The sequence below is a fragment of the Bosea vestrisii genome (assembly GCF_030144325.1).
In the GTDB taxonomy this organism is placed as follows: domain Bacteria; phylum Pseudomonadota; class Alphaproteobacteria; order Rhizobiales; family Beijerinckiaceae; genus Allobosea; species Allobosea vestrisii_A.
The window spans coordinates 3,810,001-3,867,671 of the sequence record NZ_CP126307.1 but is presented as its reverse complement, the minus strand read 5'-3'; the positions used below and the strand labels follow the sequence as shown (position 1 = coordinate 3,867,671).

At 62.4% G+C, this 57,671-nt stretch carries 48 protein-coding genes and 1 pseudogene (1 of these 49 running past the window's edge); 31 read left to right on the top strand and 18 right to left on the bottom strand.

The features are described 5' to 3' along the window. Positions 1–586, top strand: the 3' portion of a protein-coding gene (locus QO058_RS19070; RefSeq protein WP_347976597.1) for an MBL fold metallo-hydrolase. It extends 194 nt beyond the left edge of the window; 586 of the gene's 780 nt are visible here — the last part of the coding sequence; the start codon falls outside the window, past its left edge; it ends in the stop codon at positions 584–586. A 277-nt stretch (positions 587–863) separates the two neighbouring features. On the opposite strand, the gene QO058_RS19065 is transcribed toward QO058_RS19070, so the two are convergent. After that, the gene (locus QO058_RS19065) at positions 864–1,220 is read right to left on the bottom strand and encodes a hypothetical protein (protein WP_284167840.1); all 357 of its coding nucleotides are present in this window, start codon (positions 1,218–1,220) and stop codon (positions 864–866) included. 12 nt (positions 1,221–1,232) lie between these two features. Further along, positions 1,233–2,240, bottom strand: coding sequence for a sugar-binding transcriptional regulator (locus tag QO058_RS19060; protein ID WP_284167839.1), 1,008 nt, complete (start codon positions 2,238–2,240; stop codon positions 1,233–1,235). Positions 2,241–2,395: 155 nt separating this feature from the next. Here QO058_RS19060 and QO058_RS19055 point away from each other — a divergent pair, with 155 nt between their 5' ends. The 9 genes from QO058_RS19055 (at position 2,396) to surE (ending at position 12,871) form a co-directional block, all read left to right on the top strand. After that, the gene (locus QO058_RS19055) at positions 2,396–3,757 is read left to right on the top strand and encodes an NAD(P)H-dependent oxidoreductase (protein WP_284167838.1); all 1,362 of its coding nucleotides are present in this window, start codon (positions 2,396–2,398) and stop codon (positions 3,755–3,757) included. Beyond that, on the top strand, positions 3,754–4,782 hold the full coding sequence (locus QO058_RS19050; protein ID WP_284167837.1) for a thiamine pyrophosphate-dependent dehydrogenase E1 component subunit alpha: 1,029 nt from the start codon (positions 3,754–3,756) through the stop codon (positions 4,780–4,782). Before QO058_RS19055 ends, QO058_RS19050 begins: the two co-directional genes overlap by 4 nt. Then, a complete protein-coding gene (locus QO058_RS19045) occupies positions 4,772–5,794 on the top strand; it encodes an alpha-ketoacid dehydrogenase subunit beta (RefSeq protein ID WP_284172947.1) in 1,023 nt (340 codons plus the stop codon). The genes QO058_RS19050 and QO058_RS19045 overlap by 11 nt, the downstream gene beginning before the upstream one ends. Next, positions 5,794–7,029 (top strand): dihydrolipoamide acetyltransferase family protein, encoded by a 1,236-nt coding sequence (locus QO058_RS19040; protein WP_284167836.1) that lies wholly within the window; start codon positions 5,794–5,796, stop codon positions 7,027–7,029. The genes QO058_RS19045 and QO058_RS19040 overlap by 1 nt, the downstream gene beginning before the upstream one ends. Before the next feature lie 118 nt (positions 7,030–7,147). After that, entirely contained in the window at positions 7,148–8,143 is a 996-nt protein-coding gene (locus tag QO058_RS19035) for an ABC transporter substrate-binding protein (protein WP_432211954.1), read from the top strand. A gap of 16 nt (positions 8,144–8,159) precedes the next feature. Beyond that, positions 8,160–9,872 carry an ABC transporter permease gene (locus QO058_RS19030; RefSeq protein ID WP_284167835.1) on the top strand — a complete coding sequence of 571 codons (1,713 nt, stop codon included), beginning with the start codon at positions 8,160–8,162 and terminating at the stop codon, positions 9,870–9,872. Then, positions 9,860–10,951, top strand: a complete 1,092-nt coding sequence (locus QO058_RS19025; protein WP_284167834.1) for an ABC transporter ATP-binding protein — start codon at positions 9,860–9,862, stop codon at positions 10,949–10,951. Before QO058_RS19030 ends, QO058_RS19025 begins: the two co-directional genes overlap by 13 nt. Before the next feature lie 10 nt (positions 10,952–10,961). Then, complete coding sequence (locus QO058_RS19020) at positions 10,962–12,110, top strand: MBL fold metallo-hydrolase (protein ID WP_284167833.1); 1,149 nt, start codon at positions 10,962–10,964, stop codon at positions 12,108–12,110. A gap of 2 nt (positions 12,111–12,112) precedes the next feature. Further along, a complete protein-coding gene (gene surE, locus QO058_RS19015; RefSeq protein WP_284167832.1) occupies positions 12,113–12,871 on the top strand; it encodes a 5'/3'-nucleotidase SurE in 759 nt (252 codons plus the stop codon). Positions 12,872–13,106: 235 nt separating this feature from the next. On the opposite strand, the gene QO058_RS19010 is transcribed toward surE, so the two are convergent. Then, positions 13,107–14,708 (bottom strand): aspartate aminotransferase family protein, encoded by a 1,602-nt coding sequence (locus QO058_RS19010; RefSeq protein WP_284167831.1) that lies wholly within the window; start codon positions 14,706–14,708, stop codon positions 13,107–13,109. Here QO058_RS19010 and QO058_RS19005 point away from each other — a divergent pair. Beyond that, the gene (locus tag QO058_RS19005; protein ID WP_284167830.1) at positions 14,691–15,428 is read left to right on the top strand and encodes a TetR family transcriptional regulator; all 738 of its coding nucleotides are present in this window, start codon (positions 14,691–14,693) and stop codon (positions 15,426–15,428) included. The two genes, QO058_RS19010 and QO058_RS19005, sit on opposite strands and share 18 nt — an antisense overlap. Before the next feature lie 9 nt (positions 15,429–15,437). Here the strand turns inward: QO058_RS19005 and QO058_RS19000 are convergent, their stop codons facing one another. Continuing rightward, a complete protein-coding gene (locus QO058_RS19000) occupies positions 15,438–16,640 on the bottom strand; it encodes a phosphotriesterase family protein (RefSeq protein ID WP_284167829.1) in 1,203 nt (400 codons plus the stop codon). Between the two features lie 131 nt (positions 16,641–16,771). Between QO058_RS19000 and QO058_RS18995 the strand changes: the two genes are divergently transcribed. Further along, complete coding sequence (locus QO058_RS18995; RefSeq protein ID WP_284167828.1) at positions 16,772–18,274, top strand: ABC transporter substrate-binding protein; 1,503 nt, start codon at positions 16,772–16,774, stop codon at positions 18,272–18,274. Positions 18,275–18,703: 429 nt separating this feature from the next. Here QO058_RS18995 and QO058_RS18990 read toward each other — a convergent pair whose 3' ends face one another. Then, complete coding sequence (locus QO058_RS18990) at positions 18,704–18,910, bottom strand: helix-turn-helix domain-containing protein (RefSeq protein ID WP_284167827.1); 207 nt, start codon at positions 18,908–18,910, stop codon at positions 18,704–18,706. A gap of 1,023 nt (positions 18,911–19,933) precedes the next feature. On the opposite strand from QO058_RS18990, the gene QO058_RS18985 reads away from it, so the two are divergent. Further along, on the top strand, positions 19,934–20,701 hold the full coding sequence (locus QO058_RS18985) for a helix-turn-helix domain-containing protein (protein WP_284167826.1): 768 nt from the start codon (positions 19,934–19,936) through the stop codon (positions 20,699–20,701). A 33-nt stretch (positions 20,702–20,734) separates the two neighbouring features. On the opposite strand, the gene QO058_RS18980 is transcribed toward QO058_RS18985, so the two are convergent. The 5 genes from QO058_RS18980 to QO058_RS18960 all read right to left on the bottom strand — a co-directional run bounded on the left by QO058_RS18980 (position 20,735) and on the right by QO058_RS18960 (position 25,483). After that, entirely contained in the window at positions 20,735–21,544 is an 810-nt protein-coding gene (locus QO058_RS18980; protein ID WP_284167825.1) for an ABC-three component system protein, read from the bottom strand. Further along, on the bottom strand, positions 21,496–22,530 hold the full coding sequence (locus tag QO058_RS18975; RefSeq protein WP_284167824.1) for a hypothetical protein: 1,035 nt from the start codon (positions 22,528–22,530) through the stop codon (positions 21,496–21,498). Before QO058_RS18975 ends, QO058_RS18980 begins: the two co-directional genes overlap by 49 nt. Continuing rightward, positions 22,527–22,775 (bottom strand): ABC-three component system middle component 6, encoded by a 249-nt coding sequence (locus tag QO058_RS18970; RefSeq protein WP_284167823.1) that lies wholly within the window; start codon positions 22,773–22,775, stop codon positions 22,527–22,529. The genes QO058_RS18975 and QO058_RS18970 overlap by 4 nt, the downstream gene beginning before the upstream one ends. Next, positions 22,772–23,701, bottom strand: coding sequence for an ABC-three component system protein (locus QO058_RS18965; protein ID WP_284167822.1), 930 nt, complete (start codon positions 23,699–23,701; stop codon positions 22,772–22,774). Before QO058_RS18965 ends, QO058_RS18970 begins: the two co-directional genes overlap by 4 nt. A 210-nt stretch (positions 23,702–23,911) precedes the next feature. Further along, positions 23,912–25,483, bottom strand: coding sequence for an ATP-binding protein (locus tag QO058_RS18960; RefSeq protein ID WP_284167821.1), 1,572 nt, complete (start codon positions 25,481–25,483; stop codon positions 23,912–23,914). Positions 25,484–25,655: 172 nt separating this feature from the next. Between QO058_RS18960 and QO058_RS18955 the strand changes: the two genes are divergently transcribed. From QO058_RS18955 to QO058_RS18915, 9 genes are all read left to right on the top strand, one after another. Next, complete coding sequence (locus QO058_RS18955) at positions 25,656–27,854, top strand: AAA family ATPase (protein WP_284167820.1); 2,199 nt, start codon at positions 25,656–25,658, stop codon at positions 27,852–27,854. A gap of 1 nt (position 27,855) precedes the next feature. Beyond that, entirely contained in the window at positions 27,856–28,854 is a 999-nt protein-coding gene (locus QO058_RS18950; protein ID WP_284167819.1) for an HNH endonuclease family protein, read from the top strand. 405 nt (positions 28,855–29,259) lie between these two features. Next, positions 29,260–29,445 carry a hypothetical protein gene (locus QO058_RS18945; protein ID WP_284167818.1) on the top strand — a complete coding sequence of 62 codons (186 nt, stop codon included), beginning with the start codon at positions 29,260–29,262 and terminating at the stop codon, positions 29,443–29,445. Beyond that, a complete protein-coding gene (locus QO058_RS18940; RefSeq protein WP_284167817.1) occupies positions 29,442–30,182 on the top strand; it encodes a radical SAM protein in 741 nt (246 codons plus the stop codon). The genes QO058_RS18945 and QO058_RS18940 overlap by 4 nt, the downstream gene beginning before the upstream one ends. Positions 30,183–30,205: 23 nt before the next feature. After that, positions 30,206–30,850, top strand: a complete 645-nt coding sequence (locus QO058_RS18935) for a hypothetical protein (RefSeq protein WP_284167816.1) — start codon at positions 30,206–30,208, stop codon at positions 30,848–30,850. Beyond that, the gene (gene hxsC / locus QO058_RS18930) at positions 30,847–31,953 is read left to right on the top strand and encodes a His-Xaa-Ser system radical SAM maturase HxsC (protein WP_284167815.1); all 1,107 of its coding nucleotides are present in this window, start codon (positions 30,847–30,849) and stop codon (positions 31,951–31,953) included. Before QO058_RS18935 ends, hxsC begins: the two co-directional genes overlap by 4 nt. After that, positions 31,950–32,573: a His-Xaa-Ser repeat protein HxsA gene (gene hxsA / locus QO058_RS18925; protein ID WP_284167814.1), complete on the top strand. Its 624-nt coding sequence runs from the start codon at positions 31,950–31,952 to the stop codon at positions 32,571–32,573. The genes hxsC and hxsA overlap by 4 nt, the downstream gene beginning before the upstream one ends. Positions 32,574–32,629: 56 nt before the next feature. Continuing rightward, positions 32,630–34,501: a S1C family serine protease gene (locus QO058_RS18920; RefSeq protein WP_284167813.1), complete on the top strand. Its 1,872-nt coding sequence runs from the start codon at positions 32,630–32,632 to the stop codon at positions 34,499–34,501. Between the two features lie 149 nt (positions 34,502–34,650). After that, positions 34,651–35,277: a tyrosine-type recombinase/integrase gene (locus tag QO058_RS18915; RefSeq protein WP_284167812.1), complete on the top strand. Its 627-nt coding sequence runs from the start codon at positions 34,651–34,653 to the stop codon at positions 35,275–35,277. 429 nt (positions 35,278–35,706) lie between these two features. Here the strand turns inward: QO058_RS18915 and QO058_RS18910 are convergent, their stop codons facing one another. The 4 genes from QO058_RS18910 to QO058_RS18895 all read right to left on the bottom strand — a co-directional run bounded on the left by QO058_RS18910 (position 35,707) and on the right by QO058_RS18895 (position 39,755). Continuing rightward, a complete protein-coding gene (locus tag QO058_RS18910) occupies positions 35,707–36,027 on the bottom strand; it encodes a hypothetical protein (protein WP_284167811.1) in 321 nt (106 codons plus the stop codon). Positions 36,028–36,228: 201 nt separating this feature from the next. After that, positions 36,229–37,020: a polyphosphate kinase 2 gene (gene ppk2 / locus QO058_RS18905; RefSeq protein WP_284167810.1), complete on the bottom strand. Its 792-nt coding sequence runs from the start codon at positions 37,018–37,020 to the stop codon at positions 36,229–36,231. Between the two features lie 11 nt (positions 37,021–37,031). Beyond that, positions 37,032–37,526, bottom strand: a complete 495-nt coding sequence (locus tag QO058_RS18900) for a hypothetical protein (RefSeq protein WP_284167809.1) — start codon at positions 37,524–37,526, stop codon at positions 37,032–37,034. A 534-nt stretch (positions 37,527–38,060) separates the two neighbouring features. Beyond that, positions 38,061–39,755 carry a SulP family inorganic anion transporter gene (locus QO058_RS18895; RefSeq protein WP_284167808.1) on the bottom strand — a complete coding sequence of 565 codons (1,695 nt, stop codon included), beginning with the start codon at positions 39,753–39,755 and terminating at the stop codon, positions 38,061–38,063. Between the two features lie 1,059 nt (positions 39,756–40,814). On the opposite strand from QO058_RS18895, the gene QO058_RS18890 reads away from it, so the two are divergent. After that, complete coding sequence (locus QO058_RS18890) at positions 40,815–41,150, top strand: hypothetical protein (RefSeq protein WP_284167807.1); 336 nt, start codon at positions 40,815–40,817, stop codon at positions 41,148–41,150. A 349-nt stretch (positions 41,151–41,499) separates the two neighbouring features. On the opposite strand, the gene QO058_RS18885 is transcribed toward QO058_RS18890, so the two are convergent. Then, complete coding sequence (locus QO058_RS18885; protein WP_284167806.1) at positions 41,500–44,190, bottom strand: putative bifunctional diguanylate cyclase/phosphodiesterase; 2,691 nt, start codon at positions 44,188–44,190, stop codon at positions 41,500–41,502. Positions 44,191–44,384: 194 nt separating this feature from the next. Between QO058_RS18885 and QO058_RS18880 the strand changes: the two genes are divergently transcribed. Then, positions 44,385–45,146 (top strand): PstS family phosphate ABC transporter substrate-binding protein, encoded by a 762-nt coding sequence (locus tag QO058_RS18880; protein ID WP_284167805.1) that lies wholly within the window; start codon positions 44,385–44,387, stop codon positions 45,144–45,146. A gap of 10 nt (positions 45,147–45,156) precedes the next feature. On the opposite strand, the gene QO058_RS18875 is transcribed toward QO058_RS18880, so the two are convergent. After that, positions 45,157–46,197: a 2Fe-2S iron-sulfur cluster-binding protein gene (locus QO058_RS18875; protein WP_284167804.1), complete on the bottom strand. Its 1,041-nt coding sequence runs from the start codon at positions 46,195–46,197 to the stop codon at positions 45,157–45,159. 39 nt (positions 46,198–46,236) lie between these two features. After that, complete coding sequence (locus tag QO058_RS18870) at positions 46,237–48,012, bottom strand: ethylbenzene dehydrogenase-related protein (RefSeq protein WP_284167803.1); 1,776 nt, start codon at positions 48,010–48,012, stop codon at positions 46,237–46,239. Between the two features lie 852 nt (positions 48,013–48,864). Here QO058_RS18870 and QO058_RS18865 point away from each other — a divergent pair. The 7 genes and pseudogenes from QO058_RS18865 to QO058_RS31465 all read left to right on the top strand — a co-directional run. After that, on the top strand, positions 48,865–49,743 hold the full coding sequence (locus QO058_RS18865) for an MHYT domain-containing protein (protein WP_284167802.1): 879 nt from the start codon (positions 48,865–48,867) through the stop codon (positions 49,741–49,743). A gap of 74 nt (positions 49,744–49,817) precedes the next feature. Continuing rightward, entirely contained in the window at positions 49,818–50,444 is a 627-nt protein-coding gene (locus tag QO058_RS18860) for a GGDEF domain-containing protein (protein WP_284167801.1), read from the top strand. A 1,706-nt stretch (positions 50,445–52,150) separates the two neighbouring features. Beyond that, complete coding sequence (locus QO058_RS18855; protein ID WP_284167800.1) at positions 52,151–52,840, top strand: hypothetical protein; 690 nt, start codon at positions 52,151–52,153, stop codon at positions 52,838–52,840. 253 nt (positions 52,841–53,093) lie between these two features. Next, on the top strand, positions 53,094–53,297 hold the full coding sequence (locus tag QO058_RS31470; protein WP_432211953.1) for a helix-turn-helix domain-containing protein: 204 nt from the start codon (positions 53,094–53,096) through the stop codon (positions 53,295–53,297). A gap of 156 nt (positions 53,298–53,453) precedes the next feature. Further along, a complete protein-coding gene (locus QO058_RS18850; protein ID WP_284167799.1) occupies positions 53,454–55,115 on the top strand; it encodes a hypothetical protein in 1,662 nt (553 codons plus the stop codon). Further along, positions 55,115–56,173, top strand: coding sequence for a tyrosine-type recombinase/integrase (locus tag QO058_RS18845; protein ID WP_284167798.1), 1,059 nt, complete (start codon positions 55,115–55,117; stop codon positions 56,171–56,173). Before QO058_RS18850 ends, QO058_RS18845 begins: the two co-directional genes overlap by 1 nt. Continuing rightward, a pseudogene (locus tag QO058_RS31465) lies at positions 56,170–57,204 on the top strand (recombinase family protein); the annotation flags it as partial. The gene QO058_RS18845 and the pseudogene QO058_RS31465, both read left to right, overlap by 4 nt. 36 nt (positions 57,205–57,240) lie before the next feature. Here QO058_RS31465 and QO058_RS18835 read toward each other — a convergent pair. Further along, the gene (locus QO058_RS18835; RefSeq protein ID WP_284167796.1) at positions 57,241–57,489 is read right to left on the bottom strand and encodes a hypothetical protein; all 249 of its coding nucleotides are present in this window, start codon (positions 57,487–57,489) and stop codon (positions 57,241–57,243) included. Positions 57,490–57,671: the final 182 nt, after the last annotated feature.

Here is a 57,671-nt window from a genome sequence, read left to right as displayed (position 1 = left end):
CGATTGTGGAGCGGGGGGAAGCTGGGACCCGTCCATGGGCCACCTGGAGGAGGCCATGTGCGAGGCGGGCATAGACACGTCATCCATCACGATGATCGCCCTCACCCATGCCCATGGCGACCACATCAACGGTCTTCTCACCACTGACGGGCGGCGGGCATTTGGAAACTTGAGCAAGATCGTGATTGGGGAGGACGCCGTTGAGGATTTCCTCGCCGAGCCACGACTAGCGGATTTTCGGCCACTCCTGGCCCCGATTAACGGAGGAGACCGGCCGGGCGATCATTTGCTGGCGGTGGCGATACCCGGGCATGCTCCGGGTCATATGGGTTATCTCCTCAGCACTGGCGAGGATGATATCCTGTTCTGCGGCGACCTGATCCATGTTCCTGCTGCACAGTTTGCCTGTCCCGAGCTTACTTGGGCCTATGACGCCGACGAGGCCATAGCGAGGGCTAGCCGGATCAAGCTGCTCCAAGACGCAGCCGATGCACATACTTGGTTAGCCGGCGCTCACCTGGGACGACCAGGCATCGGCAGAATAGTCAAGCAGGGGCATGGATACGCGTTTATTTCGGCAGCGTAGCCGACAATTTCCGAAGGCGATCATGACCTTCCTGCAGCGCGGGGCGTAGCGGAATGTCCGGATTTTCGGCGCGCCAAGCGGCGATCATGACGAGATGCAGCGGCTGGGCGGCAGCGATGTCTGGTATCGCAGCTTCCCGCGCCCGACCTCTCCAGCGTTGTACTGGGTGAAATTCGGATGCGAAACCGCCTCGCGCCTTGGCTGAAACAGCTTGAGTGACCGTGCGCGCCGAGCCCAACTCCGCACTCGATAGCTCAGGAGCGCGCCTGCTCCACCGTCAGGGGAGATGCTGGTTCTCGAAGAAGCCATCCAGCGGGATTTGCGTGGTCTTCTCGAAATCGTCCATCGCATCGACCAGGCGCTGGCGGTAGTTCAGCAAAGCGAGCAGCAGCTGCGCCGCATCGCGCGACAGTCCATAGCGCGCCCAACTCTCCGCCGTCCGATCTTCCAGCCCGATCTGCTTGCCGAAAGCTTCGACCGTCTCGAAACCGAGGCCCCGGACGACATCGAGCAACTCGTCTGCCGACATACGCGGCTTGACGATATGGGAGTGGAGGCGCTCCAGCATGAGCCGGACATCGGACGGCCGGAAATGCAGCGAATTGCGGGCGAATTGCTCGAGATTGGTTGCCATGTCGTTCTCTCCCTATGCGCGAATTCGCTGTTCCGCGATTTTGTTCGACGCGCTTTTAGCTAGGAGCGCCTCAGCGGCGCTTTCATCGGTGATCAGGACTTTAGCATTGCTGGCCCGCAGGGCCGCGCGAATAGCTTGCTCCTTGTCGGCACCTCCCGCGGCGATCGCGACCAAGCCGATCCCCCTGAGATCGGTCGGGCTCACCGCCATGACCCGCCGGTTGACGGGGTGGTCGACGAGTTGCCCTTCGGCATCGATGAAATGGCAGACGAGGTCACCGACCGCTCCGGCCGCCTTCAGGGAGGCCAGATCCGATTGCGGCAGCAGGCCCTCGCGAAACAGTGTCGAGCCGGCAACGACATCACCGACGCTGACCAATGCGATATCGGCGGCCTTGGCGCGGTCACCCAGCTCACGCAGCGTCGGCTCGCGCCATAGCGCATCCCGCAGTTCGGCATCCGATACGAAGACCGGCGCCGTGAGCTGGAAGCAGTCGGCTCCGAAGAGATCGGCGACGCGCCGCGCGACCGCGGACGGATTGATGCTGCGGGAATGGGTCAGCCCGCCGAGCAGGGACACCACCGACATCGCCTCGACCTGACGTGGCTGGATGCCGCGGAGCGCCTGGCTCAGCGTTCGCCCCCAGCCGACGGCGAGCGACATGCCGTCGACAATCCGGTCCGACAGCCAAAGGCCAGCGGCGTAGCCTACCAGAGAGGATACGTTCGCCGGGTCGCGTGCCGCCGGGACGACCACTGCCTCCTGGAGTCCGAGCGTGGTGACCAGCCCGCGTTCCAACCCGGCCTGCCGTGCCGAACGCGCGTCGATCCTGATCTTGACCAGACCATCGTTGCGCGCCGCGGCCAGCATCCGGATGACCTTGACCCGGCTCAGTCCGAGCGCTTCGGCAATCTGCTCCTGAGTCAGGCCCTCGACATAATACAGCCAGGCCGCGCGGACTTTAGCATCCGCGACCGGCCCCTCCCCGTGAGCAATTCCGCCGTCGAATGCTTCCTGCACTGCAATCCGCCAATCCGTCCGCCGCATCCTGCACGAGCATCGCAGCATCGGCACAGCAAACGCAACCGCGCTGAACATATGCGCTATTGACAGCATAAATGTGATGTTCTTTTGTACATCACAAAGAACATATGTCCAAGGAGCGCTCAAGGATCATGGCCGCCATTCACTCGCAGCCGCCGTTTGGCGCGCCGGCAGCCGGGCTGTCCCTCGCGGAGGCCCTCGATCTTCGCGAGAAGGCGGGCAAGCGCGTCCGCGTCGGCCTGATCGGCGCCGGCCAGATGGGCACCGACATCGTCGTGCAGATCTCCCAGATGACGGGCATCGAGATCGCGGCCGTGGCCGATATTGCGCCGGATCGCATTTCGGACGCCGCCGCGCTCGCCGGGCGCAAGGGCGAGGTCGATACGGTCTCCGACGAAGCTGGGCTCGACGCCGCCTGCCGCAAGGGCCACATCGCCGCTACCTCCTCGCTCGATCTGATCTGCCGCTCGCCCTGGGTTGACGTCATCATCGACGCCACCGGCAACCCGGAGGCCGGCTCGCGGGTGGCGCTGACGGCGATCGCGGCGCGCAAGCACATCGTGATGATGAATGTCGAGGCCGACATCACCATCGGCTCCTATCTCGCCGTCGAGGCCGCCAAGGCCGGCGTGGTCTACACGCTGGGCGCCGGGGACGAGCCGGCCGCCGCGATGGAGCTGATCAACTTCATCCGCGCCATGGGCTATCCGGTCGTCGCCGCCGGCAAGGGCAAGAACAACCCGTTCCGCATCGACGCGGTGCCGGCCGATTATGTCGAGGAGGCCAGGCGACGGAACATGAACCCGCGCATGCTCGTCGAGTTCGTCGACGGCTCGAAGACGATGGTCGAGATGGTCGCCATCGCCAATGCCTGCGGCTTCATCCCCGACATCCCTGGCATGCACGGCCCCGCCGCACCGAAGGACGAGCTGCAGAACTATTTCTGCCCGAAGGAAGAAGGGGGCCTGCTCTCGCACAAGGGCGTGGTCGATTTCTCGGTGGCCAAGGGCGTCGCGCCCGGCGTCTTCGCGATCGCGGAGATGCGCCATCCCCGGGTGCGGGAGCGGATGAGCGACCTGCATCTGGGACCTGGGCCCTATTACTCCTTCTTCCGGCCCTATCACCTGACGAGCCTCGAAGTGCCGCTTTCGGCGGCCGCTGCCGTCATCTTCAACCAGAGCCATATGCGCCCGCTGCCGGTGCCGACCGCGGAGGTCGGCTGCGTCGCCAAGCGCGACCTCGCAGCAGGCGAGACGCTCGATGCCATCGGCGAGTACGGCTACCGCGGCTTTGCCCTCTCCCGCGCCGATGCCCAGGCCCGCAAGGCTCTGCCGATCGGCCTCGCCCAGGGCGCGACCATGACCCGCCCCGTCCGCAAGGGCGAGCTGATCACTTTGGCCGACGCCGCTCCCGACGAGCGGCTGAAGATCGTCGAGGTGCGCCGCGCCCAGGACGCGATGATCGCCGCGCTGACCTCCGGAGCCCAGGCATGAGCGCACGCAAGACAGACGAAATCGCCGGAGCCGGGCTGAAGCCCAACCAGCGGCCCGAGCTCGCCGCGCTCGACGACGAGACGGTCGCACGCGCGCTGACCCGGATGCATCTGATCCGCAAATTCGAAGAGGCCGCCGAGGCGAGCTATATGCGCGGCCTGATCCACGGCACGATGCATCTCTCGATCGGCCAGGAAGCGAGCGCCGTCGGCACGACGCTGCCATTGGAAGCCCACGACTACATTCTCTCGACCCATCGCGGGCACGGCCACTGCATCGCGCGCGGCGCCGAGCCGAAGCTGATGTTCGCCGAGTTCTTCGGCAAGGAGACGGGGTACTGCAAGGGCCGTGGCGGCTCGATGCATATCGCCGATGTCGAGGGCGGCAATCTCGGCGCCAACGGCATCGTCGGCGGCGGGCTGCCGATCGCGGTCGGCGTCGGCATGAGCATCAAGGCGCAGAAGAACGGCCGCGTCTGCATGGTCTTCTTCGGCGACGGCGCCTCCAATGAAGGCGCCTTCCACGAGGCGCTGAACATGGCCTCGATCTGGAAGCTGCCGGTCGTCTTCGTCTGCGAGAACAACAAATACGGCATGTCGATGGACATCGGCCGCGCGATGGCGGTGGCAAATGTGGCCGACCGGGCGAGCGCCTACGCCATGCCCGGCCACTGCCTCGACGGCAACGATCTCGCCGGCGTTGCGGCGGTGGCGCGGGAGGCAATCGCGCAGGCTCGCTCCGGCGGGGGGCCTTCGCTGATCGAATGCAAGACCTATCGCTGGCGCGGCCACTCCAAGAGCGACCGCAATCTCTACCGGACCAAGGAGGAGATCGAGGAGTGGCGCTCGCAGGACCCGATCCGGCGCCTGGAGGCCGAGCTCAAGGCGCATGACCGCTTCGACGCCGCCGCGCTGATCAAGCTGGAGGAGGATGCCCAGCGCGAGATCGACTCGGCGGTCGAATTCGCCCGCACCTGCCCGGACCCCGATCCGAAAGACCTGACCCGTGACGTCTATGCCCTCTGATACGCTCGAAGCCCCGGCCGCTATCCGCGAGCTGTCCTATGCCGAGGCGGCGCGCGAGGCGCTGGCCCAGGCGATGGAGGCCGACGAACGCGTCTTCCTGTTCGGCGAGGATGTCGGCGTCTATGGCGGCGCCTTCGGCGTCTCGGGCGACCTCGTCCACCGCTTCGGCACGGATCGCGTGATCGACACGCCGATCAGCGAGCTTGGCATCGCCGGCGCGGCCGTCGGCGCTGCGATCACCGGCATGCGGCCGGTGCTGGAGATCCAGTTCTCGGATTTCGTCACGCTCGCCATGGAGCAGATCGTCAACCAGGCCGCCAAGATCCGCTTCATGTTCGGCGGCAAGGCGAGCGTGCCGATGGTGGTCCGCCTGCCGGGTGGCTCGGGCACGGGCGCGGCCGCCCAGCACAGCCAGAGCCTGGAAGCCTGGTTTGCGCATGTGCCGGGCCTCAAGGTGCTGCAGCCGAGCACGCCGTACGACGCCAAGGGCATGCTGCTCGCGGCGATCGACGACCCCAACCCGGTGCTGATCTTCGAGCACAAGCTGCTCTACAAGACCAAGGGCCATGTCCCGGCCGAGGCCTATCGCGTGCCGATCGGCCAGGCGGCTATCCGCCGCGAAGGCGCCGACATCACCATCGTCGGCTCCTCGATCATGGCGCTGAAGGCCCAGGCCGCGGCGGAACGGCTGGCCGCCGAAGGTATCTCGGCCGAGGTCATCGACCTGCGCTCGATCCGCCCGATCGACTTCACCACCATCGCCGAGAGCGTGCGCAAGACTCACCGCCTCCTGGTCGTCTACGAGGGCGTCAAGACCATGGGCATCGGGGCGGAAATCTCCGCCATGATCGCCGAAAGCGAGGTCTTCGATTTCCTCGATGCGCCGATCATCCGGCTCGGCGGCGCCGACGCGCCGATCCCCTACAATCCGGTGCTGGAAAAGGCGGCCGTCCCGCAGGAGGACGACATCGTCGCCGCGGCCACCAATCTCGTTCGCCGCGGGGAAGCCTGATGCCGGTCGAGGTCATCCTCCCCAAGGTCGACATGGACATGGAGACCGGCACGATCGAGGCCTGGCATGTCAAGGAAGGCGACCTTGTCCGCCAGGGCGACACGATCTTCGAGATCGGCACCAACAAGGCGGTGATGGAGGTCGAGGCTCCTGCCAGCGGCGCGATCCGGAACATCATGACGGAAACCGGCGTGCCGATCAGCGTCGGAACCCCCGTGGCCTGGATTTATCTCGACGGCGAGGCCGGCAACAAGCCGCCCGAGCCGGCAGCCACTGCGGCGCCTGTAGCTGCCGTCGCCTCTCGCCCAAGGACCTCTGCCCTCGCGGCGACCGAGGCGCCAGCTTTCGCGACGGCTTCAGGCCTGCGCGCCACGCCGCTGGCCCGCCGCATCGCACGCCAGCACGCCCTCGACCTTGGCACGGTGGCCGGTACGGGGCCACGCGGGCGTATCGGCGAAATCGATGTGAGGCGCCATCTCGATCAGCGGTCTCGTTGTGCGCCGGCTGAGCAGGCACGCTCCGCACCGACCCCAATCGCGAGCACGTCCGAAGGCCGGCTGCAGCCCTTCTCGGCGATCCGCCGTATCGTCGCGAGCCGGCTTTCGCAGAGTATGAGCACCGCACCGCATTTCTATCTCACCTCCGAGATCGAGATGAGCGCGGCGCGCGATCTGCTCGGCCGCCTCGCCGCCCGCCATGAGCGCATCGGCGCGCCCAAGCCCAGCATCACCGTGCTGATCGCGCGGATCGCCGCCCGAGTGCTGCGCGATCACCCGGTCATCAATGCCTCCGCCGAAGGCGAGGCGACGCGCTTCCATGAACGCATCAACATCGGCATCGCTATGGAGCGCGACGGGGACCTCGTCGTGCCGGTGCTGCGTGACGCAGGCAGCATGGACATGCCGGCCATGACCCGCGAATTCGCGAGATTGCGCGATGGCATGGCCAGGCGCACGCTGACCCCGGCCGAGCTCGGCGGCGGCACCTTCACGATCTCCAATCTCGGCATGTACGGCGTCGACAGCTTCACCGCGATCATCAATCCGCCGCAGGGCGCGATTCTCGCGGTCGGCCGTACGGTCGACAAGCCGGTCGGCCGAGATAGCCAGATCGTGCTGAGGCCGATGGCGAATTTCACGCTGTCTTCGGATCACCGGATCGTCGACGGCGTCGCCGCTGCCCGCTTCATGGCCGATCTGCGCGAGGCGCTGGAAAGCCCCGAGGTGCTTTTGTGATTGAAGGGCATTTGAGACCGGGCAAGGCCGTGAGTTGCCGGCTATAGACCATCAGAATGCAAGATCGACCGCCATAACGGCGCAAAGGTCGACGGCTTACAACGGAGGAGAAGAAGCGATGACCCAGACGAGACGCGCATTCATGATGGCAGCAGCCTTCGGCGCGCTGCTAACTGCCGCCCCGGCCTTCGCGCAGGCGCCTTCGGGCAAGCTCGTGCTCTACACCTCGCAGCCGGAGAAGGACGCGGCCCAGACCACCGCCGCCTTCAAGAAGGCCTATCCCAGCGTCGAGATCGAGATCTTCCGCTCCGGCACGACCGAGGTGATGGGCAAGCTCGCCGCCGAAATCTCGGCCGGCCAACCCGGCGCCGACGTGCTGCTGATCGCCGATGCCGCGAGCATGGAAATCCTGAAGGCGCAAAAGCAGCTTCTCGCCTATCCCGGCGCCAAGACCGAGGGCCTGCAGCCCGGCTCCTTCGATGCAGACAAGACCTATTTCGGCTCGAAGCTGATCACCACCGGCATCGCCTACAACACCGGTGCCAAGGAAAAGCCGAGCTCCTGGGCCGATCTCGACAAGCCCGGCTACAAGGGCCAGATCTCGATGCCGAGCCCGCTCTATTCCGGCGCCGCTGCGATCATGCTCTCGACCATGACGGCGCGGCCCGATCTCGGCTGGAAGCTGTTCGAGGGGCTGAAAGCCAACGAGGCCGTGGCCGTGCGTGGCAACGGTGCCGTGCTGCGTTCGGTCGCCACCGGCGAGAAGGCCTATGGCGTGCTCGTCGACTTCATGGCCTACAACGCCAAGAAGCAGGGTTCTCCGATCGACTTCGTCTTCCCGAAGGAGGGCGCGCCGGCTGTGACCGAGCCCGTCGCCATCGTGAAGTCGACCAAGAACGAGGCCGCCGCCAAGGCTTTCGTCGACTTCATCCTCTCCGATGACGGCCAGAAACTTGCTCTGGCGATGGGCTACATCCCCGCAAAGCCCAGCGTCGGCTCGCCGGCCTGGTTGCCGGAGGGCACCAAGATCAACGTCATGCCGTCCGATATCGCGGCCGTGGTCAAGGCGACGGAAGCGGACAAGGCCCGTTTCGCCACCATGTTCGGCAACTGAGCCCGGACGGGTGCGCATGTCTCTCGCCGATACCGCGACGCTGCGCACGCGCGTCGAGGAGACGGGCCTCCTCTGGGGGCTCGTCGGCCTCGTCGCGCTGCTCTCGCTGCTGCCGATAGGGCGGCTGCTCATCGAAGGGCTGGCGCCTGGCGGCCAGCTTTCGGCGACGGCGCTCGGCAAGGTGCTCGCCAGCCAGGCGACCTGGACTGCGACCGCCAACAGCCTGGTCACCGCGATCGCCGGCACGGTGCTTGCCGTGCTGATCGGCGGCACCGTCGCGCTGCTGGCGACGCTGACCGACATCCGCGCCCGCAACGCCTTCACCTTCTGCTTTGTCCTGCCATTGATGATCGCGCCGCAGGTCACCGCATTGGCCTGGCTGCAGCTTTTCGGGCCGTCGAGCACGCTGCTCAAGCTGATCGGCATGGCGCCGCCGCTCGGCAGCCGCAATCCGCTCTACTCGCGCGAAGGCATCATCCTGCTGCTTGGCCTGCAATACGCGCCATTGGTCTTCCTGACGCTGCGGGCCGGCCTGCGCGCGCTGCCCAAGGAGCTGATCGAGGCCGGCCTCGCCGCCGGCGCCAGCCCGTTGACCGTGCTGCGCACCGTCGTGTTGCCATTGATGACCCCGCCGCTCGTCGCCGGCATCGCGCTCTGCTTCGTCTCATGCCTCGGCAATTTCGGCATCCCGGCCTTCCTCGGCATCCCCGGCAACTTCCTCGTGCTGCCGACGCTGATCTACCAGCGTCTCGCCGGCCTCGGCCCGGGCGTGCTGTCCGAGGTCGCCATCCTGTCGCTGTTGATCGGCGTCATCGCGATGGCCGGCATCCTGCTGCAGGACTTCATGATGCGCCGCCGGGATTTCCGCATCACCACGACCTCCAGCGCTGCCCGTCCGTTCGAACTCGGCCGCTGGCGGACGCCGGTCGAGGTCGTACTCTGGACCTTCGCCATCCTCGTGCTGGCGCTGCCTTTCCTCGGCCTGCTATCGACCTCGCTGATCCCGGCTTTCGGCGTGCCACTGAACGCGACTACGGCGACGCTGGGCAACTATGCCTATGTGCTGCTGGAACATGCGGCGTCGAAGCGTGCCTTCATCAACAGCTTCCTGATGTCGGCCGGCGCTGCGATCCTGATCGTGCTGATCTGCGTCCCGCTCGGCTACTTCATCGTCTGGAAGAAATCGCGGGTCCTGCGCCTGCTCAACCTGGCGGCGGAGCTACCCTACGCCATGCCGGGCGTGGTGCTCGCCATCGCGGCGATCCTGCTCTTCCTCAAGCCGCTGCCGCTGTTCGGCGTCTCGCTCTACAACACGGTCTGGATCATCATCTTCGCCTATCTCGCGCGCTTCCTCGTGCTGGGACTGCGCCCCATCGTCAGCGGCTATCTCCAGATCGACCGGACGCTGGAAGAGGCCGCGCAGGTCGCCGGCGCCGGCCTGCCGCGCCGTCTCGTCACCATCATCTTCCCGCTGATCGCCCCCGCGGCCGTGGCGGGCGCGCTGCTGATCTTCCTGACCGCCTTCAACGAGCTGACGGTCTCGGCGCTGCTCTGGTCGTCCGGGGCCGAAACGCTCGGCGTCGTCGTCTTCTCCTTCGAGCAGGGCGGCGATTCCACCTACGCCTCGGCGCTGGCCGCGATCACCGTGCTCGTCACCGTCGGGCTGATGCTCTCGACCACCCTCTTCGCCCAGAGATTGCCCCAGGGAGTCCTGCCGTGGCGCGACTGACCATCGACCGGGCGCAGAAGCGCTTCGGTGCCTTTCTCGCCCTCGACGACGTCTCGATCGATGTCGAGGATGGCGAATTCCTCGCCGTGCTCGGCCCCTCCGGTTGCGGCAAGACGACGTTGCTGCGCCAGATCGCCGGCTTCGACAAGCTCGACGGCGGAGCGATCCGCATCGGCGACCGGCTCGTTTCCTCGGCCGAGCAGCATGTCCCGCCCGAGCATCGCAAGCTCGGCATCGTCTTCCAGTCCTATGCGCTCTGGCCGCATATGACCGTGGCGGAGAACGTCGCCTACGGGCTGACGGTCGCCGGCGTGCGCGATCCAGAGCGGGCACGGCGCGTGGCCGCAGCGCTCGATCTCGTCGGCCTCAACGGCTTTGACGAGCGCCGGCCCGGCCTGCTCTCCGGCGGCCAGCGCCAGCGCGTCGCGCTGGCCCGCTGCCTCGTGACCGAGCCTTCGCTCGTGCTGCTCGACGAGCCGCTGGCCAATCTCGATGTGCATCTGCGCGCTTCGATGGAGGAGGAGTTCGCCCGCTTCCACGAGCGCACCGGCACGACCATGGTCTACATCACTCATGACCAGGCCGAGGCCATGGCGCTGGCGGATCGAATCGCAGTGATGGATCGCGGCCGGCTGCTCCAGCTCGCTACGCCCTCGATGCTCTATCGCGAACCGGCCGACACCACCGTCGCCGGCTTCATCGGTGACGGCATGGTGCTGCCCGCGACAGTGCTGTCGCCGGCGCAGGGCGGCCGCTGCAAGGTCAATGTGCTGGGCATCGAAACCGTGGTTCGCTGCCGGCCGGACCAGACGATCACCAACCAGGCGAAACTCTGCCTGCGGGCGCGCGACATCGGTATCGCACCTGCGGAGCACGCGGGCTTCCCAGCCACGGTCGAGCGTCTGTCCTATCAGGGCGGGCACTTCCGGCTCGAGGCGCGCGCCGCCGCTCCCGGTGACATGCTGCTGCATCTCGATGCCGCCGAGCCTGCTCCAACCCAGCCCGGCGATGCGATCCGCATCGCGATCCATGACGGCTGGGTCATCCCCGAAGCGGGGATCACGCGCCAGGCCGCATGAGATCAATGGCATGAAAGTGAAGATCCACGGCGGCGTCGGCGAGAAGGGCCGCACCTGCATCGGTGTCGAGCAGGGCGGCACGCGGCTTCTGCTCGACGTCGGCGTCGACACCAGCGCGCCGCGCGGCTCCGGCTATTATCCAGCCATCACGCCGGAGGAGCTCCGGCTGCTCGACGCGATAATCGTGACGCACGCTCATGAGGACCACGTCGCGGCGCTCGGCTGGTGCTTCGTTAATGGCTTTTCCGGCCGCGTGCTGATGACCACCGAGAGCGCCGCCGAGGTGGACGCGACGCTCGCCGCCTATGCGACGCCGCAGGAGCGCGAGCTCGCCGGACAATCCGCTCCCGAGATCATCGCCGCCGGCCAGGATTTCAACATCGGCCCGCTCGCCATCCGCACCGGCCGGAGCGGCCATGTCGTCGGCGGCATCTGGTGTCATCTCAGCGCGGCGGAGGGCAGCCTGACCTATTGCGGCGACATCGTCCCTGCCAGCCCGGTGTTCGCGATGGACCAGCTGCCACCTTGCGACCTGCTGCTGCTCGACGCCTCCTATGGCGAGGATCGCGTCCCGGCGGCCGAGCGCGGCGCGGCGATACGGCGCTGGCTCTCGGCCCACTCGCAAAGCGCGGTGCTGCCGACGCCGCTATCTGGGCGCTCGATCGAGCTGATCGGTCTGATCGAAGGCCCGATCGCCATCCATCCATCGATGCGCGCAGCATTGGCTCAACAGATCGCGGCATCCGCCTGGCTGAAACCAGGGACCACTGACCTCCTTTCGGCGCGCCTCGCTGCAGCATCCCTCTGGGAAGAGGGACAGGCGCTGCCGGCCGCCGTTCTGCTGTGCGATGACGGCATGGGGCTCTCCGGCCCGTCGAGAGCGGCGCTCGCCCAGGCGCGCCGCGAGGGGCACCCGGTGCTCCTGACCGGCCATGTTCCCAAGGGAAGCCCGGCAGATGCGCTGCTGGCCGCCGGGAAAGCAGATTGGCTGCGCTTCCCGACCCACCCGACCTTGCCGGAGAACGCTGCCATTGCCGCAGCCAGCGGTGCGAACTGCGTGCTCGCCCATTCCTGCGATGCCGCGACGGCGCGGGCTCTCGCCTCCGACATTCAAAACCTCAATGCCGAGCTCAAGCCCGGCGACAGCATCGAGATCTGACCATGCGCATCCTGATCGCCAATGACGACGGCATCGACGCTCCCGGCATCGCCCTGCTGCGCCGCGCCGCCGCTCGTGTCGCCCCCGACATCTGGGTCGTCGCGCCCGAACGGAAATGGACGGCCGCGAGCCATCATTTGTCCTTCGACCGCGACCTGACGCTGACCCGCCGCGAAGCCCAGGTCCATGCGCTCGACGGAACGCCGGCCGATTGCGTCGTCGCGGCGATGACCGTGCTGTTCCGCGACGGCGGCAGGCCGGATCTCGTGCTCTCAGGCGTCAATGATGGCCGCAATGCCGCCGAGGACGCCGCTTATTCCGGCACGTTGTCGATTGCCCGCGAAGCGAGTTTCTGGGATATCCCCGCCATCGGCTTCTCCCGTTCCAAGGGCGGGACATCCGAAGAGGGCGATGTCGCCGCGCTGGCAGAGCTGATCGGCAATCTATGGCAGCACCGCGCCGCCTGGAGCCGGGAGGGCGCCTATCTCAGCGTCAACCTGCCGAAGGACCTGCCGGCGAAGATCGGCTTCGCCAAAATCGGCCGCGACAAGATCGCGGGTGCGGCCGACATCAGCTCCGAGGACGGCGAGCGCATCGTCTGGCGCATCCGCCGTGGCCGTCCGCATACAAGCCGGCCCGGCGACGAGAACAGCTTCATCGATGCGGGCAAGATTGCGATCGTGCGCCATTGCTGGATCGATGGAGCCCCGCTGGACGCGAGCCTTGCCGCAGACCTCAATGCGGGTCTTTCCCATATCTGAGTTTCACCTGCCACAGGCATCCAGGAATCCCAGCGGGATGACTTGTCCGCTTATGCGCAGAGCCTCAATGTCCGGAAGTGCGAGCAACAGCCTGTGACGGCCTACCTAGAAGTAGCCGAGCAGGATCGCGATGCAGCCTGGGTCCATGTAGAAGAAGGGCTGCGCCGTCATCCGTCGCGAGAGCGGCTCAGCGTCCCAGCCCGCCGCACCCTGCTGTGGATGCGCTCAAGCCTCCTCAGACGAGCATGCGCCTTCGCTCCGAGACAATGTCCTCCAGCGCGCCCAGGAACTGCTCCGTCATCCCATCGTCGACGGCCAGCGACAGCGCAATGAAGCCCCGGCGAGCAAGATAGAAACCGCGCTCGAGCAGATCCAGAAAGACCAGTTCCCTGATGCGATCGTCGCTGCCATCGAGGTCGTCGGGACTGTTCACCGGGCCGCGGCGGGCATGGATGTTCATCAGCGAACCTTGCCCGGTCGCCTGGAGCGAGACATCGGCACTGCGGAACAGAGCGTTCAGGCGTTCCCGCAATTGTTCGCCGCGTGCGTGCAGCGCCTCAGCGACATCCGGTGTGAAAACCTGAGTCAGCGCGGCGACGCCCGCCGACATCGAGAGCACGTTGTTGTTGAAGGTTCCCGCATGCGGCAGCGAGCCGGGTTTCGACGGATCGTACATCGCCATGATGTCCGCCCGCCCGCCGAAGGCTCCGAAGGACATGCCGCCCCCGACCCATTTGCCGAGCGTTATGAGATCGGGTTCGAGGCCGAGCAGGCCATGGGCGCCGCTGCGACCGAAGCGCGATGTCATCACCTCGTCGAGGACGAGAAGCGCTCCCGCGGCCAGGGTCTCCCTGCGCAGCATGGCGAGGAATTCCGGTCGCGCAGGAATGCAGCCGCTCGATCCCATCATCGCTTCGGTCAGAACGCAGGCGAGATCCGATCCGTTCTCGCGGATCAGGCGGGCGGTCGCATCGGCATCGTTGTAGGGCGCGACGATGAATTCGTAGGGAGCGTTGATCGGAATGCCACCGCCGCCGAAATAGAGCAGGCCCCCGTGATAGCCGCCCCGGAATACCAGCACCTTCGCGCGCTTGGTGAAGGCGCGCGCCGTCGCAATCGCCATCAGATTCGCCTCGGTACCGGAATTCGTGAACCGCACGCGTTCAATCGCCGGAAAGCGCTCGACCACATGCCGGGCGAGCTCGGCCTCGAACATGGTGTGACCGCCGAGATTGACACCGCCGTCGAGCGCAGCGTCGATTGCCCGGCGAATGACCGGGTGGGAATGACCGAACAGACCGGCCGTGTATTCGCCGAGTAGATTGACGTAGCGGTGTCCGTCAGCGTCGGTCGCGACCGCTCCCTCGCCATGAGCCAGGCGAAGCGGAAACGGGCCGTGATAAAGCACGGTCCGGGTGTTTCCACCCGGCATCACCTCACAGGCGCGCTCATGAATGGCCAGTGATTTCGGCCGCCTCTGCCCATAACGTGCCCGGGCTTCGACCAGTTCGTCGTCGATTGTCCTGTTCCGCCGCGCTGCATCCATGATCTGCTTCCGTCCCGTCGATGCATCCCGCCGGAGCGGCGCGCCCTCATCGGAATAATTGTACATCGTACAATTTATTTGTCGATAGCCCCTGCGAGGATTTGCCCTGCGAGGTATCGCGGCATCGGCGCGGCTGTTAGAGCCGGATGCTCTCATCAAAAGTGAGAGCCGATCAATGCGAAAAACCGGTTCCCGCTTTTTCGCCCCCTGCTCTAATGGCGAAATCTCGGTAGGCAGAACCGGCGATGCGTGGCAGTGATCACCGAGGCGGACATGCAGGAAGTCGAGCAACGAAAGCGTCGGGGACGCCCCAGGCGCGATGAAGTCGTCGCACTCGATCGCGAACAGATCGTGGCTGAGGCGCTGCGTCTCATCGATGAACGGGGGCTCGACGCGTTCAGCCTGCGCGAGCTCGCACGGGCGCTGGGCGTGTTCCCAACCGCCCTTTACTGGCATATGCCCGGCGGCCGAAACGCGGTGCTCGGCGCGGTCGCCGCCACGGCCTTCACCAACGTCGTTCCGCCCGCCGAAGATGCGGTCGACGACTGGGAGAAATGGATCCGCGCGCTTTTCGTCCGCTATCGCGAATCGCTGCGCAAGCATCCGAATATCGCGCCCTTGCTCGGCGCCCAGATCGTCTCGAACACGGGTGTCGATATCGAACTCGTCGAACGCATTCTCGCTGCGCTGGAGTCGGCGGGCTTTCGCGGAGAGCGGCTTCGCGACGCCTACAATACCGTCGTCGCAGGCATGCTCGGTTATGTTACGCTGGAGCTCGCCCCGAGCCCGGCCGAAGACGCCAGCGAATGGGCCCAAGCCTTCGAGGCCGATATTCGGGGCGTCGATGCCGACCGGTTCCCCCGACTGGCACGCAATCTCGATCTCCTCGCCAACCGGGCCTTCATCGTCCGGTGGCAGGGCGGCGCAGAAAAGCCGATGGCGCATAGCTTCGACTTTTACGTCGAGGCGATCATCGCCGGGCTGCGTGCGCTCTCCCGCAGCCCTGCCTGAGAAACCTCGTCAGACGAAGGTCAGCAACCGGCGCGGATTTCCGACGAGGATCGCTTCGATTTCGGTCTCCGAAAAGCCGCGCGAGCGCATCAGCGGCAGAATGTTCTCGAAGATGTGCGTGTAGCCGTGGCCACCGAAGCTGGTCAGCCGCGTCTTGTAACAGATGTCGTGACTGATCACGATGCGCTCGAGATGGCCGTGATCGATCAGGGTGCGGATGAAGCGCAGGCGGCCGGCGTCGTTCGGCATGTCGATGTCCGCCCAGGTGTAGAAGGCCTGTTCCTGGCCAAACAGGTCGAACTCGATCACGCAGCCGGTGTCGGCGAGCCGCAGCAGCGTGTCCTCGTCGAAGATCGTTCGATCGATATGACTGAAGATCACACGGCTGATATCGCCGCTATGCCTCACCACGAATTCGGCGATCTCCTGCGGCTGCTCGACTGTGCGGCCGGGATGAATGTTGACGGCGGCACCGGTTTCCGTCTGGGCGATCAGAGCGCCTCTCAACACGCGCTTCTCCAGATCTGTCCACGGGACCTGGCAGCCGATCTCGCCGATGATGCCGGCACGCACCGACGTGCCCCAGGCGCCCTCGAACACCTGGGCGATCATCTCGGATGCAAAGCTGTCGACGTCTCGGTCCTCGTTGGCCCGGTCCTGATAGTCGTGCACATAGTGGCCGCAGCCCATGACGATGGTCGCTCCGGTCCTCCGCGCAATCTCCGCCAGCCCATGGGGATCGGGCCTCAGCCCGCCATTGCTCAGCTCGACGATGGTTCGCCCGCCGGCATCGACCATCGCTTGCACTTCCTTCGCGGCCGTGTCCCGGCAGCGCAGGAAGAGGTTGCCCGGCACCTTCCAGCGGCCATAGTTCATGCGGAAGCAGTTGCAGAGGGTGATCTCCGGCCCCTGGTCCGGATCGACCGCCATCGCCGGCGTGCGGATGTCCCAGATCAGGTGCTCGTGCATCAAGGTCGGGCCGAGGCTCGCCGGTTCGACGAACCCCAGGACGCTCTGCGCCTTGCCGCGCAGAGCGGCGCGGTCCAGTCGGTTGCTCATGCGGTTTCGAACTCCCTCCAACAGGCCGAGCCCTGACGTACCCCTTCCCTGCCCTGCCTGACTGTAAAATCGGGTTTGAGGTCGCAGTGCACGATCATTCCTCTCGCTGGCGAATTTAATTGTACGATGGACAATTAAATCGGTGCGTGTCAACCTGAACCCACCAAAGAGGGATCTGACGGTAGGGGGTGGATATGAGAAGGCGAGACTTCCTGGCGGCTTCCGCGGGACTTTTGACGGTCGGAGCTTCGAGCAGCGCCCGAGCACAGCGCCGCGATCCGAAGGTGCTCAAATTCGTGCCGCAGGCGAACCTGACTTCGCTGGACCCGATCTGGACGACGGCACAGGTCACGACGAACCACGGCTATGCCGTTTTCGACACGCTCTACGGACTCGATAATGCGCTGCGGCCACAACCCCAGATGGCCAAGGGGCATTCCGTCTCGGCGGACGGCCGAGTCTGGACGATCGAACTGCGCGAAGGGCTGAAATGGCATGACGGCCAGTCGGTGCTGGCCCGCGACTGCATAGCCAGCCTCCAGCGCTGGGCCAAACGCGACGCCTTCGGTCAGTTGCTCGACGCTGCCGCCGAGACATGGGAAGCGCCGGACGACAGGCATCTGCGCGTCACCTTCCGGTCGGCCTTTCCCCTGTTCCTCGAGGCGATCGCCAAGCCACTGGGCATCACGCCGTTCATGATGCCTGAGCGCATCGCCAGGACCGACCCCTTCAAGCAGATCACCGAGATCGTCGGCTCAGGCCCATATCGCTTCGTCCAGAACGAGTACGTCACCGGCAGCAAGGCCGTTTATGCCAGGTTCGACGCCTATATCCCGCGGTCCGAGCCGGCCGAGCTCACGGCCGGTGGCAAGGTCGCTCATTTCGAGCGGATCGAATGGATCGTCATGCCAGACGCCGCGACAGCTGCGGCGGCCCTGCAGTCGGGCGAGATCGACTGGTGGGACCAGGCTCTGCCGGATCTGATCCCGGTCCTGCAGAACAACAAGGGCGTCAAGGTCGCCATTCACGACCAAGCCGGCTTCATCGGGATGATGCGCTTCAACACCCTGCATCCGCCGTTCAACAATCCGGCCATCCGCCGAGCGGTCATGTTTGCCATCGAGCAGGCCGACTACATGCGCGCCGTAACTGGCAATATCGAGGAAAACTTCCGTAGCTGCTTCTCGATGTGGCCATGCGGCACGACCTATTCCAGCGAAACCGGTGCCGAGGCGCTCAAGGGCACGCGCAACCTCGAGCACGCCAGGACCATGCTGCTCGAGGCCGGCTACAAGGGCGAGCGTGTGGTCATCATCAGCCCGACCGACATTGCCAGCATCGGGCCGCTCGGCCAGATCACAGACGACCTCTTCCGCAAGCTCGGGATCAATGTCGAACTGGTGGAAACCGATTGGGGATCGGTCGTTCAAAGGCGCGCTTCGCGCGAGCCGGTCGACAAAGGCGGCTGGAGCATCTTCCATACATGGTGGCCTTCGCTGGCCGTCGACAATCCCGCGATCAACCAGACACTGCGCGGTCAAGGCGGCAAGGGTTGGTTCGGTTGGTATGAGAACGCGATGGCGGAGGAGTTGGCCTCAAGATGGCTGACGGCGAAGAATCCGGCTGAGCAGAAGGCGATCGCGGAGGCAATCCAGGTCGACGCATTCAAGCAGGCGCCGATCGTACCGCTCGGTCAGTTTTTCATTCCAACGGCCTATCGCGCCGATCTGACTGGCTTTCTTGCGTCGACAATCCCGAGCATGTGGAATGTCCGCCGCGTTCGATAGTCTAAGGGCAGTTGCGATACGGTCGCAGTCGCCTGCTTGACGATCCCGAACTACGCGATGGGGTTCATGATCGGCCGGATCGTGGTCACGCCTCGCGTCGGCGGTGGGCGTGGCCTTAGAGTTGCACGGAAAAGCCGGCGCGGCTTCTGGCGTTGCGCTCCGGGAACGCGAAAACCCCGCTTCGAGGCGAAGCAGGGTTTTTGCTGATCCTTGGGAATTTGGTTGCGGGGGCCCGGAGCCACCTTTACCGAACACGGATCCGACCCGTTTAAGCAGGGGCCTTTCGCCCCAGGTGCGGAATGAAGGTGGAGCCGCATTCGCGGTCCAGTAACGTATTGCGGGTGCTGTCAGCGCGGAAATGGTGGAGCGCGATCGCGTCCACGTTCAGTGCAATTGGTCGACGGCTGATGCAATCCGCGAGTGGGCGGCTCAATCCGAAATTTTCAACAGCTCGTCGATCGCCTCATGGGGATCGAATCCGATTGCTGCCGCCAACTGCAATAATTCAGGAATGTCCACTCTGCGCTGGCCGCTTTCGATGTTGGCAATGAATGGCTGATGTCGGCCGAGCTTGGCAGCGACCTCCGACTGTAGCTGGCCCGAACGCTCTCGGTACTCACCGATGAGCTGAGCCAACCGTTTGTGTCTGCCTGAGCGTATTGAGGATGCCATGAGCTCGTTCGATCGACGATCGACACTCGCTAGGCGCTTGACCTCTCGATACAAAAATCGGATATCTGAAATTCAGATATTTGCCGAAAAACACGGCGCGCGAGGGAGCAAATGCGAGAGGCAGGCCGAGAGGATCACGCAATAAAGGCTTGGATCGACAATTTGCCGTATCGATGGGCGGCAGGCGGCGGTCTTACCACTGGAATGCTGCTCGCTTTATTGACTTTGTTCGGCCCGGGCGAACTTGCGATCGAAGCTGCTCTGATTGTGGCCGGCACAGTACTAGCCGCAACAGGTTGGCTGTTAACGGGCTACTGGGCGCAATGGGGTATGCGGCCTTATATTCATCAATCGTTTGACAGTGCCCGAGCATCCATTCCACATCTTTGGGCTTCCGGGGCTGTTCTGCTCGCCGGCCTTCCTCTCGTTCTGCGTCGACTGTTAGCTGAACTCGGCGCGATAGAGAGCCCAGGCTCTGGGCTAGCGGGATTTGCTGAGCTGGTTGCCACGATGGCGTGTGCATACCTCCTCGGCAGAGGCTTCGCCTTGTTCTCTCAGCTAGGGTTTGACCGCGCTGGCACAAAACACAATTAGGTGCAGCAAATGGCTGTCGTTGGCAGATGGCTGCTCCTGGCCGACGCCCTTGAAAAAGTCGGCGGCAATACTTTGGGTAGGCTCGGCCGGCGAGAAGGTGGAAATTTCATCCCTCTACGGCTGACAAAGCCTCTTCTGGAGTGTGCTTTCCTGTGTCACGCAGCAGGTTCTTCTCCGCCGAGCGGGGCTGATGCTCAACTTTGGAGCCGGTCGGACTTTTTCAACGCAATCGGCCCATAGCTGACGCTGGTAATGTCCGCTTTGGGGAACGCCGATTGTTTACACCCTTGCGTAGATGGTGGGGCTCGCCTGTTGAGAACTGAAGGGTTTTTCGGCCTCTTTTGATCGAGCGAAAGGCGCCACTCTCATAGTCGTCCAACGCAGGGAGTGACCATGAACCCGAAAGAACTCATCGACCGTATCGTTTCCATGCCGCCGCCGGCTCAGGGCGTCGCCGTCACGCCGCCCGTCGAGGTCGTCGCGATGGTCGTCCGCATGGCCCGCGGGCTGAGACAGTGGAAGCAGGACACGCTCGCCGACTTCGCGCGCGTCAGCATGTCCACGGTAGAGCGCGTCGAGCGCGCGGAGCCGGTCAGCATCGAAAGCCTCGACCGAATCGCTCAGGCGCTCGGTTACGAAGCCGGCGCCTTCACAGCGCCGCGCCTGCCGATCCCCAGGGAAGAGGCGGCCGCGCAGATGATCGATCAGCTCGGAAATCTACAGCAGGTCGAGGTGCGCCCGTTCGAAAACCACCGCCAGATTAGGATGGTCGCAGCCACCCAGGCCTGTTACATCCACCGCCCCGAGGTAGGGGCCGCCTACGACGAGCAGGTAGCGGGCCTGCGGGAGTGGCTAGACTTGGCGTCCTTCGCATTGGGGCCTGATTCCGTTGACGGGGGCGAACCGATCCGTCGGCGTGCACTCTGCGACGACATCCTGGCCGCGGTTGCCGATCTGCGCCGCCGCGGCGTCACGGTTCTCGTCGGCATCGTCGACGCGCCAATCCCGGGGTTCGCCGACTGGAAGGTGGCGATCATCTCGCTCACGCCCAAGCTCTCCGATCCCGGCGCGCCCAAGCGCCGCGCCATCTTCGTCGATAAGCGCTGCTTGCGTCCCGGCCCCGGCTATCTGGACCACCTGTCCGACGAGGCGGACCTGTAGACAGAAATCGTTCGCGGGATGCGGCCGGCGGGATTAGTCGAACCGGAAGCCGAAGAGCCCGGTCGTCTCGTCCCGATCCGATAGCCGCGGTTCGATGATCGCGGCCTCGCGGTCGATGCCATCTTCGAGCTTCAGCGAATCGTAGATGTCGCTGTTCATCGTGACGATGTACTGCTGCCCGTACTCTCTGGCGGCAGCGGCGCCCAGACCGATGGCGCGCGCAACCTGCCGGGCATCGACGCCGTCGAAGAGGTGGCTGTCGTGGATGAGAAAGCCCGGCCCCTTCCCTCGCTTCGACCAGATGCAGAACAAGGCGTAGTCCAGGCAGAAGATCTCCATGCTGGAGATGCCCCCGCCACGGTCGCCCTGGATCGTGATCCGGAACTCCGGACCGTTCTCCGTGGCCTCGACCTCGAACTTGCCCTTCCGGTCTTCGTAGAGCTTTTTGATTGCCGCTCCGACGAGAAGGATGGCCTCGTTCAGCCGCTCGTGCCGGTTCTGGTGGTCGAGCTGGAGCCGTTGCTTGATGCTCGCTCGCTCGATGGTGAGCTCCGTGCCCTCGCTGGCAAGGACCGTTGCCGACTGGAAGCGATCGCGCAGCGAGGCGGCCTCGGCCTCGGCGTCGGCCAGCCGCCTCTGCAAGCCGACGAAATCCTCAAGAGCCCCGTGCCCTTCCAGCAATTGCAGTATCTCGCTCCGCTCGGCGTCCAGGACGGCGAACCGGTCCTCGCCCTTCTTGATCTGCCGCTCGGTCTCGTCGATCTCCTCGCTGAGATGGGTGCGCCTGTTATCGATCACGCTCTTGTGGAAGCGGGCGACGTCGTCGAATCGCCGAACGGCCACGTCCGGCATTCGATGCCCACGGCCGCATAGAGCCGGCCGACGTCGCTTCGCTCGGGAATGCGTTCCGCCTCAATGGCGTTGCGCAGGTGCGCGACAGTCTCGCGAAGCGGCACGGCGCGGCGCGAAATCGCCTGCATCTCTATCTTGGCCTTGGTGGCTTGGTCCATCATCTCGCGATAGGCTTCATGGACCTGGAACCGGCTCAGTTCCTCCTTGAGCTTGACCGCCCTCGCCTCGGCCTCGGCGAGCGCGGATCGTAGCTCGCCGACGCTGCCGATCACCTGCCCGAACGCGCCGTCCTCGACCGCCTTCTTCAGCTCTTCGAGCTGCTTCTCGCGCTTCCTGATGGACTGGAGCGCCCTGGGGATGCGCCAATCCAGACCAAGCAGGTAGGAGAGGTTCACCTGCCAATCCGGGCGCTGCTGGGCCTCGGCCTGGCGCTCGACGTAGGAATAGCCGCGCGAGCCCTGGCGACGGGCGAAGTAGCCGATCAGTGACCGAAAGCTCGGAGAGAAGCTCTCCTCGAACGCGGAGCCCTTCATCACGGCGGGGAAGTCGAACATGTGATAGGCGAGGAGGTCCTTCCACTCCTCATTTGATATCGACAGCCCGCCGATTTTCGAGGAAGAGTCAACGCCCGCTTTGTCCTTCTTCGCCGTCAGCTTGAAGTGCTCGACAGTCGCCGCGTCGATATAGATGCGGCTCGGCTTCGACCCGCTTCTCTCGACTTCGATGTCGCGACCCGCGACGCGGAAGGTCCCGCGGAAATTGTTCTCGATCAGGGCCTTGTGGCGCAGAAGACTGTCCGGATCGGCCTTGGCCCCGAGTAGGAAGTGGATGATCTCGATGAGGCTCGACTTCCCCGCGCTGTTGCGGGTCTTGGCGTCGTCTTCCTTCGACGACTTGTCGGACAGCAGGACGTTGAGCCCGCCGTGGAAGCGCACGGGCTTAAACATCTTCAGGTCGCTGTCGATGGAGATGATCATGCCGGTTCCGCTGGCCGCATCAGCCCGCCTGACTCATCGATGGCCTTGATCGCATAGAGGAAGGTAAGCGCGAGGACGAACCAATCGAACGAGATCGGGCTGGCCTGCTGGAGCGTCGCCCGCGACGCCCGCACGCGTTCCCAGAGTTCGGAGACGTCCCGTGGACGGTCGAGCTGGGCGAGGATCTCCGCGCCGACGCCGACGATGGCGCGATGCGGTGAAAGATGTTTCCCGGGAAGGATCATGCGGCAGCCTTGGAGGGATCATCCTTGAAGATGTCGCAAGCCTCAAAGAGATAGGCGAGGAGCGCCTGCGCGGCTACTTGCCGCTCCGGCGGAACGCTGCCTATCCCGGTGATATCCTCGTAGAGCGTGGTGAGGATTGCGTACGGAGGCAGGTTTTCAGTGTCGAGCTCGGCATAGCGGCGCGAAAACACCTTCGCCACCCGTTTCCCGAGTTCGGGGTCCGGATGCTGGTCGACATAGGAGGCCACGACGGACGCGTTACCACCCGCTCCGATCAGTATCCTTCGCCAGTGGCCCTCGATCCGGTTGAGCTCCAGCTTGTTCACAGGCGGCTGATTAGGCCGGGCATCGGCGAAGGGCGTTTCGTCCATGCCCTTTATGACGCCTGCCATCAGGGTCGCGACTTCCTCAACCCGCATGTTCATGCTTTCCTCGGACGAAGCCACCGGACCGAGCAGAAAGACAAGGTCGTTTTCGGGCAGCCCGAGCACGCGGTCGCTGAAGCTGGCGGGGCCGATTAGTCCGAATCGGTGATCCGAATGCTGGCGGCCGAGAGCCTCGATCAGTTCTATGACGTCGACCGGAATGCCATCGAAAAGATTATGGACGAAGTGCCATTCTTTCATGATCGCCGGCAGCTTCGACGCTGCGGTGGCGTAGTCGTCCTTGATCTTGTTTACCACCGTGGTCGTGTTCAAGGGCGTATCGTGTCGCTTTCCGTAGCACTGGAAGACCTGCCCGGAACCGCGAAGATAACCATCGCAGCCCTTGTCGCCGAGGCTGCCCATCGCCCTAGCCGGTAAGAAGTCGGTGCCGTGAAGCCGCTCCATCACATCGGCGAAGAATTCCTGGAAGCTGTCGCCGTGAACGCGTCGCAACCTGAGCTCAAGGCTAGTCTGCCACTGCATGCGCTGATGGGACGTCATCCAGTCACTCATGACCGCTCGCAGGTGTTGGAGAGGATACTCATTAAAATCCCAAGGCCCTTTCTAGGCAACGCCCCGCCCGGGTTATGCTCAAGCCTCGTCCGTGCGCCTGACTGGCCCAAATTGTAGCAAAAGATCGTTGGACCAAACTTTGAAACTCGTTTCCATGCGTTCTGCTTTCGCGTGATTATAGAAAGCCCCCGATACCCGCTAGGCATCGGTCTGGATCTCGTGAAGCGCAGTCAGGATCTGACGGACCAATCGATCGGCATCCTTCAATTCAGCATCCGAGACGGTCGGGTCCGAACGCCCGTAGGTAAGGTCGTCACGTCGCCTCGCCAGGTTCTCGATTTCCGTCCAGACGTCGTCGGTCAACGGGACGGCCTCCTTGAGCGCGTGGGAAACGCGCGGGGCGCGCGTCAACAACGTCTTGAGGCCCTTGTCGCCGACGGTCGATTTTGCCTTGTTGACGAGATACGAGCGGAGAGCTGACGTAAGCGTCAAATCGAGCAGGTTTAGCGCAAACCAATTCGCCTGTGCGAGTGGCTGCTTGGCAACGGTCTCCGCCGCGACGATGCCCTCGAACAGGCCGGTGACCCAAGGCGCCCGCTTCGACAGCCGAAGGTTCTTGGCCGCCATGCGTTCGGCCAGTCTCGGCCGGGACTTCGGTGGGTCCGGAAGGTACGATTTCGTCGCGGTGAGGAAATCGCCGATCTGAACATGCTCGATCTCGCCATCCGCATAGGCGTAAACCTTATCCGGCCAATCGCCCATCCAGATGCGCGAGATTCGGGCGTAGGCCGAGACGATGGTCACCAGCCAGTCGTGGAGTGCGACGAAAACGGCATGCTTCGTGCTGATATCAGACTTACTGCTGTTCCAGGGCATTGACGCGGCATCCCCGCGTAGGTGCACGATGACCTTGGTAAGAGAAATCTTTGGATGCGGCTTACCGGCCTGGCCGGTGGTGAAGCCGACGTCGAAGCTCTTCATGGCCGGTGCTACGAGACGGTCGTTGCAATAGAAGTAGACGCCGTACTCGCCGGCCGTGGGACTAGACTCACTGCTCAATCCCGCGAGTACCTCGATCTCAACGGTTCGTCCCTCCGTCGTTTGGATCGAGCCAGAGTATCGCCGCGGCCCATAATCGGGCGGATATGACCAGTCGTCGAAGAAGCGAGGCTCGACACGAACGCCGTCGAGTTCGAGCGACACATCGGGGCGGATAAGGAAACGGGCATAGGTCGCTCCGAGATGAATCCGAAGTTGCGCCGTGGCCTCCTCGTTCAGCTGCACGCGCAGTTTTTGCAGCTCGACCCGCGTCGTGTGGGGCGGAATGGGGTCGACCTCGAAAAGCGGCAGAGCCCATTCCTCGTCCTTCAACCATTCCTCGTCGAACTCGACCTGGTACGTCTCGCTCGAACCATGTCGGGTCTTAATACGGACATCCTGGGCGAGCGCGACGACGGCGCGCTTTGTGCCGACGCCGAATATGCCGATCGTCTCGTCCGTCGACGACGAGCCGGTCTGGCCAGGCCCTACGATGAAGCGCAGTTCGTCTCGCGGCAGGCCTCCGGCGTCGTCCTCGACCTCGATGGTGCGAAGTTCCCGGTCGAGTCGGACCTTGATGTTGATGCCGCCCTCGCGCCCGGCGCGGGTCCACACGTCGAAGCCGTTGTCGACCAGTTCGCAGATCGCCTTGTTCAGGTCGTAGTCGGCGATGATCGAGAGAAAGAGCCGCTTGGACGGTACGGCGTCCAGCGTTCCGACTTGGCGCTTCATCCTAAAATTCCCCCGGACCCGGCTCTTTACTATATAGCGAGTGCCGTAGAAAATTGCTCGTGGAAGTTATTGGAGGGGGATCGTGCAATACATAGACCGAGGCATGTTTCCTCCCCCACCACCCTTTCGCGGCGAGGCGGCGAAAGCCGAGAGGTTCGATTTACTCAGGTACATGTACGAAACCACGGAGAGGGTCTCACAAACGACCCCTCCGCCGCGCCGGTTCGACCTCGCGCAGGAGGAAACAGTCTCGGCGTTGCACAAACTGTTCAAGGGCAAATGCGCATACTGCGAAGCCCAGGGACATCTTAACGCGCGTCCGTTCCGTCCGGCCCAGGAAGCGGAGCCTTTGGCACGCTCAAAGTTCGCCCACCTCTATTACGCCTGGCTTCGAACCGACTGGGGTAACGCATATGCGGTGTGCAGCGGCTGCGCCATGGCGGCCGGCAACCAGTTTCCGACCGAGAAGCTTGATCGCGGGCCACTGCCGAGCACCGATCATCTGGAGGCGTTCGCCAACGAGAACTATGGACTTTGGCGGTTCGGTCACCAGGACCGCAAGAAACTCCTTGATCCGTGCGGGGATCGCAATTTCGCCAGTCACCTCAGCTTTAGCCTTTCCGGCGAGATCCAAGCGTTCTCGAAGATGGGCGCCCAGACGATCGCCGTGTTCGATCTTGACCGGCCGGAGCTCGTGAAATCACGTGCGGCCGCTTTCGAGTCCTACGTTGGGGTCCTGCTCGACGAGCTTGAGCGAGGAGTGTCGCCGAACGTCTTCGACTTCGGTTCCTTGGAATACGGCGGCGGATGGAGCCTCCTGTTGCGCCGCATCCTCAAGGCGATCGAGCGACGCGCGGATCGCGACGTGCGCTATCATCCCGACCGTGTAGGCGCCACGATCGCCGGCATCTGGAATACGCAGATCGGGCGCGACTCATTCCAGGCCGCCTTGGAGGACGTTCGGCGCCCCGTCGAACGACCGACCGTCGATCGCCCCGTGGGAAAGGGCGAGACGAGGCGCCTCGTCGGCGTCGAGGTAAGAAATTTCAAGGCACTGCAGGACGTGCGACTCCACCTGCCGCCCGCCGTCGCCGCGGACGCGACGACGGGACGCGATGCGGAAGCCTCGGCGCTGCTGATCCTGGGAGAGAACGCGGCCGGAAAAAGCTCGATCCTGGAAGCCATCGCGATGGCGCTCATGGACGCAAAAGTCCGTCTCGGCCTCGTCCGCTCCCCGAGGAACTTCGTCCTCGATCCTTCCCTGATGGGATCGGAGGGACAGAACCCGCCGCCGTTCGCGACCGTGACCCTGAACTTCGGCGGAGGGTCGGAGCTGACGCTGACGATCGGCGACGAGCTCGTCGAGGGGGGTGTCACCGACAACCTGCCGCCCGTCTTCGCCTACGGGGCGTTCAGGCAATATGCGAGCCGTTCGCCGCGAAAGCCCCCGAAAGGGCACGTGACCACGCTGTTCAAGTCGGACGCCTTGCTCGCAAACCCGGAGGAATGGCTACTCGGCCTTCCCGATGACGAGTTCGCCATGGTGGCGCGCGCGCTCCAACGCATCTTGATGATCGAGGGCGAATACGAGATCGTTCAGCGGGACGGGGCCAACCGCCGATGCCTCATCGCGACCAAAGTCGGCGAGGGATCGGATGCGCGATACGTAAGGACGCCGCTGAGGGTGGTATCGTCCGGCTTTCGCTCCGTGCTGGCCATGGTCTGCGACGTTCTTGCCGGTCTAATCGCACTGCAACCGACCTACGGCCGAAGAAGCTTCGGCGAGCTGGAGCCGGTCATCCTGATCGACGAAGTGGAAGCTCACCTCCACCCGCGTTGGAAGATGCAGATCATGGCGGCTCTCAGGAGGGTCTTTCCTAAGGCCGTCATCATGGCCACCACCCATGATCCACTCTGTCTCCGAGGCATGCACGACCAGGAGGTGATTGTCTTCAATCGGGCGCTGAAGTCGGATGAAGAAGGTCCCGACGCCTTCCCCGTGTTCGTCGAAACGATCTCCGCGCTGCCCAATGTCGAGGACTTAACGATCGAGCAGCTGCTGACATCCGATTTCTTTTCAATGTTTAGTACGGATGCGCCCGCCACGGAGCTCAAGCTCGCGACCCTCGGCGACCTGATCGCGAAAGAGGCCGGGCCCATTCCACTCACCGAATTGGAAAGGAGCGTGCTGCGGAGCCTACGAGACGATGTTCTCGCCGCGCTCCCGCTCGGGTCGTCCGAGGTGCAGCGCCTGGTCGAGGAAGCGGTGTTCGAACACGTCAAACGGCGCAGGGGATTGCGGAGCGTCCAGTTCGAGGGCCTCAAGAACGAGACGCGCGAGCGCATTCTCAAGGCATTGGAGGCATACTGACTTGCGTAAGGTCTCCAGAGGAAGCAAGCCGCCGCCTGCCGGGCTCTCCGTGCGCACTCGGGGCAGCACCGAGTTGGAACGCGTACGCGCGCACATGGCGCAAGTGCTTCCCGCGAGCGTAAATCGGAAAGCCTTCCCTTTCGCCGTATATAAGGCCGATAGTGTCAAGAAGCGGCTGGAGGAGCTCTTTCACGGCAAGTGTGCCTACTGCGAGTCCCTCTACGCCTCGCAGGCTCCCGTCGACGTTGAGCATTACCGGCCGAAGGGACGTGTCGAAGGGGATGCCTTGCATCCCGGATATTGGTGGCTGGCGGCCGACTGGGCCAATCTTCTGCCGAGTTGCCTGGACTGTAACCGCAGACGCAAGCAGAGCGTGCCCGTGGTCTCGACCGGTCTCACGGTGATGCAACAGGCGATGCAGACCGGGAAGCAGGACGCCTTCCCCGTCGCTGGAATGCGCGCGGGCCGCGAGACGGACGACGTCCTCGCCGAAGGAGCCCTGTTGCTGGATCCGACGCGCGACGATCCTGAGGACCATTTGGCGTTCTGGCTCGGAGACGATCGCGCATCCGGCGTCGTCTATCCCCTGCCCAAGCTCGGGGCTCCACCCGTCGCTCCGGACTTGCCTTTGGCCGACGCCGACAAGGTCGCGGTGGCGGTGGATGCAGAGGCTAGGGCGGTCAGCGTTCGCGGCGCGGTATCGATCCAGGTCTATGGTCTGAACCGACTGCGTCTCGTCCAGGAGCGGGCGCGCCTATTGACGCACCTTCGTTTCCTGGAAGGCGTTTTTTTGGAGGTCGGGGAGGTCTCCCGGAATATCGCATCGCTGAATGCGGCCGCACCGCAACCGCAATTGGCCGACGCGACGGACCGTCTCGATCGTTTGCAGGTTCGTATCCTCGATCAGATGCAATCGCTCGCCGAGCCCGACGCGCCCCATTCCTCTGTCGCCAGGGCTTATCTACGCGATTTTCGAGATCGCGTCGCGTCGCAGCCTTAAGGATTGCGAAGCGATCCCGAATGCCACGATCGCCTCGCGCCCGCTTGCAAGACCCAATGCGGAGAGGCGCGGAAAGTTGCTGCAGTTCGCTTCGCTAGGAATTTCCGGTTCCAGGCAGGGTGCAAATGTCCGGAAGTGGCGCTTTCGACTATCTCATTGTTTTCAATCGCTTCACCGCAACGGCGGGCGTGGAGCGGTCGTTTCTCACCCTGTGTCTGTTGAATGCGGGATCGAGGCGATCGCTCGAAACCCTCTTGCAAAAAAACCGCCGCGACTTTCGAGCTATTGCAAGGCGCGCGGCCACACGCAAAGGTAGTCTAGCCTCTCACCTTCAGCCGGCCGATCGCCATGACTTGCCATATCTCGATCCCGGCGTCCTTCCACGGTTATCTGGACTCAGCGATCGTGCGCTTCGAGAGCCGACATGCCGGCATCCGTGTCGTCTCAGGTGAAGCGGGCGTCGACCTCGAAGGCGAGCAAGCTGCAGATCCTGAACTGCGGGCTGATTTTCTGCATACCCTGTATCGCGAGAAAATCTATGCCGAGACTCTCTCGATGCGCCAGGCGCTTTTGCGCGTCGTGCTGCGATGAAGATTTGGCCGCTAAGATTTCGAGGAGGGGCGGCGGACGGCTATCTCTTCAGCGACGACGCCGGAGGGTTTTTCCGCGCTGACGCCACCTTCTTGGATCGGTACGTTTCGGGCGGGTTGACGGCACGGGACAAGGCTTTCCTTCACCTCGGCGGCCACGGTTTCGAAGAGGCCGGTGATTTAGCTCACACGAGCTTCGCGTACCGCTGGAGCCAACGGCAAGCCATCCGAACCGAATTTGGCTATGTGATCCTGGTGCCGACGCTCAGGTGCAACCTGACCTGCACGTACTGTCAGGTCTCTCGCGCGGCCGAAAACGCTCGCGGTTACGATTGGAGCGAGGACACGACCGAGGCCGTGCTGCGCTATCTCGATGGATTGACGACGAGTGACGTCAAGATCGAGTTCCAGGGCGGTGAACCACTGCTGCGCCTGGATTTGCTCGAAGAGGTACGTTCGTTCTGTCGCCGGCGGTTCACGTCGTCCAAGTTCGTGGTCTGCACCAACCTCCAAAGGCTGGGATCCGAGGAATGGTCCTTCCTCGACGCCCCGGACACTTTCGTGAGCACTTCCCTCGATGGCGCTCTCGCCACCCATACCCGGCAGCGAACGCAGTCAGCTTCGGCCACCGAAGGGTTCCTAAGCAACCTGGATCAGGCACTGGAGCGGCTGGGAGCCGACAAGGTTTCGGCACTGCCCACGATCGACATCGACGATCCCCTGACTTCGATGAGCTGATCGAAGCCTACAGCTCTCGCGGCATGCGCTCGATCTATCTGCGGCCGATCAATCACCAGGGCTTCGCGCGGCGCGCTCGGTCCGTCGACGCCGATATCGAGCGATGGAACACGCTCCACCGCGAATTCGTGGAGCACCTTGTCGACCTCAACTACCGAACAGGCGCCGGGCTGGAGGAATACTATTTCTCCCAGTGTCTGCGACGCGCGCTGCGTCCGGGCGCCGACGATCACGTCGATTTAAGGAATCCCAATTTCTTCGGCTCTGATTACGTGGTCATCGACCACGATGGAAAACTGTACCCGACGGACGAGGCGAGGATGCTGTCCCGGATCGGTCGCATCGACCTGTCCATCGGGGACGTCTTCACCGGCATCGCGGCGGAGAAACGGGACATCCTGAATGCGGCGTCGCTCAACAGCTTCGATCCCGACTGCATTCACTGTGCCTTCCAGCCCTATTGCGGATCGGACCTGATCGATGACCTCTCGCGGTACGGTCGCAGCGATCATGCGCGAAGCAGCACCTGGTTCTGCAGACGGCACACAAGTGTTTTCGATCATGTCTTCGAACTGATGTACCGGGGTGATGCGGCCGCCGATCATTCCCTGGCTCAGTGGTCAGGCATCGCGAACTGGGGTGCGCATCTGGCGCCCAAGCTATCATGATCCCCCTTCAGATCGCCGCGAGCACCCCAAGCGCCGGTCCATTTATCGCGCGCCTCAATTCCGAAGGCCGCGCTTTCGAGCTGGAACGGACGCAGGGACGAACCCCGTTCGATGTCGATCTTGAGTTCGTCGGATCGGGGAGGCTGGTTTATCGCTCCGCCTCGATCGAGCTTGAGCTCAAAAGCGTCGATGCCGACGATGTCGACGGAGACGTGGTCTTCGTGAACCCGGCGCGTGGTATCGCTCATCGCCTGGTTCGCGCAGGGTCGGCCCACAACACGTTCCTCATCACGGAGCGCTGCGACCAGCTCTGTGTGATGTGCTCGCAGCCGCCGAAGCGGGGTCATGTCGACATGTTCCCGTATTTCGAGGCCGCCGCTCTGCTCGCGCCAAAGGGTGCCGTTCTAGGCGTCTCTGGTGGCGAGCCGACGCTCTTCAAAGGTCAACTGCTCCCTTTTCTTGAACGAGTGCTGGGACAGCGGCCGGACCTCAGCTTCCATGTCCTGACGAACGCGCAGCATTTCGATGTCGATGATGTGAGTGCCTTGTGGCGGCTGCCCCGCGATCGCGTGACCTGGGGCGTCCCGCTCTATTCGAGCGACAGCGAGGTCCACGATGGAATCGTGGGAAAGGTCGGTGCCTTCCACAAACTCGCTGAAGGGCTGGCAATCCTGGCGAGATCGGGAGCTACGCTTGAGCTCCGGACCGTGCTGATGACCCGGAATGTCGAGGCGTTGCCCGCGCTGGCACGCTTCGTCGCTTCGCACGTTCCGTTCGCTACGAGCTGGGCGATCATGCAGCTCGAAAACATTGGGTACGGTCGGCTCAATTGGGCCGAGCTGTTCTACGACCACTCCCAGCGGTTCGAGCCCGTCGGTGAGGCGATCGACCTCGCGCGAAGCCGCGGCCTGGACGTCTGGCTCTATAATTTCCCCCGCTGCACGGTTCCGAGTGACTACCGGCAGCTCGCGCCTCCAACGATCTCGGATTGGAAGCGTCGCTATCCCGCGGCTTGCGATGGCTGCGCGGAGAAGGCGGAATGTAGCGGACTCTTCGAGTGGCACACCGATGATCGCGGCTTCACGAGGTTTGGGTTGCTATGAAGCGTAGGCTGTTCGCCATCCCGTCGCTGCTAGCGGCAGGCCTCATGCCGCTGAAGACCGACGCGGCGTCGTTATCCGATGGGGTCTCCGGCGCCGCAAGGCCGGATTCTGACAAGTCGTTGTTCGACGTATTCAGGCTTCCGCACAAATACATCCTGGCGCGGCACCGGAGCCATAGCTCCCATCGCAGTCATAGCTCGCATCGATCGTCGTCGGGCGGGAGCTATTACAGGTCGCCGAGCTATTCGTCCCCGTCTCCCTCCTACTCGGCGCCGCTGTATACGCCCCCGGCTTCGTCGGCCGTCCCGTCCCCATCCGTTCGATCGCCGGATGCCGGTTCCGCGCCGTCCGTCGGCGGTGGCGCCGGCAGGCCCGCGAGTGGCTCGCCGGCCCCTGGCAACCCCGTGATCTTGCCGGGGAACACCGACAGGTTCACAGCCATCGTCAAGCAGGTTCAGATGGCGATGCTGGCGTTCGGATATTACAGCGGGCCGATCAACGGCACCGTGAGCCAGGACACGCGCGATGCGCTGACCCGGCTGCAGACCGATTACGGCCTGAAGCCGACGGGCACCATTACCCCGCAAACCCTGGACGCGTTGAGGATCAGGGCTGATTAAAGCAGCGGTTACGCGGGGTGGATAGTTTGGTCGGGGCTGTGCGGGTGAGTGGTTCGATGCGTTTCGCGATGGTTTTGGCGGTTGTGTTCGGGGTCGGTGGTCCGTGCCTGGCACAGCAATCGAGTTTCTCCCAGAAGGGCGATTATCGATGGATTGCCTTGGCCAGTCGTCAGGCGGAGGACGAGGCCATCGGCGTCGCCAGGGCCTACCGCTACCTGCTGCCCACCGTGCGCGTCGTGCAGGCGACGAATGGTTGGTTCGCCGTCGTCGCCGGGCCCGAGAGGGTGGCGAATGCAAAGGCCCGTAAGGAACAACTGGTTCGGGAGGGCAACGCACCGAGCGATATGCTATTCAGCCGCGGCGACGGCTATGTGCGTGAGGTGTGGGCCCCGACGTCACCCAAGTTCGATTTCCAGCTGGAGTATGACGGCAAGCGCCCCCTGTCAGCCCCACTCGGAGAGGCTCGGTTCGTTGTCGCCAGTCGCAAGGTCGATGGAAGCAACATCGCCGGTTTGACCGTCTCGCAGCCCAGCCGACAGCCGCTCAAGTTCGAGCTGGACGAGGCGACCGCTTCCTTCCCGAATGCCAAGCTGGTGGCGCTCCGCCTCGACCCCGCATCGGACGACCACCAGCTGATGTTCTCGTCCTTCTGGGGCGGCGCGCATTGCTGCACCGTCACGAAGTTCATCGTACCGCAGAACGGCTCCTGGCAGGCTGTTTCCGGCAAGACTGCCGATGGGGACGTCGGCTACTCCTTCGAGGATGTCGATGGCGACGGGGTCGCCGAACTCATCCACAGCGACAACACATTTCTTTATCGGTACACCTACTATGCAGCCTCGATCGCGCCGACGAGGGTATCGCGGCTGAGCGGTACGAGGGTGGTCGACATTACGCTTGCGCCCTCGTCGCAACGGTACATGCGACAAAGCCTGTATAAAATGGAGCACTGGGCAGCGAAGAGCCCGGAGATGTGGCGGTCGAACGGCTTCCTGTCGGCATGGGTCGCGACCAAAGCCGTCGTCGGCGAGTTCGACGACGCATGGAGCCGGATGCTGCCGCTCTACGATCGCGGCTCCGATTGGCCGCTGACCGAATGTACCGTCGAGAAGGTCAAGGATGCGTGCCCACCCGGGCGAGAGATCACGGTGGATTTCCCGACGGCTTTGAGGAAGCATCTGGAAGACGAGCGCTACATCCCGCGTGGATCCGGCAGCGCGTCTGCCTCGACGCAGGTAGCAGCCCTTCCGAGTCCCTCGGCCCCGCTCGCTCCATCATCCCCTCAGCCGCCGCAGGTGGCGCGGACCTCGTCTGGGACCGGCTTCTTCGTCGGTAGCTCGGGGCAGCTCGTCACGAATGCGCATGTTGTCGAAAGCTGCCTCGACGCAAAGGTCCGCGGGCGGTCTCTTCCGGAGGCGAGCGCGAGGATCGTCGCCCGCGACCCGATCAACGACTTGGCCCTGCTGGTCTCGGAACATCGGAGCGAGAAGACGTCCTCGATCCGGATGACCGCGCGTCTGGGCGAGACCGTCGCCGCCTTTGGCTTCCCGCTCACGCAGGTTCTGGCTACCAGCGGCAACTTCACTCTGGGCAACATCACTGCCTTGGCGGGGATCGGTGACGATACCCGCTACATCCAGATCTCAGCGCCGGTCCAACCGGGCAATAGCGGCGGGCCATTGCTCGACGAGCAAGGTAACGTGGTCGGCGTCGTCACCTCAAAGCTGAATGCGCTCAAAACGCTCGTAGCGTCTGGCGATGTGCCTCAAAACGTGAATTTCGCCATCCGCGCTACGGGGTTGATCGCCTTCCTCCAAAGCAACGGAGTTAGTGTCGATCCCATCCCGAAAGGCGCAAAACTATCGCCTCCGGATCTGGCTGACGAGGCCGGGAGCATAAGCGTTCAGGTAAGCTGCAACGCTCGCTGAAGCCGAGGCCTCGATCGCGGCACGGCGATTTCAGAAGGTCTGCTTTCAGGCAAAGGCCCAATGTCCGGAAGTGGTGCGAGGCGAGCGCTACGTCCCGCAACATTTGATAGAATCATCCCGGATGCGGCATCCCAAGAGGGGGATCTGCCATGGATATCCAAGCGCAGAACCAACTGCCTCATCAGGCGTGGAACCTCGGGCGCATTTTCGGACCGAAACCACCTCTGAAGCCAAAGCATATCTGGGCGATACGCACCCGACTACAGCACGAGGGGCGCGTACGTGATCTCGCCATGTTCAATCTCGCGATCGACAGCAAGCTACGGGGATGCGATCTGGTTCGTCTTCGCGTTGGCGATGTCGTCCTCGGAGGCACCGTTCGCCTACGAACGGCGATCGTTCAACAGAAGACGGGGCGGCCAGTGCCGTTTGAACTAACCGACTCCGCCCGCGAGGCACTCACGGCGTGGTTGAAAAAGAGAGGCCCTCGTGAAGAGGGTTGGCTCTTCCCGAGCCGTAGCCGGCATGGCGATCACATCACAACGCGCCAGTACGGCCGTCTCCTCGACACCTGGGTGGCTCTAATCGGATTGGATCCCGCGCTCTATGGAACTCACAGTCTCCGCCGAACGAAGGTCGCGCTGATCTATAAGCGCACCGGCAATCTGCGCGCCTGTCAGCTCCTTCTCGGCCATACAAAGCTGGAGAGCACCGTGCGCTACCTCGGCATCGAGGTTGACGATGCGCTTCTCCTTTCGGAGCAAACGGACCTATGACACTGGGCACGGCGGGCACCCGCCGTGCCATTTTCTCCATTCGGCCAACGGCGCAATTGGGTCGGTTCCGGACGTTGAGATCACTTCCAAAAGCAGCCGCTCCCACTGAACGTAGACCCAGAGCTTAGGGCGATCATGCGCATAAAAACTAGCGATCAGCGCGTTACCGCCGAAGCCCAAAATCGCGCCGTAGGTTGGACGGGCGTAAGGCGCCGAGGCTCGCCCGGACGGGATCAAAGTCAGGTCCGGCTAGCCCGAGGAGCTCTGCAGCCCAAACCCTAAAAAACATGCCGGCGACGGCGCAAGCAAGATCCGGCTCGATGACCGCCAACGTGCCACGGCCAGCTTCCTCAGTAATGCCGCATGGCGGGTCTTCCCCTCCCCACTCTGCAATGTTGTGTACACTATGCCCACTTTGGGGTCAGCTGGCTAGCGCCGCGTCAAAAGCGTAGGAAAACGCCGCAAATATTTACTGCAGACTAATTGCTCTCGACCTTTGTTGTAGGCGGAGAGAAACTCCTTCTTAAAGTCGGCATTTCCCATGGTCATGGCACGCAATACCAAGCTGTTAGACATGGCTTCGCGATTGACTTCCGCTACCAATGCATCGTCGGCCAGTTGGACGTCGCGGCATAGGGAGGCCGCCTGACTCGCAACTCCGATCTGGTAGCCAGTCCTGGGCGACTGTGCGTTCGGCAATTCCTGCGCTGCCGCTTCGACTGCGATCGCCAACAAGGCGAGCATGGCCATCGCAAGTTCTCGTGCCAAGAATGCCTCCCTACGAGGGCAAAATTCTGCGATAATCGGTGTCACCGCTCTAATATCATGCTTTGCAAGTTCGGTTCTCGTACCGTCTGCACTGCATTGACTGCGACGAACAAAGGTTGCGCTTGTTTACAAAGCGGACAGGCAACTTGCGCGCCTGCCCGCTACTGCTCGGCCATACCAAGCTCAAACCGCGTCCGCTATCCAATGACGCGCAAAGTTCGGCTCTTCGTAACCGTGGGGCTTTTGACGCTTCGGCAATTCAATCTTCTGTCGCTTGACGGGCTTGTATGGAATTGATTCCAAGATGTGAGAAATGATATTCAGCCTGGTCTGCTGCTTATCGTCGGATCGAATCGCAAACCACGGCGCCCACTCCGTGTCGCTAGCGGCGAACATCTCGTCGCGAGCCCGCGAATAGTCAAACCATCGGCTGTATGATTTTAGATCCATCGGCGAGAGTTTCCAGAGCTTGCGCTCATCGGTCATGCGCCCCTCGATCCGCCGCGTCTGCTCTTCAGGGCTGACCTCAAGCCAATATTTCAGAAGAATGACCCCGGAATCGACGATGGCTTTTTCGACCCCAGGGACCCCCCTGAGGAAGCTCTGTACTTGATCGTCGGTGCAGAAGCCCATCACTCGCTCGACGCCAGCCCGATTGTACCAACTCCGATCGAAGATCACGATCTCGCCCGCGCCCGGGAGGTGAGGCAGGTACCGCTGCACGTACATTTGCGACTTTTCTCGCTCCGTAGGCGCCGTTAACGCGACGACCCGAAATGTTCGCGGACTGACGCGTTCGGTGATCGCTTTGATTGTTCCACCCTTGCCAGCCCCGTCACGGCCTTCGAAAACGATGCAGATCTTCGCCCCGGTTTCCTTGGTCCATTCCTGGAGCTTCACGAGCTCTATGTGTAGCTTCTTAAGCTTGCGCTCATAGACCTTTTTCTTGAGGCGCGTAGCTTTCTCATCGGTCATTGTGCGCTCCTTCACGACCAGCTCACGAAGAAGGCAACGTCGCCGGGAAGACCACCTGGCCAATCGATGATCAACGCCCGAAGCTTGTACTTGGCGGGCTGCAAGTGATCTTTCCAAAATTCATAAGCCTGCCGCGGCCTACCTGTAAGCGTTTCTGGCCAGTCGGCGTCAGAATTATTGATCGCACGCCCCTTGTCTGTGCAAAGTGAGTTTGGAAACCGCATCACCATTACTTCTGTTTGGCCGCGCCCCTCCGCCTCGCGCGTCATGCGCGCAATTCTATTTTTGACTTCGGCGATCTTTTCGGGTGTCACCTCCACTTTTTCTTCGAGCGTCTTGATCAGCTTCTTTCGAGCCTCCTCAGCCTTTCCCATAACGCCGACTGATTTAGAGGCATTGGCCATCTGCATCTCAGTCATATAAGTCTTGAGATCATCGGCGGACATAAAGGTCTCGTCGCTCAGGACATTCGCCTTGTCGGGTCCCGTGGTAGATGCTGATGACATTTTACTCTCCCTGTTTAGATTTTCGGGCTTTATCGGCCGCAACGATTATACGGAGTTCCAGTCACGTCCATTTCGTCGAAGTAGCGCCTGAGCATCCCATCGTTGGATAGCGACACATGCGCCTTGATCGTACTCACACCGACGTCGGTTGTGCAGGATAAGGATATTTTTCGACGTTCTCCTGCATTCTCACTAGATAATATTCGGCAGGTCGAGTTCGGCGTTGTCAGTCGCGACCCTGAGATGATTATTGCCGGAGCGAATATGTTCTTTGGCTTGCGAAACGCGATTCCCTTGGCCGCGTCCGCAAAAGCATCATCGCAAGAAACTCCTCCCTGAATCCAGGCTCCTTGATATCTAGAATCGAGTTGCGCGCTCCACGCTGTAGAAATTGAAGCGAATGCCGCTGCAAATAAAACCGGTTGGAGAGCGATAATCCGATACCTGTACATTGGCATTCCTCCTGTAGGCTTATTGGTTCCGAGCCCGATATGCCTGTTCTAGACTTTCTCGATCATCCCGGGCTTCTCAGGCCTAGTGGCTGTCAACTAAAACCGACGCCTCCAGCCGTCCTTTTTGGAACGCGGCAACTGCGTCCTCGAGGTCGTCAAAGATCATGTCAGTGCCGATTTTGGCCACCAGGCCAGAGCGAACGAGTGTGTCGAGCGGCTCGCTGTGGAGATCGACCACTCCGAACACGAGCCCGCGCTCCTTGATGAGTACCTGGACATCTTCGAGCATGACGGCCGCGGTGCTGTCGATCTGCGCGGTCGCGCTTGCGTCGAAGATGAACCATTTTGTCCCGGGGACCAGGTTCGCAAGGATGGCTTCAATCCGTTCGCGGACGTAGTCCGAGTTGAAGAACAGCAAACTGCCTTGCAGCAGATAAACGGAGAGCCCGGGGATGGGCTTCGCTTCTTTGTGGCGATGGAGCTTGTAGAAGCCATCGCGCCCTGGAATGCGGCCCAGCAACGCGTCGCGAGGCTTCATGATCTTCATGATGAGGTAGAGAAGCGTAGCGCCTATGGCCACGATGACACCCTTGAGAACGCCAAGCACGACGACGCCAACGATACTGAGCAGGGCAAAACCGAGCTCGATCCGGTTGATCCGCCACAAATCGCGCAGCGTGCGCAGGTCGATCAGGCCGATGGCGGCAGATGCCAGGACGGCGCCGAGCGCAGGCACGGGAAGTAGAGAAAGCGCGCCCGAGAGGAACAGGACCGCGATCGCCAGGGTCACTGCCGAAACAATCCCAGCGAGCTGCGTCTTGCCACCCATCAAGTCATTGATAGCCGTCCGGGAGTCCGTGGCGGTCACCGCGAAGCCACCAAACAGCCCGGAGGCTACATTCGCCGCGCCAAACCCCAGGAGCTCCTGATTGGCGTCCACCGCGTATCTATTCTTCGTGGCGAAGCTCCGAGCGGTCAGGATGCCCGACCCGAAGCTCACGATCAGCACGGCGAGCGCGCCCAGGACGAGATCGCTGATCGAAACGCCTTGGGGAATTGGCAGCTTCAATGAGGGTAGCTGCGAGGGGATGGCACCGACGACCTGGATCCCCATTCCCCGAAAATCAAAGGCGGCCGACAGCACAGTTGCTAGGCCCACCGCGACCAACGGGCCTGGAATGGCAGGCCGCCATGCGCCGAGCAGCCGAAGAAGCACAAAAAGCCCGCCGCCGAGCGCCAGGGATGGCCAGTGAATGAAGCTCGACTTCCCTGCGAGTTCAAATAAGGGCCTGAGGAGACCGGCACTCTCAATCTTGACGCCCGTGAAGCGGCCGAGCTGGCCGACGAGGATCGTCAGAGAGACGCCCGTCATGAAGCCGACCAGGATCGGCAGCGACAGGAAGTTTGCGATGAGGCCGAGCCGCAGGATGCTCGCGAGGAAGCAGAGCAGGCCGACAATCAGGGCGATTGCAGCAGATGCGGTGATGAGGTCTTCAGTCGATGATAGTCCAAAAGACAGGAGCACCGCCGCCAGCATCGTTACCGTCGCCGCATCGGGTCCGACGATGATCTGCCGCGACGGACTCAACAGTGCATAGCCAAGGAGAGGCACGATACTCGAATACAGGCCAACCTCTGGCGGCAGGCCTGCCAGAGCGGGATAGGCGATCGCACTGGGCAGTCCGACCGCTGCAATGGCGAGCCCGGAGGTCAGGTCGTAGCGCAGCCATCCGCGCCGGTATCCCTTCAAGCTCGGGAGAACAGGAGGGATCGGCATACCAGACCCTCCTACCGAATCTGGATGTTAGCAAGGTGGGGGCGCACTGCGTGCTCCGATCCGTGCCAAGAGGCGCTGCCCTGCGGCTGGATCTCGGGCACCTCATTCCAGCCGGGCTCGAGGCCGGTCACATCTGGCGGGAGACGGGCGATACCGCGCTTGGTGCCGATGTCATTGGCGGCTTGAGCTCTGACATTCTCAGACATCGCGATTGTTCCCGGACGCAGGTCACACACCTAGCTGGGCTCAAATTGTCTGTATTTATTCTAAGGTAGTATGTTGACCGAAAGAGGGGCTGTCTAGAGCTTAGACGAGCTGTTGGTTTTCGATGAGAGGCGCATCGGCAAGTTTGACTGAAAGTAAATGGGCAAGCTTGCCCCTGCAGCCAAATGCTTGGCTTGTTGGGTAAAAGCTGACCAGGCCGTCCTACCTGGCGCTCGCAGCGCGGCTGCTACTCTTCCGAGCAATCTATCCCGAAGGCTAGCATTTACGTTAGGTGCCAATGCACTAGCCCAAGCCCACTTGGAAACGAAATTGAGTGTTCTAATCCTTAAGGGTCGCCTTTCCCGACCGTTTGCGAGACCAGATGAAAGGCGAAAGTGCAGCGAGCGCGATAAATGAAGTCAATAATAAAACCCCAACACCCATTTGGACGAGCCCAAACCGATGTGCGTCCGGAGCAACAATCCACCCTGCGACGGTGCCAGAAATTTGCACCACAACTCGGACGATCCAGTCGAACATGCGGGCATCCACCTTTCGAAGGTCGAGTAGGCGAAAGATGCTTCAAACCAATTGCGACGGGACAAGAAAGTAAGTGGAACCAGTCACGTCCGTAACGAAACGCCGTCAGCGGAACGGGTATATCAGTACTGGTCGTGCGTTAGCCGCGGATAGCCGACTGACCTTAAGCTGCGAAGGGGCCTGCCCGCAAGCAGGCCTTCGGAATGTAGGAAATGGGCCAACCCAGGCTGCGCCAATTGTCAAAATGCCCCCCGAAGCGGACATCACCGGCGTCAGGAATGGGTCGGGAGCGGTCCTTGCCGAGTTGCCAGAGACATGCGCATCTACGATTGCGGTGCTGCGCGTGAGTGGAAAAGCCAGATGGCTGGGAGCGGAGAAGCAAGCCGATCTTTCGGCGAAAGGCTTTTCAAGATTTTCTGGTTTATCGCTCTGATATGCGTGGTGGCGATTTGGGGAGCAGGATGGGCGCTCGCAATTTATGCGTTCATTATTTTGGTGATCCTCGCTCTCGTAAAATTCTACCCTCGCGGTGGCGATAAGGGATCGGCATCTGTCGTTGAGCGCCGCTCCACGCTCAAGGCCCTCGCTGTTACGTTGGCGTTTTTGATCGTTGCGAGCATTGGCTCTTTTTTGCTTTTCCCCCTTCGATGAAGGAGCGACCAACCTCGCCCGCGAATGACTGTTTAGGGTCGATTGTGTTGAAAAAGTCGGCCGCAATACTTGGGGCAGGGTCGGCCAGCGCGAAGGTAGAAATTTCATCCCACTGCGGCTGACGAAGCCTCCTCTGGAGCACGTTTCTCTGAGCCGCACAGCAGGTTCTTCTCCGTCGAGCGGGGCTGACGCTCAACTTTGGAGCCGATCGGACTTTTTCAACACAATCGGTCGGGAGCGGGCGTCCTCCGGACGATGAGGAATGTCCGGTTCCGGGCAGTCTCTCAATGTCCGCAGCTGGGCGCACAGCACGCATCGGATGTAGGATTTGTAGGCACTATCGCGGAGATTAAGGCGCCGTTCGGCTGCTGCGGCTCGAAATATTTCCGGTCACTGGCTCTTCGCATCGACCGTAAGTTGTATCCAGACGACGGATAGCCCTGCGCACGGCGCGCGTACTCTGCATAGCTTTGAGCATGTCGAATGACACAGGTCGGCTGAACAGGAATCCCTGCGCGATATCCGCACCCGCCGCCGTGACGAAATCGAGTTCTTCCGAAACCTCAACGCCCTCGACGATGGAGTGAAAGCCCAGCGATTGCGATAGCGCCAGGATGGTTCGGACGATCGCTTGCTGTTCGGCGCTACGATGAATGCCGGCGATCAACGATCGATCGATCTTCAGCGTATCTACCGGTAGACGCGCCAGCATCGAAAGGTTTGAGTATCCCGTGCCAAAATCATCGAGGGAGAAGTGCACCCCCGCTCGTCGTAGTTTCACGATCTGGCTCTGGATGACGTCGGACGCTCGCATGGCTACCGATTCCGTAATCTCGATTTCGAGCCGGTCGAGAGGGAAGTCGGCCTGTGCCAGGCAAGCCTCGATTCGATTCGAGAAAGTAGGATCTTCCAGTTGAAGCACCGATACGTTCACGGCAATCCTAAGGTCGCCGCTTTCGCGCACGAGCGCCGCTGTTTCGGTTACGGCTTGCTTCAATACGAAATGTCCCAGGTCGGATATTAGACCCGCGTCCTCGGCGACGCCGATGAACTTGCCCGGCGGAATGTCCCCCAACGTGGGGTGACGCCAGCGCACCAGCGCCTCTGCGCCCACGATCCGCCCATCCCGCAAGGAGAACAGCGGCTGGTAAAGCACGCTCAGGGTCCGATCACTCAAGGCGATGCGAAGTTCGTGTTCGATCGCAAGCCGCTCCTGCATCAGCGCCGCGGCATCTGCAGTGAAGAAGGCGTACGAGTCTCGTCCCGAGCGCTTGGCCTCGTACATCGCCACGTCGGCACTGATCAGCAGATCGTCGTACGATCTGCCGTCGCGACCAGCAATGGCGATACCGACGCTCGCTCCCACGGTCATATGCGCCGAGCCGATGGCAAAGCTTTCACCTAGTCGTCCGATGAGGTCTTCGACAAGACTTTTCAGCAGGGGCTCGGCCGCGGGAACATCGAGGACCGCGAGGAATTCGTCCCCGCCGAGCCTACCTATGCGGAAGGCGCCGATCACATTCGATTGAACGCGACTATCGAAGAAGTCGACGAGCCTCCGCGCCAGAGCTCCGAGAAGCATGTCGCCAGTCTTGTGGCCGAACGTGTCGTTGATCGACTTGAAGCGATCAAGATCGATGAAGAGGAGCACGACGTCGGACCTCCCTGACGTCAGCGCCTCCATACCGTCGATCCGCAGCTTGGCACGGTTGGGTAGACCCGTGACAGGATCGAAGAATGCCAGCTTTCGGGTCTGGCCGAGGCTCTCGCGCAGGTTCGCAAGCATGACCTCGAACGCTTGGCCGAGGCTTCGCACCTCGCCGACGCCGATGGCGCGGAAGGGCACGTCGAGGTCTCCACGCGCGACGGACGCAGCAGCCGTTGCGAGCTGCGGCAAACCTCGGGTGACCCGCCTGACGGCTACGAGCACTACGGAGACGAGGATGCCGAGCGAGCCCGCCGCGAGCACGAGGAACCACGTAAAGAGGGCGCCGGCTTGTCGCTCGCTAACGCGAAGCATTTGATGCTGCGCTTCCTGGACCTCCGAAGCCTCGACGTGGGCACAAACCAGGAGGCCAAGGTCGTGCGCCGCGCAGCGGCCGACGCGATTACCACCGGAGGCGGAGATCAGCTCGTCGTCCGCGAGTTCCACGGTTGCATGAAAATCGAAGGCGGGGAGACCGCCTGAGGACAGAGCGATGTTTCCATCCATCACCAGGACGCCGGCATTCACGATGCTTGAGAACTGCTCGAACGTGCTCTCGGATGGAGCCAGCGAACGTATCCCGATTAGCACCCCTGCAACGTCGCCAAAATCGTCGAAAACCGGCTCGAAGGCGAAATGGGCGACGGACCTTCCGACTGGCATGCCAATAGCGCGATCATCGTTGGGCATCACGCGCAACGTCGTCCGATCGGACCTCCTATCGCTACGCCGATTACTTGTCAGGATCGAAGCGATACGATCGTTGAGCCCTAATCGAGCGATCGCCTCCCCAGCGACGAGGAGGTCGGTCGTCCTGCTCGATCCTATGATGTTTCCGGCCGCATCGCCGACCAGAAATGCATCGAGCTCGCCCGTGACGCTTGCAGGGTGCAACAGTAGCTGCATGGCAACCGAGTTTGCCGAGACGACGGCCTTCACCACGTCCTGTCGCTGCGAGAGATATCGCGTCTGACGATGAGCTTCTTCGAATAGTACTCGCAATCGGGCTTCGGCCAGACGTGCCTCACCGTCGAGCTTCCGAGCCAGCTGCTGGCGGGATAGTTGGGCAAGTGCGGTCGCCTGTTCGTCAGCGTCGGCCCTTAAACGAACGAGCGAGACCACTCCTACGATTGCAAAGGTCAAGGCGCCGGTCAGAAGCACGACCCATGCGAGGTGCGCGCCGACATGGGTGTCGGACATTCGCGTACCTAGCCAGGACGATACGGATGGCGCCGCTTGGGACAGCAGACGACGGCAGTTTGCCCGCAGACCTCCGGCGATCTTCACCGGCTTAGGTGCGACCTCCATCGGTTCGCTTTGGGCTTTTTCCGGCACCAGGCCGCCCTCTCGGATGTTCGCGCCAGTCGACGTTAGGGGCAAAGCATGAAGTCGAGGTAAAATCGAATGCGCGAAAGGAACGCGAACATGTTTCGCGGCTACGGTCAGCAATCGTTTACGGGGCAGCAGGTAGGCTCACGCTTCCCGACCGACGAGTTCGAGCCATGCGATATTTTCGGCTAGCACTGCTTATGCTGACGATCTCGACGGCGTTACATGCCGAGGAGCTGCCAGTCGTCGGAACCGGCGATGGCATCGAGATGCTGCAGGCGGTCGCTGCGCGCTTTCGCCAAATAGAGCCGTCGATCGATGTTCGCATTCCGCCGAGCATCGGTTCTGGTGGCGGGATCGCAGCCGTCGGATCCGGAGCGGCTCGCCTTGCGCGCGTCGCGCGGCCGCTCAGCGAGGCCGAGCGCGCGAGGGGGCTGGCCTACCTGCCTGTCGCGACGATCCCTAGCGCCTTCTTCGTGCATCCGAGCGCGGGGATATCGCGGCTCAATACAGTTCAGCTTGCGGCAATCTACTCCGGCCAAATCTCGAACTGGAAAGAGGTCGCAGGAACGGATCTTCGTATCCGTGTCGTCCGCCGCGAGGATGCCGACAGCACGCTGACGACGCTCCGAGCGAACATGCCCGGGTGGAAGAACATCGAGATCACAGAACGGTCGAAGACCGCGGTGTCGACGCAGGAGGCCGTCGAAAGCGTGCGCATGACGGAAGGCGCCATCGGCTTCGGTCCGTATAGCAAGATACTGGACATCGGCACGAAGGTGCTAGAGATCGACGGTCATCATCCGTCGCAGCCCGGATATCCCAGCGCCGGCGAGCTCGCCTACGTCTACCGCCCGGAGGGTCTCGCGGACGACGTGTCCAAATTCATCGCCTTCTCTAAGGCAGGAGAGGCGGCGGAGATCATACGAGGTTTCGGCGCGCTGCCGGCAGCATCAAACTGAACCGAGATCTTCACGTGTGTGGGCCCGCAGCCGGCCTGGGATCAGGACCGGCAGCGTCACCACGTCCCAGGAACGATAGAAGCCGCCGACCGATGGACGGCTTGGCTTGTGATGCGGTGAATGGATCAGAATGGCATTTTGCGCCTGCCGCCTGGCAGAGCGCTTGGACCGCCGCGACCATCGATGGATTTCCGGCCGCGTAGACCGTGTCCTCGGAAGAGAAGATCGGGAGATGGTCGGTGACGCGACCAGCCATCACGGCGTTAGAGTCCCTGGACGACAGTCCGCTGGCGGTTGCGATCGCCGTCCTGACGCCAGTATCGGCGAGCCACGCCAGCGAGTCCCTCATATAGAGATCCTCGATCGCGCGCGCGCCGGCGACGACGACCATCTCGCGACTCGGCTGCCGAAACCGCGACGCACGCGCAATGGCCCAGACCGGCGCCCATCCAGTGCCGGTGGCGACAAGAACGATCCGACCTTCGCCCATGCGATGAAACGCGCTGCCGAATGGGCCGTGGACCGTCACCTTGTGGCCGATGCGGATACCGGTGCCCAGTCGGGACGACACCACCCCATCGCGCAACCGCCTGACGTGGACGATCAATTCATCGATCGCGCCGGTTCCGTCGACGCGCTGGGTGGGACTGTAGTCCCGCTCGGGAAAGCCGGAGAAGCTGCATTTCACGTACTGGCCGGGCAGGAAGGGCAAGCTTCTGTGGAGCCCGATCGAGAGCTCCAGGATCTCGGGCGAAATAGGTTTGATGCCAGTCAGGGTCGCCGGAACCTTGATCGGCTCGGGCACGGCGTCGAATTCGATGACGGCGTCGCTCACGACGCGGGCCTGGCAGGCGAGCACCGTATCGCCACGGCGCGTGCCTCGATCGTCCACGCTGCCGTCGTATATCCGAACGCGGCAAGTATCGCATTGGCCCGAAGAACAATCGTGCGGAATGAAGATGCCCGCGCCCATCGCCGCGTCCAATAGGGTGTCCCCCGGGACCGCCGAGAACGCCTTGGCATTGATGACGAGCGACGCCGTCCGTTTCATCGGGGCCCTTTTAACAAGAGTCTCACTGCACGGCCGCCTCTAGCGCAGCCTGACATCGACTGGCCTGACGTGGCGTGTATGCCGCGTCTGGTTATGGTCGAAGACTGAAACCCACATGTACAGGGGCTTCCTTCCAGTGAAGTCGGCATCGTAGCGGCTCGTCGTGCTCAGGTTCCGAGAGGCCTCCAACGTCCAGTACCCGTCCTTCCACCGAGCGCCGGCACGGATGTCGCCTCGATCGCCCTCGTAGTCACCCTGAATCAGTACGCCGGGCATGATGCTCCCCACAGGAAACCGGGCGTCCGCCTCCTTGCTATAGGTCACGCTCTCGGCATCGGTCAGCCACCAGATGCTGCCTTCGTCTTGGCTCAAATCGGCATTCGTCGGGTCGAATTTCCCGATCGCTCGTGCCGCGGCTTCCGCGGTCTTGGGCAGGCGCTTGGGTGAAACGGGTCCTTTGTAGCCGCCTGGGCCCTCGAACCCGAAGTTATAGCTGTAGAAGGTCCGGCCCGGATCGTTCCAGTACCCGCCCTGGTAACGGGCCCGCCTGGCAGCCTCGTCGGCGGTCGCCTCCCTTGGGGGACCGATGTACTGATCGTCCATGTAACCGATCAGGCCGCCGCGCGAAGCCTTCCACTGCCACATGTCGATATACGAGCCGTCGGTGGTGTAGTGCAGGCCGCGCTCGTTTAGGGACGACGGTCTGTCCGGAAGCGGCTTCGGGCCGAGATGCGTCGCGCCGCCACCGGCGAAAGTGTCGCTCGCCGAGAAGATCACGGCGAGCTTGTCCTCGTAGAAATCCACCACGTCGGCACGATCGGCATCGTGACCGACCAATCGCCATCCGTCCTCTCGCTTGATCATCGGCAGTCGCGCGAGGGAGCGGGTCGGGTCCTGCCATTTGAACGCGAAATAGATCTTGGTTGCATCTCGGACCGCCCTGACCTCGACGGTGGACTCGCCGGTCCCGCCGAGGTTCGCGCCTTGGGACGTCCTGATCCTGACCGGGCGTGCGGATCGCCATGCGACTTCGTCGGTCATTCCGTCGATGGTCGGTAAGTCCGTCGTCGTCTGGACGAGAAGCTCGTCGCGACTCTCGTAGTCCAGTGCGGCGATGGCAACGGCGGTCGGAACCGCCACGAACGAGGCGATCAACAACGGGTAACGGCTGCGCTGGCCGACGGAGGGCGCAAGCCGGGCCGGCCGGAATATACGCAGCCACTGTCGCCAGCCGCCGTATCCGAAGTGCGCGATCACGTGGGCCAAGGTATAAGCCAACGTGCCGAAGGCTGCCGCCAGATGCACCGAGACGACCCACCCGCCGAAACCGAGATAGAGCAGCACCCCGGTGATAGTCAGGGCCACGATCAGCAAATAGAGCAGCCAGTGCAGCAGGACGTTCACGCTCAACCAGCGGAGTTTGGCAGGTGCCTGCATCCTCAAGGGCGAGAGCCGACGGGCTGAGATACGCGCGGATAGCCCGCTGGTCGCCATGTAGATCAGATAGGCGGTGGACGTCCCAAACAGCGCGAGCCCCGCCCAGATATGGATGCTCCAAATCTCCCCTTGCGGCAGGATCGGCTCCATCCATTTCGAGACGACGGCATCCAGCGCGTCGGCCGAGATCCTGATGCCTGTGACTAGGCTCGTGACGACCGCGATCGCCGAAATCCAATGGAGTACGACGGTTCCGACGTCGCTGCTTGGCAACGTGGTGGCGACGTTTTCGCGTTTCGGCGCTGGGGGAGGCAAACTTTCCATGATGCCGTTAGATGCTGGTCTGGAACTCTCAGCACCTCCGATCAATTCGTTCATCGCGGCGATAGCCTCTTCCTGGGGCGACAGTATTCGACGATCTCAACCGTCCGGCGCTAAGAGCGTAGAGCAAGGATCTGCAGGTAGGTAGCCTTCCAGGCGAGGCCGCCACCAAGAAAAGTGGATCTCGAGCCATACTGCTCCGACGATTTTAAGGATCATCTGCGACTATCTGACGGTAGGCTTCTTCAACAGGCCAGCCTCAACGGCGAGATCGAGATCGATTTTCGCAATCTCCTCCGGAGATAGACCCAATGTCCGTCGGAGGATCCGATGTGTCGCGATATCTGCGGTGGTCAAAGCCCTGGCAACGGTTTTAACCGAGGCCGAATTTGATTTGGGATTCTTCGACTTTGTCATCATTTAAACTACGCGGCAGCTGCGTCGTTGGATGCATTTTCCTACCGCGAACAGAAATCGTCCGTCCATGTTTCACGCCACGTTTCGACTGAGGGGAGTTAAACCTGCGGTGCTAGTTCTCGCTATCGCTGTCGATCCTGATTGTGCGCGCAATTGTCGACGGCGCTTCACGGCAAAACGAGCGAGCTGGCCATAGGTAGTCGCTTATGGCGCAAAGCCGAGACAATCAGATAGATCTGCGAACGCTGCCGCCGCTAAATGCGGCTCAGAGTATCATTCGATCCACAAGGAAAACGGGTCCCGAATTTTTGGTAAATCTCAGTTTCAGCACGCAGTTACCGGTAAATATCTAAAATTGTTTGTTTTCTTGTAATATTCCATTGATCGACAACTTTCAGCTGCGCTGCGATACCCCCTCGTCAAGTTTCAAAGCGAGCCGCAAGGCCGGGCGACGATTCTCGGGGTCAACTGCTTGTAACGGCAAGGCTGCGCATGTTCATCCGGATTTTGGATTGCATACGGACCGACCATGATCCCAAGCTCGTTCTTCTGGCGGTTCTCGTCTCGCTCATATCGGGATTCACCGTTTTTGCCGTTCTCAATCACGCCCGCGCGCAGAAGGGTGGGGCGCGGCACGGCTGGTCGCTCATAGCCGCCTGCGTGGCTGGCGGCGGGATATGGTCCACCCATTTTGTCGCGATGCTCGGCTTTGCCCCCGCGACAGCCGTCAGCTACGATATCACGCTGACGCTCGCCTCCGCGCTGCTAAGCATCGTGATCGCCGGCATCGCCATGCCCCTCTTGATGTCGACGGCTCTCCCATGCGCACTCGTCGGCGCTGTCGTACTCAGCGCGGCTATTGCTGCCATGCACTTCACCGGCATGCGAGCGCTGGTGTTCGCGGGTACGTTCGCTTGGGAACCTGCTCTGGTCGCGCTCTCCGTCGGCTCCGCTGTCCTGCTGGTCAGCGCCTCCATTTTCATCGAACGTCTTGCCAACAGGCGGAGGCACAGATTTGTCGCCGCAACGCTATTCGGTGCGGCCATCTGCTGCCTCCATTTCACTGCGATGGCGGCCGCCGTCGTCAAGACGGACCCGACCCTCGCTGTTTCGGACGGAGGCCTGTCAGAGTTTCTGCTTGGGCTTTCAGTCGCCTTCGTGGCGTCGGTGATCGTGGCTCTCAGTCTGGTGGCGATTGTCTTCGACAAGCGCGCACATAGGGCGTCCGCCGATGCGGACCAGATGCGAAACATCATCGAGGCGGCGCAGACCAGCATTGTCGTATGCGAGAACCAGGAAGTGATCGCCACAAACCGGACCTTCGAGCAACTGGTTGGCCTCGATCAGGCGGAAATCGAAGGGACCCCCTGACGAATTTTATAGCCAGGCCTGCACTGACCAGCGACCGCAGCAATAGCTGCCTCAGGGGAGTTGAGGCGCAGCTGATGACGGCCACCGGCGCCCTCGTCGATATTGCGCTGAGTGCCACGCCGATCCTGTCCAGCGGCGCCCCGCGACAGTTAATCGAAATCCGCGACATCCGCGTGGAGAAGGCCGCGCGCGAGCACATGACCTATCTTGCAAACCACGACGCACTGACGGGCTTGCCGAATCTTCGTCTGTTCCGCAGCGAACTTCGAAAGGCCATCGACATCGCCGCCGCGTCCGGTGACGAGTTCGGTCTCCTGTGGCTCGACCTCGACCGTTTCAAGAGCGTGAACGACACCTACGGGCACGCCGTGGGCGATGTTCTCCTCCGTTCGGTCGCCGCGCGGTTCCGTTCGGTCGTGGGAGAGCGGCACCTATTGGCACGGGTGGGTGGCGATGAATTCGTGGTCTTGTGCCGGCTCGAGCAAAACGGCGCCGACCCGGCGGCCCTGGCCCTGCGACTGCTGGAGGCGATGGTCGAACCGCTCTCGATAAAGGACAAGAAACTCGACGTTGCCTTGTCGATCGGCCTGGCGGTTTATCCGCACGACGCGGATTCGCTCGATGCGCTGGTGCACAAGGCTGATGCAGCGCTTTACGAAGCCAAGAAGATGGGCCGCGGCTGTTGGAGGCGCGCTGCCTGAATTGGCCCCAATCGGCGGCTGTGGTGTTCTCGGCTGCGAGCTCTCTCTGGCTTCCCTTTCCACCGCGGCGGGAGGCTGCCGCGAGGACGTCTACGGCCCATCCGGATAGCGCTTACATTCCCGCCCCGGCCGGCCTTTTCCTTTCAAGGCGGCGTGCTAGCGTGAGCTTGGCGCTCCCCAACCAGCGCCACGCCTCTCGCCGATGGATTGCCGCCTCCCACGCGTCCCATCGGCGAGAGGTAGAGATTGTCCGAATGCCGTAATCGCAGTGGAAGCCATGAGTCACATTCGTGTCGTTGATCCCGACAACATCCCCGAGACTGTCGTCGTAGGCCCCTTCAACTGCTCGGTCACAGGCGAACTGGCCACCCTTACCTTCACCCATGGGCGGCCGATCGCAGAGAAAATGTTGGCCGGGCCGACCGCAGAAATTGCCATCGAAGCTGTAGTTCGGGCTCGTCTTGTGATGCCTGTCGAAGGCCTGAGGAACTTGAGGGATTCTCTTGATCAGCTTCTACGGGGGCGTCAGGCAGACGACTCGGCGCAGGGCAAGAGGAGCGGCCACTAGCTAGCAATTTCCAGTTCGGCCCCTAAGAGACGTCTGGCCGACTGACGCCGCGAGCGCGCGTCGCCTTACGCCGCCACCCTCCTGCTTCAGATCGTTCGCCTCAGGTTCATGTCCACTTCCCGACAATCAACGTCGTCTGCCACCCGGGCGGCACGAGGTTGCGAATGAACCAGGCGCAGAGGCGCGGACTGGCCCGGCTCATGCTCCGTTGGCCGAAGCGTCGGACGGAACTCAGCGACAGATGCGGTCAGGATCCGCACTTCCCCGAACTATCCGAAGCTTACGAGGCTGCGTGCGGGGCGACGGACTACTGGGCGACATCGAGTTCGCCAGAAGGCCAGGCGCGTGCGGAAGAGTACCGCGCGCGCCCTTTTGAGATCGAGCGCGACATTGACGAGCTCTTTTAGCCTCGGCATCGCCTCGCGGATCAAACTTTGCGCTGTTGAAGTCAATCCACGCAGCGTCAAAGGCGGCGGCCAGCTTCGCCAGTTCATGGTGCAGCGGGCGACCGCTACCATCAACGCTCGGCCGGAGCATAAGCTCTCGCGCCGCCGAGCTCAGTTGTGCATCGCTTGCACCCAGCCGCATCATGCTCCCGCTTCTCCTACAAGCGCCGGGGCTTGATCGAACACCTTGTTACCGCCATCCACAGACCAGAAAATCGACTACGATCGACATGCTATGCCCAAAGAGACGTCTGCAGCCGGCGTCGCAATTCACCGAGTTCGCCAGCGTTGGCTGCTGTGCTGTACAAGTACCAGTCAGGACGTACGATCGCGGCAATCGCGTCGTTTTCTCGGAACCGGGACGAATAGACCCCTCGCAGCGCTTGCCAAAAAATAGGCCGACATTGCCGGCCAGGACAGTTTGCGCAGGACGTTGCGGTCCGCCGGCCGAGAATAGCGTCGACCATGACCATGCCGAGATGGGCCGGGCACGCGGCGTACGCTAAACAGCCTTGCCGTCATCCGTTTGAGAATTTGGTCCGCTTCCAGGCATCATTCCAATGTCCGGAAGTGGCGCGCTCCGGCCCAAGTCGCGAGTTGATTGCAACGACTGCTTTGCCATCCGCACTCCTGTCTTCCCCTGTCACGGCGGCGGCGCCGGGTACTCCGCGTGGACACGGAGATCAACGAGAATGAGCAACAACGATACGATATCGCTCCCGCTAAAGGGCATGTCTCACGCGACATGGCATAGGCGAAAAGCTGCCGAAAAGGACAAGTTTCCGGCATTGCAGCTGGACGCAGATGCAAAGGCTGAGACCTTTTCCTACACCCTGAAAGTCCCGGGAGAATTTCGCCCCTCGTTGCAAGCGGAGCTGGCCGACGCCTTCAGCAAAACGTTCGGACAGCCAGCGGAACTCAAATCGCCGTCAACCGTCCTCAGTACGGTTGGCCGTTTCGGGCTACAGTTGGAAAAGCTCCTAAGCATTTATCGATCGCTTGACACTCAGGAGCGGAAGGTCGCCGAGCTTGTTATGTTGATGGATGACGTCAACTTCGATCTCGCAGACCGGATGGAAGAGCTCGATCGCTTGGCTCGCAATTTCCGGCAGAAACTAGAATTGGTCCGGGAACCCGGCCTATTCCAACGGACAGCTGGGCCAGAATTCGACCCGCGCATTCGGGTCTTAATCCTGCACCTCGAGCCCCTCTATCGGCGCTACTTCGGTGCCGAGATAACGATGAGCAAATCAGTCGACGGGGCTTATCAGGGCCCATTCGTCACCTTCTGCCGCGCCGCGTGCGAGCACTTTCTACCGAAGGGAATTGTCAAACCCGCCACGCTCGATCAGGCGGTAATTTGGGTTTTTAGGAGACCTTGAAGTTCAAGGGCGGGGCTGGACGATAGAACCGCACCAATTTTGTGAGACTCTCTGGTCTCCTGCCTTGTCCTGATTTTTCCCATCGTCCCGGGCATGCAATCCGGGACGCCCCCATTCCAGAGCGACGACCGTAGCGATGCAGGCTCTGCATCGATGCGAGCGATCGCGCGCCTCTTAGGCCGTTCGGCCGCGCGCGAATGGCTAGCCCAGGATTGCTGTGAACGAGACCAGGTTTCGGAGCAGCCGTCCAGCCATGATCCACTCCCTACCCGAATTAAGCCAGCGCCTAACCGTTCGCGAGGCCGCTGAGCGCGCCAACGTGTGCACGCGCACCGTCAAGCGTTGGATCGCGACAGGCCTGCTGCCCGCCGACCGACTGCCCTCATCGAAAGGCAGAGGCCATCTTCGGGTGCGCACGGGTGACGTTGAAGCCCTTCTGGCCCGTGGTCATGTGTAAGCGTCCCATTGTCATGCTTTGCCACGTTTTTCTCGAACCTTGGGAAAACGTCACGCAAGTATCACCCACGGATTACTGTGATACGTCTTCCCAAATGTCACGGTTTTTCCCGGCCTGTCATCCTTTGTCTGGCAGCGATATGCACGGAGATGGCCCATGAACGCTTTTGAGGACATCTGCGGGGCAGCGGAGCCATCTCTTCAGAACCTGATCGACGAAGCTACCCGCCAGGCTTTGCTGCCGGCAGCTCAACTTGCTCGAGTTCGTTCGGCAACGGCGGCGTTGGCGGGTTTCTTGGGACGGGCAGTCTCGGACATTCCGGGCCACCAAGGCTTCGTGATCGCGCAAATGAAGCGGATGAGGAAGGCGCCGTCAAAACTCTCCATGAAGACGCTGTCCAACTATCGCGGCGAACTGTGTGCCCTCATCAAGGCCGGCCGCGGTCGCGGCCCCAAATCGCCCCAACCGCACTCTGCCAGCTGGCAAGCTTTCAAGGCAGAGCTGCGTAGCCCAGCCGATTGGGCGCCGCTGTCGCGACTAGCTGGCTTCGCGTCTGCGCGGGGTATCGTCCCGCCCGAGGTTGATGACGCTTGTGTTGAAAGGTTCATTGCCGCGCTCGAAACACTCGGCGAGGTCGCGGACCCTAAAGCTCATGATCGCAGGCTGCGTCGTCAGTGGAACCGTCTGCGTACGATCCACGCTGAGCGTGGCCTTCAAGAACTCAACATCGAAGCCCAGGCGCGTGTACGTTGGACGTGCGCCGAGACCGAGTTTGATGCCTGCTTCACCGCGGAAATCGAGGCATATGCGGTTTGGCTGGCCGACGACAACCCGCTGGCCGAGAACCCGGGCCGCGGATTACGAGCGTCGACGATCAAAACAATTCGGCACCAGTTGTTCAAAGCGGCGACGGCACTGACCCACGCCGGCCGGCCGATCGAAACGATCGTCTCGCTCGCGGATCTCGTTTCGATCGACAGCTTCAAAGCTCTGATGGCCGAGCTGTACAAGCGGCAGGGCTCTAAACGCAGCGATGCCCTGCACCGCCTCGGGGGATCCCTGCTCTACCTAGCTCGCGATTGGGTGAAGTCCGACGAACATGTCGTCACAAAACTCCGATCCATTGTGGCCAATCTGGCGCCGAGGGAAAAGGCGCTGGGGCGACGGACCAGGGATCGACTTGAGGCATTCGAGGATGAGCGCCTTCTCCGTCAGCTTCTGACCCTGCCCATCCAGCTCTTGAAGGAGGCGAAGTCTGCGAAACAGCCCCGCAAGCGCGCCATGCTCTCTCAAAACGCCATCGCGTGTGAGCTCCTGATCTATGCCCCTCTGCGGATCGAGAATCTGGCTTCGCTCCGCATCGACCGCAATCTGGAACGAGAGCGAGATCGGTGGCTGATCCGTCTACCGGGCTCGGTGGTCAAGAACGGCGATGATCAGCGCTTTGAGATACCGGCTGAAGCAGTTGGTCGCCTCAATGCCGCGTTGCGGCTGTACAGCCAATCAGGCGGCTGGCTGTTTCCCGGACGATCGGAGAGCGCGAAACGCTCGGGCTCGTTGAGCGGCCAGATCAAGCGCATCGTCGAGCAGCGTCTGGGTGTCCCGTTTCACGCCCATCTCTATCGTTCGATTGCCGTTTATCTGCAGGTTCGCGGAAACGGAGCCCACGGCCTGGAGCGGGGGAGGACGCTGCTGGGCAACCGAGATGCGGACACGATCCGGCGAAACTACTCCTTCTTGGCTGATCGGGAACATCTCTGCCAGGCTCAGGAAGAGATCACCAAGCAGCGGCTTTCTGCGATGAGGAAGGGGCGCTGATGGGCCACGTTAGGAGCGATACACAGCGACGCTGCCTGAAGGTCACAGCGTGGCCGGTCAAGGACCGCGAACTATACGAACAGGCGATAATCGACGACCCCTTTAGCGACCTTGTCGCTGCCGCCAAATGGCGCCCGGCGACCCGCCACAAGAATGAACGCGGCTATGGGCGTTGGCTGACCTTCCTGGTCAGGCGAGGCGAGGACGTCACACGCCCGGCAGCCGTACGCGTGACACAGGCCAATGTGGATGCTTTTGTGCGTGAGCTGCAGGTACAGGGTGTGAAGCCCGGCACACTGCGGAACCGTCTCTTTGAATTGCTCGCTGTGATCTCGTCGATCGCGCCGGAGGTTGACTGGTCCTGGTTGCGCTCGCGCGCCAACTCACAGAGCCGACGAGCTAAAGTCGCCTCCGCCCGCGTGCGATTTCTCGAGGTGGCCATTGTTGTCGCCGCTTGTGAGCGGGCTCTCTCCGGTGCGCCGCGCCCCCACCCCCTGAAATTGGTCCCGGGCTATCGCAACTGGCTCATTCTGTATTTCTTGGCCTACGTTCCGGTTCGGCTCGGCAACCTTGCAAGTCTCGAACTCGACCGTCACCTTGCGAGAAGAAACGGCGAATGGCTTGTTACCCTACAACCTGAAGAAACAAAGAATGGGCGGGAATACTCGGCACCCGTCCCCCGGCCGCTAGCCCTTCACCTCGAGCGCTATCTTGCCGACGTCAGGCCTGCTGTTGCCAACACAAACTCGGGGCAGCGGCTATGGTTAGGGATAAGCGGCAGGCCACTCGCAGATCATACGATCCATATTGCGTTGCGGGAGCTTACGGAGCGGGAATTTGGAAGCGCTCGTGGGCCGCATTCGCTGCGCCACAGCTTTGCGACGTTTGCGGCGGAAACCGTCGGCATCGATGGCGCGCGCGCGGGCATGGGGCATACCAGTTCTCGACGCACACAAGGCTACAATCACGCATCGACCTTGGCAGCCTCGGTTAGCCATGCTGAGCTGATTGCCGGACTGCGCACATCGAGCCCCGGCAGACGGAAACGCAGGTCATGAATGCGGCCATCTACGCGCGCTATTCAAGCGATCAGCAGCGTGATCAATCCGTCGACGATCAGATCGCCGTGTGTAGGGCTCTGATCTCGCGGGAGGGCTGGACGGTCGCCGAAACCTATACCGATCGGGCGATGTCAGGCTCCAGCCATCTCCGGCCCGGTTACCAATCTCTCCTCGCGGACGCCCGTAGCAGCAAGATCGACATCGTCGTAGCCGAAGCTCTTGATCGTGTGAGCCGGGATCAGGAGCACGTCGCTGCTTTCTTCAAGCGAATGCAGTTCTGCGGCATCCGCATTGTCACGCTCGCCGAGGGCGAGATCAGCGAACTGCATGTCGGCCTCAAGGGCACGATGAATGCGCTGTTCCTGCGGGATCTAGCCGCCAAGACTCACAGAGGAATGCGAGGCCGGGTGGCGGCCGGCCGGTCTGCGGGTGGGATTTGCTACGGCTATCGCGTGCGCCGCGAGAGCGATGCTCACGGCGATCCTGTGCGAGGTGGCCGGAATATCGAACCTGACGAAGCAGAAGTCGTCCGACGCATCTTTGCGATGTTCTCCGCTGGCGCCTCGCCCAATGCAATTGCCAAGAAGCTCAACGGGGAGGCCGTCGCGGGGCCCGGCGGCCGGCCTTGGGGCGACACCACGATCCGCGGACACGCTGGGCGTAAGACCGGCGTACTCCGCAACGAGCTCTATGCTGGCCGCCTGGTCTGGAATCGTCAACGCTACGTGAAGGACCCGCAGAGCGGAAAGCGGCTCTCTCGTCCCAATCCCTCTGATCAGTGGATTATCGAGGACGTCCCAGAGCTGCGCATCGTCGAGCCAGAGCTCTGGGACACCGTTCAGAAGAAGTTGGAAGAGGTCGCCGCCTCTCCTCGCTCGGTCGCGAGCCGGGTGGCTCGGTTCTGGGAGCAGAGGCGGGCACAGCATCTGCTTAGCGGGCTCGTGCGCTCCGGTTGTTGCGGGTCTCGCTTCCAGCCGATGGGGCGCGACTATATCCGATGTTCAAGCGCGCATCGCAACGGCGCCTGTAGCAGTCGCCTTTCCATCCGCCGTGGTGTTCTGGAATCATATGTTCTGGACGCTCTTCAGCAGCAGCTGATGGCGCCTGAGATGGTCGATGAGTTCGTTCGGGAGTTTCACGCAGAGCTCAATCGGGTGCGCTCGGAACGTGGTGCGAAGCAAGCGACGGCTGCGCGCAGGCTTGAGCAGATCGAGCGCCAGATCGATGCGTTGGTCTCTGCGATCGCCGAAGGCATGAAGTCCACGAGCGTCGCAGCGAAGCTTGCCCTTCTTGAGGTTGAGCGCGAGACGCATGCCGTGCAGGTCAGCTGGGATCCGGAGCCGCCTGTTCGCATGCACCCCAATCTGGCTGGCTTGTATCGGAAGAAGATCGAATCCCTCCGAGAGGCATTGGCCGATGAGGAAACGCGCACCGAAGCGCTAGGTATTCTCCGAACGCTGATTGAGGCTGTCCTCATCCATCCGATCGAGAGCGG

Coding starts and splice junctions, on each gene's coding strand:
- QO058_RS19035 (WP_432211954.1), top strand. CDS start 7,148: ATGACCCAGACGAGACGCGCATTCATGATGGCAGCAGCCTTCGGCGCG.
- QO058_RS18915 (WP_284167812.1), top strand. CDS start 34,651: ATGGATATCCAAGCGCAGAACCAACTGCCTCATCAGGCGTGGAACCTC.
- QO058_RS18975 (WP_284167824.1), bottom strand. CDS start 22,530: ATGATCATCTCCATCGACAGCGACCTGAAGATGTTTAAGCCCGTGCGC.
- hxsA (WP_284167814.1), top strand. CDS start 31,950: ATGAAGCGTAGGCTGTTCGCCATCCCGTCGCTGCTAGCGGCAGGCCTC.
- QO058_RS19020 (WP_284167833.1), top strand. CDS start 10,962: ATGAAAGTGAAGATCCACGGCGGCGTCGGCGAGAAGGGCCGCACCTGC.
- hxsC (WP_284167815.1), top strand. CDS start 30,847: ATGATCCCCCTTCAGATCGCCGCGAGCACCCCAAGCGCCGGTCCATTT.
- QO058_RS18965 (WP_284167822.1), bottom strand. CDS start 23,701: ATGACGTCCCATCAGCGCATGCAGTGGCAGACTAGCCTTGAGCTCAGG.
- surE (WP_284167832.1), top strand. CDS start 12,113: ATGCGCATCCTGATCGCCAATGACGACGGCATCGACGCTCCCGGCATC.
- QO058_RS18920 (WP_284167813.1), top strand. CDS start 32,630: ATGCGTTTCGCGATGGTTTTGGCGGTTGTGTTCGGGGTCGGTGGTCCG.
- QO058_RS31470 (WP_432211953.1), top strand. CDS start 53,094: ATGATCCACTCCCTACCCGAATTAAGCCAGCGCCTAACCGTTCGCGAG.
- QO058_RS18935 (WP_284167816.1), top strand. CDS start 30,206: ATGCGCTCGATCTATCTGCGGCCGATCAATCACCAGGGCTTCGCGCGG.
- QO058_RS18900 (WP_284167809.1), bottom strand. CDS start 37,526: ATGTCATCAGCATCTACCACGGGACCCGACAAGGCGAATGTCCTGAGC.
- QO058_RS19050 (WP_284167837.1), top strand. CDS start 3,754: ATGAGCGCACGCAAGACAGACGAAATCGCCGGAGCCGGGCTGAAGCCC.
- ppk2 (WP_284167810.1), bottom strand. CDS start 37,020: ATGACCGATGAGAAAGCTACGCGCCTCAAGAAAAAGGTCTATGAGCGC.
- QO058_RS18970 (WP_284167823.1), bottom strand. CDS start 22,775: ATGATCCTTCCCGGGAAACATCTTTCACCGCATCGCGCCATCGTCGGC.
- QO058_RS18875 (WP_284167804.1), bottom strand. CDS start 46,197: ATGAAACGGACGGCGTCGCTCGTCATCAATGCCAAGGCGTTCTCGGCG.
- QO058_RS18880 (WP_284167805.1), top strand. CDS start 44,385: ATGCTGACGATCTCGACGGCGTTACATGCCGAGGAGCTGCCAGTCGTC.
- QO058_RS18845 (WP_284167798.1), top strand. CDS start 55,115: ATGGGCCACGTTAGGAGCGATACACAGCGACGCTGCCTGAAGGTCACA.
- QO058_RS18860 (WP_284167801.1), top strand. CDS start 49,818: ATGACGGCCACCGGCGCCCTCGTCGATATTGCGCTGAGTGCCACGCCG.
- QO058_RS18870 (WP_284167803.1), bottom strand. CDS start 48,012: ATGAACGAATTGATCGGAGGTGCTGAGAGTTCCAGACCAGCATCTAAC.
- QO058_RS18890 (WP_284167807.1), top strand. CDS start 40,815: ATGCGCATCTACGATTGCGGTGCTGCGCGTGAGTGGAAAAGCCAGATG.
- QO058_RS18895 (WP_284167808.1), bottom strand. CDS start 39,755: ATGCCGATCCCTCCTGTTCTCCCGAGCTTGAAGGGATACCGGCGCGGA.
- QO058_RS18855 (WP_284167800.1), top strand. CDS start 52,151: ATGAGCAACAACGATACGATATCGCTCCCGCTAAAGGGCATGTCTCAC.
- QO058_RS18850 (WP_284167799.1), top strand. CDS start 53,454: ATGAACGCTTTTGAGGACATCTGCGGGGCAGCGGAGCCATCTCTTCAG.
- QO058_RS18910 (WP_284167811.1), bottom strand. CDS start 36,027: ATGGCCATGCTCGCCTTGTTGGCGATCGCAGTCGAAGCGGCAGCGCAG.
- QO058_RS18865 (WP_284167802.1), top strand. CDS start 48,865: ATGTTCATCCGGATTTTGGATTGCATACGGACCGACCATGATCCCAAG.
- QO058_RS19005 (WP_284167830.1), top strand. CDS start 14,691: ATGCAGGAAGTCGAGCAACGAAAGCGTCGGGGACGCCCCAGGCGCGAT.
- QO058_RS19065 (WP_284167840.1), bottom strand. CDS start 1,220: ATGGCAACCAATCTCGAGCAATTCGCCCGCAATTCGCTGCATTTCCGG.
- QO058_RS18960 (WP_284167821.1), bottom strand. CDS start 25,483: ATGAAGCGCCAAGTCGGAACGCTGGACGCCGTACCGTCCAAGCGGCTC.
- QO058_RS19030 (WP_284167835.1), top strand. CDS start 8,160: ATGTCTCTCGCCGATACCGCGACGCTGCGCACGCGCGTCGAGGAGACG.
- QO058_RS18940 (WP_284167817.1), top strand. CDS start 29,442: ATGAAGATTTGGCCGCTAAGATTTCGAGGAGGGGCGGCGGACGGCTAT.
- QO058_RS19040 (WP_284167836.1), top strand. CDS start 5,794: ATGCCGGTCGAGGTCATCCTCCCCAAGGTCGACATGGACATGGAGACC.
- QO058_RS18955 (WP_284167820.1), top strand. CDS start 25,656: ATGTACGAAACCACGGAGAGGGTCTCACAAACGACCCCTCCGCCGCGC.
- QO058_RS19045 (WP_284172947.1), top strand. CDS start 4,772: ATGCCCTCTGATACGCTCGAAGCCCCGGCCGCTATCCGCGAGCTGTCC.
- QO058_RS18835 (WP_284167796.1), bottom strand. CDS start 57,489: ATGCGTCTCGCGCTCAACCTCAAGAAGGGCAAGCTTCGCTGCGACGCT.
- QO058_RS18985 (WP_284167826.1), top strand. CDS start 19,934: ATGAACCCGAAAGAACTCATCGACCGTATCGTTTCCATGCCGCCGCCG.
- QO058_RS19055 (WP_284167838.1), top strand. CDS start 2,396: ATGGCCGCCATTCACTCGCAGCCGCCGTTTGGCGCGCCGGCAGCCGGG.